42 protein-coding genes, 1 tRNA gene and 2 pseudogenes are annotated in these 57,359 nt (G+C 68.2%); 16 read left to right on the top strand and 29 right to left on the bottom strand.

Annotation, left to right across the window (positions count from 1 at the left end; genetic code table 11):
* Positions 1-507 (bottom strand): annotated as a pseudogene (locus ACQY7V_RS06850) (aminopeptidase N); the annotation flags it as partial.
* Between the two features lie 81 nt (positions 508-588).
* Between ACQY7V_RS06850 and ACQY7V_RS06845 the strand changes: the two are divergent.
* Both ACQY7V_RS06845 and der read left to right on the top strand, forming a co-directional pair.
* A complete protein-coding gene (locus ACQY7V_RS06845) occupies positions 589-2,172 on the top strand; it encodes a UDP-N-acetylmuramoyl-L-alanyl-D-glutamate--2,6-diaminopimelate ligase (protein ID WP_428639487.1) in 1,584 nt (527 codons plus the stop codon).
* A gap of 63 nt (positions 2,173-2,235) precedes the next feature.
* Positions 2,236-3,708, top strand: a complete 1,473-nt coding sequence (gene der, locus ACQY7V_RS06840) for a ribosome biogenesis GTPase Der (RefSeq protein ID WP_154477611.1) — start codon at positions 2,236-2,238, stop codon at positions 3,706-3,708.
* 50 nt (positions 3,709-3,758) lie between these two features.
* Here the strand turns inward: der and ACQY7V_RS06835 are convergent, their stop codons facing one another.
* From ACQY7V_RS06835 to ACQY7V_RS06825, 3 genes are read right to left on the bottom strand one after another with little or no spacing between them, the layout of a single operon-like run.
* Positions 3,759-4,613 carry an FAD:protein FMN transferase gene (locus tag ACQY7V_RS06835; RefSeq protein WP_303775513.1) on the bottom strand — a complete coding sequence of 285 codons (855 nt, stop codon included), beginning with the start codon at positions 4,611-4,613 and terminating at the stop codon, positions 3,759-3,761.
* Positions 4,606-5,163, bottom strand: a complete 558-nt coding sequence (locus ACQY7V_RS06830; RefSeq protein ID WP_303843130.1) for an FMN-binding protein — start codon at positions 5,161-5,163, stop codon at positions 4,606-4,608. Before ACQY7V_RS06830 ends, ACQY7V_RS06835 begins: the two co-directional genes overlap by 8 nt.
* A 7-nt stretch (positions 5,164-5,170) precedes the next feature.
* Positions 5,171-6,556 carry a ferredoxin reductase family protein gene (locus tag ACQY7V_RS06825; protein ID WP_428639485.1) on the bottom strand — a complete coding sequence of 462 codons (1,386 nt, stop codon included), beginning with the start codon at positions 6,554-6,556 and terminating at the stop codon, positions 5,171-5,173.
* 153 nt (positions 6,557-6,709) lie between these two features.
* Here ACQY7V_RS06825 and ACQY7V_RS06820 point away from each other — a divergent pair, with 153 nt between their 5' ends.
* The 3 genes from ACQY7V_RS06820 (at position 6,710) to ACQY7V_RS06810 (ending at position 9,904) form a co-directional block, all read left to right on the top strand.
* Positions 6,710-7,213, top strand: coding sequence for a methylated-DNA--[protein]-cysteine S-methyltransferase (locus ACQY7V_RS06820; protein WP_428639483.1), 504 nt, complete (start codon positions 6,710-6,712; stop codon positions 7,211-7,213).
* A 121-nt stretch (positions 7,214-7,334) separates the two neighbouring features.
* Entirely contained in the window at positions 7,335-8,261 is a 927-nt protein-coding gene (locus ACQY7V_RS06815) for an ABC transporter ATP-binding protein (RefSeq protein ID WP_235360918.1), read from the top strand.
* Positions 8,258-9,904, top strand: coding sequence for an ABC transporter permease (locus ACQY7V_RS06810; protein ID WP_277299156.1), 1,647 nt, complete (start codon positions 8,258-8,260; stop codon positions 9,902-9,904). Before ACQY7V_RS06815 ends, ACQY7V_RS06810 begins: the two co-directional genes overlap by 4 nt.
* Before the next feature lie 286 nt (positions 9,905-10,190).
* Here ACQY7V_RS06810 and ACQY7V_RS06805 read toward each other — a convergent pair.
* Positions 10,191-10,264: transfer RNA gene (locus tag ACQY7V_RS06805), tRNA-Pro, on the bottom strand.
* Positions 10,265-10,386: 122 nt separating this feature from the next.
* Between ACQY7V_RS06805 and ACQY7V_RS06800 the strand changes: the two genes are divergently transcribed.
* Both ACQY7V_RS06800 and ACQY7V_RS06795 read left to right on the top strand, forming a co-directional pair.
* Complete coding sequence (locus ACQY7V_RS06800; RefSeq protein WP_320836397.1) at positions 10,387-12,234, top strand: glycoside hydrolase family 2 protein; 1,848 nt, start codon at positions 10,387-10,389, stop codon at positions 12,232-12,234.
* Positions 12,235-12,290: 56 nt separating this feature from the next.
* The gene (locus ACQY7V_RS06795; RefSeq protein ID WP_154477595.1) at positions 12,291-13,466 is read left to right on the top strand and encodes an aminotransferase class I/II-fold pyridoxal phosphate-dependent enzyme; all 1,176 of its coding nucleotides are present in this window, start codon (positions 12,291-12,293) and stop codon (positions 13,464-13,466) included.
* A 122-nt stretch (positions 13,467-13,588) separates the two neighbouring features.
* Here the strand turns inward: ACQY7V_RS06795 and cmk are convergent, their stop codons facing one another.
* The 7 genes from cmk to ACQY7V_RS06760 are packed head-to-tail and all read right to left on the bottom strand — an operon-like array spanning position 13,589 to position 19,448.
* A complete protein-coding gene (cmk, locus tag ACQY7V_RS06790; RefSeq protein WP_235360922.1) occupies positions 13,589-14,320 on the bottom strand; it encodes a (d)CMP kinase in 732 nt (243 codons plus the stop codon).
* Between the two features lie 35 nt (positions 14,321-14,355).
* Positions 14,356-15,495, bottom strand: a complete 1,140-nt coding sequence (locus ACQY7V_RS06785; RefSeq protein WP_320836396.1) for a prephenate dehydrogenase — start codon at positions 15,493-15,495, stop codon at positions 14,356-14,358.
* The gene (locus ACQY7V_RS06780; protein WP_235360924.1) at positions 15,492-16,241 is read right to left on the bottom strand and encodes a pseudouridine synthase; all 750 of its coding nucleotides are present in this window, start codon (positions 16,239-16,241) and stop codon (positions 15,492-15,494) included. Before ACQY7V_RS06780 ends, ACQY7V_RS06785 begins: the two co-directional genes overlap by 4 nt.
* Positions 16,238-16,810, bottom strand: a complete 573-nt coding sequence (gene scpB, locus ACQY7V_RS06775) for an SMC-Scp complex subunit ScpB (protein WP_154477591.1) — start codon at positions 16,808-16,810, stop codon at positions 16,238-16,240. The genes ACQY7V_RS06780 and scpB overlap by 4 nt, the downstream gene beginning before the upstream one ends.
* On the bottom strand, positions 16,803-17,636 hold the full coding sequence (locus ACQY7V_RS06770) for a segregation and condensation protein A (RefSeq protein ID WP_277299160.1): 834 nt from the start codon (positions 17,634-17,636) through the stop codon (positions 16,803-16,805). The genes scpB and ACQY7V_RS06770 overlap by 8 nt, the downstream gene beginning before the upstream one ends.
* On the bottom strand, positions 17,620-18,483 hold the full coding sequence (locus ACQY7V_RS06765; RefSeq protein ID WP_235360926.1) for a ParA family protein: 864 nt from the start codon (positions 18,481-18,483) through the stop codon (positions 17,620-17,622). The genes ACQY7V_RS06770 and ACQY7V_RS06765 overlap by 17 nt, the downstream gene beginning before the upstream one ends.
* Positions 18,484-18,497: 14 nt before the next feature.
* Positions 18,498-19,448 (bottom strand): site-specific tyrosine recombinase XerD, encoded by a 951-nt coding sequence (locus tag ACQY7V_RS06760; protein WP_277299161.1) that lies wholly within the window; start codon positions 19,446-19,448, stop codon positions 18,498-18,500.
* A 173-nt stretch (positions 19,449-19,621) separates the two neighbouring features.
* Between ACQY7V_RS06760 and tkt the strand changes: the two genes are divergently transcribed.
* The 3 genes from tkt to ACQY7V_RS06745 all read left to right on the top strand — a co-directional run bounded on the left by tkt (position 19,622) and on the right by ACQY7V_RS06745 (position 23,345).
* The gene (gene tkt / locus ACQY7V_RS06755) at positions 19,622-21,700 is read left to right on the top strand and encodes a transketolase (RefSeq protein ID WP_428639478.1); all 2,079 of its coding nucleotides are present in this window, start codon (positions 19,622-19,624) and stop codon (positions 21,698-21,700) included.
* A gap of 204 nt (positions 21,701-21,904) precedes the next feature.
* Positions 21,905-22,537 (top strand): DUF6318 family protein, encoded by a 633-nt coding sequence (locus ACQY7V_RS06750; RefSeq protein WP_428639476.1) that lies wholly within the window; start codon positions 21,905-21,907, stop codon positions 22,535-22,537.
* Between the two features lie 85 nt (positions 22,538-22,622).
* Positions 22,623-23,345 (top strand): hypothetical protein, encoded by a 723-nt coding sequence (locus tag ACQY7V_RS06745; protein WP_428639474.1) that lies wholly within the window; start codon positions 22,623-22,625, stop codon positions 23,343-23,345.
* 496 nt (positions 23,346-23,841) lie between these two features.
* Here the strand turns inward: ACQY7V_RS06745 and secG are convergent, their stop codons facing one another.
* The 11 genes from secG to gltB all read right to left on the bottom strand — a co-directional run bounded on the left by secG (position 23,842) and on the right by gltB (position 39,825).
* A complete protein-coding gene (secG, locus tag ACQY7V_RS06740; protein WP_184452605.1) occupies positions 23,842-24,087 on the bottom strand; it encodes a preprotein translocase subunit SecG in 246 nt (81 codons plus the stop codon).
* Positions 24,088-24,227: 140 nt separating this feature from the next.
* Positions 24,228-25,004 carry a triose-phosphate isomerase gene (tpiA, locus tag ACQY7V_RS06735; protein ID WP_184452607.1) on the bottom strand — a complete coding sequence of 259 codons (777 nt, stop codon included), beginning with the start codon at positions 25,002-25,004 and terminating at the stop codon, positions 24,228-24,230.
* Positions 25,005-25,007: 3 nt separating this feature from the next.
* Positions 25,008-26,198, bottom strand: coding sequence for a phosphoglycerate kinase (locus tag ACQY7V_RS06730; RefSeq protein WP_277299166.1), 1,191 nt, complete (start codon positions 26,196-26,198; stop codon positions 25,008-25,010).
* 118 nt (positions 26,199-26,316) lie between these two features.
* Positions 26,317-27,324 (bottom strand): type I glyceraldehyde-3-phosphate dehydrogenase, encoded by a 1,008-nt coding sequence (gap, locus tag ACQY7V_RS06725; RefSeq protein WP_184452612.1) that lies wholly within the window; start codon positions 27,322-27,324, stop codon positions 26,317-26,319.
* A 197-nt stretch (positions 27,325-27,521) separates the two neighbouring features.
* Positions 27,522-28,505, bottom strand: a complete 984-nt coding sequence (gene whiA / locus ACQY7V_RS06720; protein WP_303774869.1) for a DNA-binding protein WhiA — start codon at positions 28,503-28,505, stop codon at positions 27,522-27,524.
* Positions 28,506-28,519: 14 nt separating this feature from the next.
* On the bottom strand, positions 28,520-29,524 hold the full coding sequence (locus ACQY7V_RS06715) for a gluconeogenesis factor YvcK family protein (protein WP_428639489.1): 1,005 nt from the start codon (positions 29,522-29,524) through the stop codon (positions 28,520-28,522).
* Positions 29,524-30,477: an RNase adapter RapZ gene (gene rapZ / locus ACQY7V_RS06710; RefSeq protein ID WP_154477573.1), complete on the bottom strand. Its 954-nt coding sequence runs from the start codon at positions 30,475-30,477 to the stop codon at positions 29,524-29,526. Before rapZ ends, ACQY7V_RS06715 begins: the two co-directional genes overlap by 1 nt.
* Positions 30,474-31,712: a formate-dependent phosphoribosylglycinamide formyltransferase gene (purT, locus tag ACQY7V_RS06705; protein WP_277299167.1), complete on the bottom strand. Its 1,239-nt coding sequence runs from the start codon at positions 31,710-31,712 to the stop codon at positions 30,474-30,476. Before purT ends, rapZ begins: the two co-directional genes overlap by 4 nt.
* An 18-nt stretch (positions 31,713-31,730) precedes the next feature.
* On the bottom strand, positions 31,731-33,764 hold the full coding sequence (gene uvrC, locus ACQY7V_RS06700) for an excinuclease ABC subunit UvrC (protein ID WP_277299168.1): 2,034 nt from the start codon (positions 33,762-33,764) through the stop codon (positions 31,731-31,733).
* Between the two features lie 57 nt (positions 33,765-33,821).
* Positions 33,822-35,279, bottom strand: coding sequence for a glutamate synthase subunit beta (locus ACQY7V_RS06695; RefSeq protein WP_154477569.1), 1,458 nt, complete (start codon positions 35,277-35,279; stop codon positions 33,822-33,824).
* On the bottom strand, positions 35,272-39,825 hold the full coding sequence (gene gltB, locus ACQY7V_RS06690) for a glutamate synthase large subunit (protein ID WP_277299169.1): 4,554 nt from the start codon (positions 39,823-39,825) through the stop codon (positions 35,272-35,274). Before gltB ends, ACQY7V_RS06695 begins: the two co-directional genes overlap by 8 nt.
* A 245-nt stretch (positions 39,826-40,070) precedes the next feature.
* On the opposite strand from gltB, the gene glnA reads away from it, so the two are divergent.
* The 4 genes from glnA (at position 40,071) to ACQY7V_RS06670 (ending at position 46,142) form a co-directional block, all read left to right on the top strand.
* Complete coding sequence (gene glnA / locus ACQY7V_RS06685) at positions 40,071-41,495, top strand: type I glutamate--ammonia ligase (RefSeq protein ID WP_277299170.1); 1,425 nt, start codon at positions 40,071-40,073, stop codon at positions 41,493-41,495.
* Between the two features lie 197 nt (positions 41,496-41,692).
* A complete protein-coding gene (locus ACQY7V_RS06680) occupies positions 41,693-43,531 on the top strand; it encodes an AMP-dependent synthetase/ligase (protein ID WP_320836394.1) in 1,839 nt (612 codons plus the stop codon).
* The gene (locus tag ACQY7V_RS06675) at positions 43,528-45,438 is read left to right on the top strand and encodes an AMP-dependent synthetase/ligase (RefSeq protein WP_320836393.1); all 1,911 of its coding nucleotides are present in this window, start codon (positions 43,528-43,530) and stop codon (positions 45,436-45,438) included. Before ACQY7V_RS06680 ends, ACQY7V_RS06675 begins: the two co-directional genes overlap by 4 nt.
* Entirely contained in the window at positions 45,438-46,142 is a 705-nt protein-coding gene (locus ACQY7V_RS06670; protein WP_320836392.1) for an SDR family oxidoreductase, read from the top strand. Before ACQY7V_RS06675 ends, ACQY7V_RS06670 begins: the two co-directional genes overlap by 1 nt.
* Positions 46,143-46,173: 31 nt before the next feature.
* Here ACQY7V_RS06670 and uvrA read toward each other — a convergent pair whose 3' ends face one another.
* Positions 46,174-49,032 carry an excinuclease ABC subunit UvrA gene (gene uvrA / locus ACQY7V_RS06665; protein ID WP_320836391.1) on the bottom strand — a complete coding sequence of 953 codons (2,859 nt, stop codon included), beginning with the start codon at positions 49,030-49,032 and terminating at the stop codon, positions 46,174-46,176.
* Positions 49,033-49,116: 84 nt separating this feature from the next.
* Here uvrA and ACQY7V_RS06660 point away from each other — a divergent pair, with 84 nt between their 5' ends.
* Both ACQY7V_RS06660 and ACQY7V_RS06655 read left to right on the top strand, forming a co-directional pair.
* Positions 49,117-49,434: a YciI family protein gene (locus ACQY7V_RS06660; protein ID WP_195838708.1), complete on the top strand. Its 318-nt coding sequence runs from the start codon at positions 49,117-49,119 to the stop codon at positions 49,432-49,434.
* A gap of 66 nt (positions 49,435-49,500) precedes the next feature.
* Positions 49,501-49,782, top strand: coding sequence for a YciI family protein (locus ACQY7V_RS06655; protein WP_154477555.1), 282 nt, complete (start codon positions 49,501-49,503; stop codon positions 49,780-49,782).
* Positions 49,783-49,803: 21 nt separating this feature from the next.
* Here the strand turns inward: ACQY7V_RS06655 and ACQY7V_RS06650 are convergent, their stop codons facing one another.
* The 5 genes and pseudogenes from ACQY7V_RS06650 to ACQY7V_RS06630 all read right to left on the bottom strand — a co-directional run.
* On the bottom strand, positions 49,804-52,173 hold the full coding sequence (locus ACQY7V_RS06650) for an HAD-IC family P-type ATPase (RefSeq protein ID WP_320836390.1): 2,370 nt from the start codon (positions 52,171-52,173) through the stop codon (positions 49,804-49,806).
* Between the two features lie 28 nt (positions 52,174-52,201).
* Positions 52,202-53,215 (bottom strand): TerC/Alx family metal homeostasis membrane protein, encoded by a 1,014-nt coding sequence (locus ACQY7V_RS06645; protein ID WP_235360941.1) that lies wholly within the window; start codon positions 53,213-53,215, stop codon positions 52,202-52,204.
* Between the two features lie 215 nt (positions 53,216-53,430).
* Positions 53,431-55,485, bottom strand: coding sequence for an excinuclease ABC subunit UvrB (gene uvrB, locus ACQY7V_RS06640; RefSeq protein WP_407822789.1), 2,055 nt, complete (start codon positions 55,483-55,485; stop codon positions 53,431-53,433).
* Between the two features lie 19 nt (positions 55,486-55,504).
* On the bottom strand, positions 55,505-56,230 hold the full coding sequence (gene coaE, locus ACQY7V_RS06635) for a dephospho-CoA kinase (protein WP_303778161.1): 726 nt from the start codon (positions 56,228-56,230) through the stop codon (positions 55,505-55,507).
* A 91-nt stretch (positions 56,231-56,321) separates the two neighbouring features.
* A pseudogene (locus ACQY7V_RS06630) lies at positions 56,322-57,359 on the bottom strand (S1 RNA-binding domain-containing protein); the annotation flags it as partial.

The raw sequence follows: 57,359 nt of genomic DNA, 5'->3' as shown, positions 1-57,359 counted from the left end.
CGGGCGGGCCGACAGCTCCTGACCGTTCGAGGAGACGACCCATCCTTCGGGGGCGTCGACGGTGAAGCTCCACCGGGCCTTCATGTCCGGCTGGTCGAAGCAGGGCCAGGCGCGATGCGCATCATTCGGCTCGAACTGCGTGTAGAGGTAGACGCGCGCGTCCTCCGGATCGACATAGCGGTGCAGGCCCTCCCCCGAACGGGAGTAGGCGCATCGGGCCACGACCTCGACGACCGCGTCGCGTCCGAGGGGCAGGCCGCTCACATGGAGGCGTTCGTCTTCGAAGACGATGGGACGGGCCTCGCCGTCGACGCTCAGTCCGAGCGCTTCGCCCGCGAGATCGATGAAGGTCTGCGGGGCCCGGGCCCTCAGCACGAAGGTCGAGCGGACCGTGTAGGCGTCGGCCCTCGAGTCCGCTGCTGAACGCAGGTCGATCTGGACGCGCACGGAATCCAGGACGATCGCTTCGGAACGTTCACGCGCTTCGGTCATCGTGAGAACTCGCATGTCTGAGAGTCTACGGAAGAACCCTTCGCGCCCGCGGTACGAAGCGGGCGGGTCCGGTCACGGCGAAGGTAGAGTACGGGCATGACTTCAGTGGTAGACATCCGACCCGCCGTCGCTCCCCTCCCCCTCCCCCGGGCCCTGGAAGGCGTTTCGGTCGAGGCCCTGTTCGGCCCTTCGGGCGAGCCCATCGCACTCGAGGACGCGGGCGCCGTCGAGGTGCGCGGCGTCACCGTCTCCTCGAACGACTGCGACCGGGACTGGATCTTCGTGGCGATTCCCGGCCTCACCCAGCACGGGGTCCGCTTCGCGCACGCGGCGAAGACGGCGGGAGCCGCGGTGCTCGTCACGGATGCCGAAGGCGCGGACATCGCTCGGGGAATGAGCCTCGGACTGCCGATCGTCGTGTGCTCCGACCCGCGCTCGGCGACCGCTGCGATCGCGAGGACCGTCTACGGCTCGCCCGCCTCGCGCCTGACCACGATGGCGGTGACGGGGACGAACGGCAAGACGACGACCTCCTTCCTCATGCGGGCCGCCCTCGGCGTCCACCACCCCGACGCGAGTCTGTGCGGAACGGTCGAGACCCGGATCGGGGACCTCAGGTTCCGCTCCGATCAGACGACGGCGGAGTCGCCCGTCGTCGAGAGGTTCCTCGCATCGACCCTCGAGAAGGGGCTCGGCGCGGCCGTCGTGGAGACGAGCTCCCACGCCTTGAGCTTCGGCCGTGTCGACGGGATCGTCTTCGACGTCGTCGGATTCACGAATCTGCAGCACGATCACCTGGACTACTACGGCGATATGGAGTCCTACTTCGCGGCGAAGAAGAGCCTCTTCACCCCCGAGCACTCGGCTCGGGGCGTCGTCTGCGTCGACGACGAGTGGGGCCGCCGCCTCGCTTCGGAGGCGGGCGTCCCCGTGACCACCGTCGCCGCCCTGTCGACCGGGGACGCCGATTGGCGCGTCGAGGACATCCACCCCGAGCGTTCGATCGGGAGGACCGTGTTCACCCTCGTCGATCCCGACGGGGACGGGCACCGGGTGGCGATGCCGATTCTCGGCGAGGTCAACGTCCAGAACACCGCGGTCGCGATCGTTGCGGCGGTCCAGCTCGGATACCCGGTCGATGACGTGATCCGCGCCGTCGAGGGGGCCGAGCAGATTCCGGGGCGCATGGAGAAGGTCAATCCCGAGCCGGGCGCTCAGCCGCTCGTCATCGTCGACTACGCCCACACTCCCGAGGCCCTCGAATGGACTTTGCGTTCGACGCGCGAGCTCACGGCCGGGCGCCTTCACATCGTCTTCGGCACGGACGGGGACCGGGACGCCTCGAAGAGGGAGATTCTCGCAGCCATCGCCGCCCGTGAGGCGGACGTCCTGTGGGTGACCGATGAGAACCCCCGAACCGAGGACCCCCAGGGGATCCGCGATTACCTCCTTCGGGGCATCGCCGCCGTCCGTCCGGCGCTCGAGGACGTCACCGAGATCCGGACGTGCCGCCGCGATGCGGTGCGGCGAGCGATTCTCGCGGCGGATGCCGGGGACACCGTGATCATCACGGGCAAGGGAGCCGAGTGGTATCAGGACATCGAGGGCATCAAGCACGAGTACAACGACGTGCCGGTGGCCCGTGAAGTCCTCGCCTACGACGTGCGCGCGCATCTGTGAGATCCGCCGGGACCCCGCCTTCACGCCGAGCCGGAGGCGCGCTCCCGGTAGGATGAACGGGTGATGGATAACGATTCCCCCCAGGTCCCCATGTCCGAGGACGATGAGCTTCGCGCATCCGCGATGCTCCGCGGACTCGAGCAGTTCGACCTCGACGAGGAGGATCTCGCGATCCTCTCGGGCGACGCCGATGACGCGGGGGGCGCCGATGACTCCTTCGGCCTGCCGGTCCTCGCGATCGTGGGACGACCGAACGTCGGCAAATCGACCCTCGTCAACAGGATCATCGGCCGGCGCGAAGCCGTCGTTCAGGACACCCCCGGCGTGACGCGCGATCGCGTCTCCTACCCCGCCGAATGGGTCGGCCGGGATTTCACCGTGGTCGATACGGGCGGCTGGGAGATCGACGTCAAGGGCCTCGACAAGTCTGTGGCCGACCAGGCGGAGATCGCCGTCGATCTCGCCGACGCCGTCCTCCTCGTCCTCGATGCGACGGTCGGCGTCACCGCCTCGGACGAGCGGATCGTCTCGATGCTGCGCGCGAAGGGCAAGCCCGTGGTCCTCGCGGCGAACAAGGTCGACTCCCCCATGCAGGAGGCCGATGCGGCGAGCCTGTGGAGCCTGGGCATGGGAGAGCCCTTCGCCGTCTCGGCCCTTCACGGACGCGGTACCGGCGACCTCCTCGATGCCGTGATGGAGGTTCTGCCCGAGGAATCGGCCGTCGCCACAGCGCTGCCCGAGGGCGGCCCCCGCCGCGTCGCGCTCCTGGGACGCCCGAACGTCGGGAAGTCCTCTCTGCTCAACGCCCTGGCCGGCTCCGAAAGGGTCGTGGTCAACGAGCTCGCGGGCACGACCCGTGATCCCGTCGATGAACTGGTCGAACTCGACGGCAGGCTCTGGTGGTTCGTGGACACGGCGGGAATCCGCCGGAAGATGCACAAGACGACGGGCGCCGACTACTACGCGTCCATCCGGACTCAAGCGGCCCTCGAGAAGGCCGAAGTCGCCCTCGTCCTCTTCGACGGCTCCGCGCCCCTGACCGAGCAGGACGTGCGCGTCGTGCAGCAGGTGGTGGACGCCGGTCGCGCCCTCGTCATCGTCACGAACAAATGGGATCTCGTCGACGAAGAGCGCCAGTCCGCTCTCAAGGCGGAGATCGAGCGGGAGCTCGTCCAGATCTCATGGGCGCCGCGCATCAATCTGTCGGCGAAGACCTCGTGGCACACGAACCGGATCACCAGGGCCCTCGACACGGCCCTGAACGGATGGGACACGCGGATCCCGACGGGCCGCTTGAACGCCTTCCTCGGCCAGCTCGTCGCAGCGCACCCCCACCCCCTGCGCGGGGGCAAGCAGCCCCGCATCCTCTTCGCCACGCAGGTCTCATCGAGACCGCCCCGTTTCGTCCTCTTCACGACGGGCTTCCTCGATCCCGCGTACCGCCGATTCATCGAGCGGCGCCTGCGCGAGGAGTTCGGCTTCGAGGGCACGCCGATCCAGCTGTCCATGCGCGTGCGCGAGCGCAAGCGCAAGTAGCCGCCCGAACGGCCCCGGCCCTCCCCCGCTTTCGCCGGGGAGGGCTCGTGTCATCCGCCCGCTGCGATCCCCTCGGCGCATGAACCGAGTCGGATGAGGGAATCGCCCTCGACGAGGATGGCTCCCCATCGCGTGACGGGCCGGTATCCGCGGATGTCCGTCCGGGCGAAGGCTGCGAACCACTGCGCGCCCTCACGGCCGTCGATGAGGAGAGCGGTTGCGATCGCGTCCGCAAGTCCCGCGTCCGGTCCGACGACCGTCGCTTGGCGCGCCTTCGCCGGGGCAGGGCCGCGGGCGGTGACGTGCCCGTCCTGGCGGGAGAATCCCGAGGTCGCGACGCCACCGCGAGCCCCGTCGAGGTCGTTCGGGTCGCCCGAGTCGAGGATCGCGCAGAGCGAAGCCGGAGCATCGGGGTTCTCGATGCCGATCCGCCACGGGCCGGCGGGCCCTCGGCCGCGGGTCGCGATGTCGCCCGCGGCGTTCACGCAGATGTCGCCAAGGCCGTACTCGACTGCGGTATCGGCGATCCTTCCCGCTCCCCATCCCTTGACGTAACCGGAGGGATCGAAGCCGCCGGGGGCCTTCCCCGCGTCGAATGCGCCGCAAGTGATCTGCCGCGCGCGCTCGAGGGCGTCGAGGACGCCGAGCATCTCGGCTTCATCGGGGTCCGCGGGATCGAGGCTCGCCGGGATCCGGGCTCCTGATCGCAGCGCGCTCGCGATCGAGTCCGGCCGCCATGTCGAGAAGATCCGGTCGATCCGCTCCGCTTCGGCGCGCATGCCGGGCAGGGCCGCATCGAGGAGCTGGCCGATCCGCTCGGCGCTATCGGCGTCGCAGGGGGCGTCGATCGTGATGATGGTCCCCCAGCATTCGATGAATCGGCGTGCGAGGCGCGTCTCAAGCATGGAAGCCCGCCTGGTCGAGCGCGGACTGGAGGGATTCCTTGAAGCCCTCGGAGGTGAAGGAGGCGCCGCTGATGGAGTCGACCTGAGCCGACTGGGCGGCGAGCGCTTCGGAGACGAGGGTCGGCGCGGCCTGCTGATTGATCCTTTGCGAGTGGTGGTCCGTCGGGAGTTGCACCCACGCGATGTCGCTGATCGCGCCGCCTAAGATCGTCACCTCGACCTGCATGGCGCCGTAGGGGCTCTGGTAGGCGCTTCCCGTGTAGGTGCCGTCGCTCGCCTCCGAGGAGGCGGTCGATCCGGCCGAGGGGGAGCCCGTCGAGGACGAGTCGGCGCTCGACGAATCGCTCGCGCCCTCGCCGGGGCTCGCCGGGCCCTGATCGCTCAGCGGGGTCGTGGCCGACTCGGCGCTCGTCTCCTCGACGGCCTCGACGCCCTCGGCGGACGAGGCGAGTTGCCGTCCGGCGGGGCTGAAGCCGAGGACAGCGACGAGTCCGGCGATGGTCGCGCCGGTCGCGAGGATCGCGCGGAAGGTGGGGGTGGGTGCGGTCATGATGTCCTCACATGTCGAAGGATTCGATGTGGATGCGATCGGCGGGTACGCCGAGGGCGCGGGCGGCGGCGCGGACGGAGTCGAGAAGGGCCTCGGGTCCGCATGCGTAGACGTCGATGGAGCGGGGGTCCCGAATCGAAGGGGCCAGGGAGGCAGCGTCGATCGGGTGCTGCGCCCTCGGGCCGATGAGGGTGCGGACGCGGAGGTTCGGGAGGGCATCGAGTGCGTCGAGCTCGGCACTGAGGGCGAGGTCTGCGATGTCGCGGCTGCGCACGAGGAGCTCGACCTGGTGGGTCGGGGCGAGGGATTCGGCGAGGGCGCGCATCGGCGCGATGCCGATGCCTCCTGCGATGAGGAGCGCGCGCGGGGAGCGCGCCTGCGAAGAGGTCATGACGCCGTACGGGCCTTCGATGAAGACGCGGGTGCCGACGGGCACCCCGGCCGTGAGGCTGGAGGCGTCTCCGAGCGCCTTGACGGTGATGCGGAGCATCGAGCCCGTCGGGGGTGCGGAGAGGGAGTAGGGGTGGCCTTCGAAGAAGAGCCCCCTGTGCCAGAAGCGGACGGTGAGGAACTGCCCGGCCCGGGCGCCGAGCGAATCGAGGCCGCGTCCCGAGATCCACACGGAACAGGCATCACGGGACTCGGCGACGACGGCCGCGACGCGGAAGTCATGAACGATCGAGGAACGGATCGGGACGATGACGCGCCAGATGAGGACTGCGACTCCGACTGCGGTGTAGAGCCCGACCCACCAGATCCGTCCGAAGCCGGAGAGGAAGGGGCCGCCTGAGAAGATCTGGTGGCCGAAGGCAAGCGCGATGCCGAGGTAGGCGTAGAGGTGGATCGTCCACCACGTCTGGCGCGCGAGGCGGCCTCGGATCCTCTTCCACGATGTGAGGCCGAGGGCGAGGAAGCATCCCGTGCCGGCGAGTGCGAGGAGGAGCCACTGGTCGCCCAGGATGAGCGCCCAGCCGTCGCGGATCCAGTCGCCGCCCCACACCGAGGCGGGGATGACGAGGACGACATGGACCACGACGAGCCAGAGGGCCCAGGGGCCGATGAGCTTGTGGGCGGCGACGAGGCGGTCCTGGCCGATCGCGCGCTCGATGAAGGGAGCTCTCGAGATGAGGAGGAATTCGACGAGGACGAGGTAGGTGCCGGCGCTGGCTGCGAGGCTCGAAACGGCGCTGAGGACGCCGGCGACGGTCAAGGTCAAGGGGCTCAGGGCCATGAGAGTCAGGCCGAGCGTGATTCCGAGGCCCGCGCCGCACAGTGCGACGAGCAGCGGATCGACGAAGCGCTTCGGCGGGGCGCCCGCGCTCCTTCTCGCTGCGCGCCCGGCCGTGCGCGCGAGATCGGGCAGCGCGGGCGAATACGGGAGGGGTGCTGTCATGAGAGCGAAGGTACGGGCGTCTCCTGTGCGCCCCGGGGTCGTGGACTGTGACTGGGCTATGAGACGGGCCGGGGATGAGCGGCAGCGTGGCGTCCCATGGCGTAGCTTCGGCTCTGTACCGCGAAGCCCTCGAACGCCTTGAGGAGTGCTGCCATGCTCACCTGGACGACGATTTCTTCTCCCCTCGGCGAACTCATGCTCATGGCGACTGAGAGTGGCATCGTCCGGGTCGCCTTCGAACGAGAAGGCTTCGACGCGGTGCGCGAAAGGGTCGCGGGGAATCTCGGAGTCGGGCTCGTCGAGGACTCCGCCCCATTCGCGAAGGCGCAGTCTCAGCTCGACGCCTACCTCTCAGCGGCCCGAAGGGGCTTCGATCTCCCCCTCGATTGGTCGTTGACAAGCGGATTCCACGGCGAGGTCGAACGCCTTCTCCCCTCGATCCCCTATGGTGAAACGCTCACCTACTCCCGGCTCGCCGCACTCGCCGGGCGCCCGAAGGCGCATCGGGCGGCGGCGAGCGCCTGCGCGCGCAATCCCCTCCCGATCCTCGTCCCCTGCCACCGGGTCACGCGTAGCGATGGAGGCCTCGGCGGCTACCTCGGGGGGATCGACGCGAAGCGCTTCCTGCTCGATCTCGAGAAGGGGAAGAGCCGCTGATGCCGAGCCCCTGAGGGGGAAGACGAGCTGCGCATGGGATTGAACGTCCGCCGCCAGGGCTGAGGCGATCCTAGGATTGGCCGCAGGCCGAACCCGTGCGGCCCGAAGCGGAGGAGTCGCGATGCCGAGCTCTGAGTCAGCGATCGTCGTGCGCAAGCTCGTGAAGAGTTTCGGGAGGGTCCGCGCCCTGCGCGGCCTCGACCTCGAGGTGCCGAGGGGGACGGTCACCGGCTTCCTCGGGCCGAACGGCTCGGGCAAGACGACGACGATCCGCATCCTCCTCGGACTCCTCAAGGCCGACGGCGGCGAGGCGCGACTGCTCGGGGGCGATCCGTGGAAAGACGCGGTGCGTCTGCATCGTTCCCTCGCCTATGTGCCAGGAGACGTCACCCTGTGGCCGAACCTCACCGGCGGCGAGGCGATCGACATCCTCATGCGCTTGGCTGGTCCCTTCGAGGAGGGGCGCAAACAGGCGATGCTCGAACGCTTCGACCTCGACCCGACGAAGAAGGCCCGCGCCTACTCGAAGGGCAATCGGCAGAAGGTCGCCCTGGTCGCCGCTCTGGCGTCCAGAGCCGAGCTCCTCATCCTCGATGAGCCGACGAGCGGACTCGACCCCCTCATGGAGGCGGCGTTCCAGGAGTCGATCCGCGAGCTGACCGCCGAGGGGCGCTCAGTCCTGCTCTCGAGTCACATCTTCTCCGAGGTCGAGTCTCTCGCCGATACGGTGACGATCATCCGCGAGGGCCGCACCGTCGAATCCGGGTCGATCACCGAACTCCGCCACCTCACCCGCACCCGGATGAGCGTCGGGCTCGACTCGGGCGTCGACGTCCTCGCCTCGATGCCCGAGGTCCACGACCTCATCGCCGAGGGCGCGCGCGTCTCCTTCTCGGTCGATGACGCCGACATCCCGCGGGTCCTCGCGGCCCTGGCGCCGCTCGGCCCCGCTTCGATCGTGGCGAACCCGCCCTCGCTCGAGGAGCTCTTCCTGCGCCACTACGGCGACGAGCTCACGGCGCGCGCGAACGCGGCGGGATCCCGATGAGCGCCCCGGCCCACGCCCTCGTGAGGACGACGGGCATCGGCGTCCCCGATCGGGCGATGGCGGGCTTCGGGACGGCCCTCGCTCTCGCGTGGCGGCGCAACCGCCTCCGGCTCGGCGCGTGGCTCCTCTCCCTCGTCGGGATGTACGCCTACATCGCCGCCTACTACGCCGACACCTTCACGACCGCGCGCGCCCTCGAGGACTATGCGGCGCTCTCGGCGACTCCCGGCATGAAGGCGATCACGGGCCTGTCGAAAGCGGCCGATACCCTCGGCGGGGCGGTGTGGACGAAGGGATGGATGACGATCGCCCTTTCACTCGCGATCGGATCGGTCTTCCTCATCACGAGGTCGGGGCGCGCCGATGAGGAGTCCGGCCGGAGCGAACTGCTGCGCGCGGGAGCCCTGGGCATCCGGGCCTGCTCCCATGCGAACGCGCTCCTCGTCGCGCTCCTCGCGGGGGCCGTCGGCATCGGATTGAGCGCCGTGTCGCTCCTGCAGGACCTCGATCCGGCGGGGACGGGGATCTCAGGCTCGCTCGTCCTCGGAGCCTCGACGAGCGGCATCGGCCTCATCGGACTCGGCGTCGGCGCCCTCGCCGGGCAGCTCGCGAGGACCTCCCGGGGAGCGAACGCGCTCGGCTCCGCGACGATCATCGCCTTCTACGTCCTCCGGATGATCGGCGATCTCGGGCCCGAGTGGCTGACGTGGCTCTCCCCGATCGGGTGGGGCGTGAGGATGCAGCCCTACGCGGACAACGATTGGGCCCCTTTCGCCCTCATGCTCGCCCTGGCCGCAGTCCTGCTCCTCCTCGCGCGGAGGATCGAATCGAGGCGCGACCTCGGCACCGGCCTCCTCCCCGAAAGACTCGGACGCGCCGGAGCGCCCGCTTTCCTCGCCTCGCCCCTCGGCCTCGGACTGCGCCTCCAAGGCAATGCGATCCTCGGCTGGACGCTCGCGATCGGCCTCTCAGGGCTGCTCTTCGGCTCGGTCGTCGAATCGATGACCTCTCTTCTCGACAATGCGGGCGGGAACGTCGACGCTCTCCTTCGCGGGAGCGGGGTGACGGCCCTCGTCAGCCTCCTCGTCTTGATGATGGGGCTCCTCACGATGATCTTCGCCCTTCAATCGGCCCTCACTCTGCGGGGCGATGAGGCGGGCGGGATCCTCGAAGCGCAGTTCGCGGGGGCGCTGTCACGGCGCCGATGGGCGCTCGAGCGCCTCCTCATCCCCGCGTGCGGTTCCGCACTGCTCCTCCTTCTCGGGGGCGGTCTTCTCGGCGCGGTGTACGGCGCGTCGATCTCGGACGCCTCTCAGGCGGGGGCGCTCGCGCTCGCCGCACTCGCCTACTGGCCGGCCGTGATGGTCTACGTCGGGATCGTCCTCGTCCTTTGGGCGTTCCTCCCCCGTCTCGCCGTCCCGATCTCCTGGTCGGTGGTCGCGGCGACATGCTTCCTCACGGTGTTCGGCGAGGTCTTCTCCCTCCCCCGGGGACTCCTCGACGCGCTCCCTCTCGCGGCGACGCCGTACATGCCGATGGAGTCCTTCGCTCCCCTTCCGCTGCTCGGGCTCGCGGCCGCGGCGCTGCTCCTCCTCATCATCGGCGTCGAGGGCTTCGCCCGCCGCGATCTCACGGGCGCTTGATCGGATCCGGCGGGATGTCCCCGCCGGGGGCACCCGACCCCGGGCAAGGTGCGCTGGGTCATGAGCTGTTCACGTCATTGAGCGATTATCAGCGCGCTCCTTCCCCTCGTGAGCGCCCGCGCTGAAAGGGGCAGCCGCGCGTTGACGGGTCCGGGCCCGAGTCCGTGCAGTGAGCGGAACGATCACGTGGGACATCACCGGAACGATCACCCGGGACACCAAACATCCCGAACATGAAAGAAGTCCCAGGACATTGCCGGAACAATGCCCTGGGACACCACACGAGTCGGGCTGGCGGGATTTGAACCCACGACCCCTTGACCCCCAGTCAAGTGCGCTACCAAACTGCGCCACAGCCCGTATTCAGTTCGTCGCTCACCGCGACCAGATGATGATAGCCCAGGCAGGGCGTGCAACGCCAATCGGCCGCACCGCGCCGTTTCGCTGATTCGCCGCAGTTCGGAGGCAATATGATCGAAGTCATGTCGACGACCTCGCGCCTCGTGACCCCGTGGGGCGAGGACCTGCCGGAAATCCCCCTTCCCGAATACCCCAGGCCGATGCTCCGCCGCGCTCAGTGGCGCTGTCTCAACGGGCCGTGGCGCTACGCCGTCACGCCCATGACCGACCTCGGATCATCGGGAACGGCCGAACCGCACGTCGAGGCGTGGGATGGCGACATCCTCGTCCCCTTCGCGATCGAGACCCCGGCCTCGGGGGTCGAGCGCGCACTGAACCCGGACGAGTTCCTCCACTACGAGCGCGAAGTCGAGATTCCCCGGGCGTGGCGGGGACGGAGGATCGCGATCAACTTCGAGGCAGTCGACTATCGCTGCGCGGTGTGGATCGACGGCGCGCTCGTCGGAACGCACCGAGGCGGATACCTGCCCTTTTCAGTGGAAGTGCCGGACTCCGGGCGTGAAACGATCCGCCTCCGAGTCGGAGTCGCGGACCCGAGCGATTCGGGACGCCAACAGCGCGGGAAGCAGGCGCTCGCACCTACGACGATCTGGTACCGGGCGACCTCGGGAATATGGCAGACCGTGTGGATGGAGCCCCTGCCCGACAACCCCCTCACAGGCGTGAGGGTCCGGACCCACGACGATCTCGAAACCGTCGAGCTCTTGGTGACGACACGATCCGAAGGGGTTCCCGTCAGGGGCGTCATCGAGGTCCCGGGAGGAGACGACCTCGCCTTCGAGTGCACCTCCGGCGCTCCTCGCACGATCCGCATCCCCGATGCGCATCCGTGGACCCCCGACGATCCCCACCTCTACCGCCTGCGCCTCGAAACCGAAGACGACGAGGCCGAATCCTGGTTCGGAATCCGCACCGTCAAGATCTCAGATCCCGCCCCGAAGGGCGCCCTCCCCAAGAAGAAGCGCAGGTCCGGGCAAGGGCGGTGCATCCTCCTCAACGGGAGGCCCTTCCTCCTCAACGCGCCCCTCGACCAGGGGTATTGGCCCGAATCCGGAATGACGGCGCCCTCCGAGGACGCGCTCGCCTTCGACCTGCGAACGATGAAGGAGATGGGGTTCAACGGCGTTCGCGTCCACATCAAGGTCGAGTCCCGCCGTTTCTACCACCTCGCCGACCGGCTCGGCCTCGTCCTCGTGCAGGACGCAGTCTCCGGGGGCAAAGCGCCGCTCAACATCAAGATGTCCGGAGTCATCCAGGCCCTCGACGTCTCGAGCCCGGATCGCTCGCGCCTCTTCGCCTGGCGCACGGGGCGCAACCGGATCGAGGACCGGCGCGAATTCCTCTCCGAGTGGGTGGCGACGATCCGTCATCTCGAAGCCCACCCGTCGATCCTCGTGTGGGTGCCTTTCAACGAAGGATGGGGGCAGTTCGATGCGCGCGCGGTCGATGCGCTCACCCGCGAGAGCGATCCGACCAGGCTCGTCGACGCGGCTTCCGGCTGGTTCGACCAGGGCGGCTCCTGCGGCGACTTCCGATCCCGTCACCGTTACGTCCTCAAACTCGTAGCGCCGACGCGCCGCGATCCCAGGCCCTACTACCTCTCCGAGTTCGGCGGGCTCAACCTCGCCGTCGAAGGCCATACCCGCGAGGGCCTTCTCCCCTTCGGCTACGGCTTCCACGACGACGCCGAATCCCTCGCACGGGCTCTGACGTCCCTCTATCGCGAGCAGCTCATCCCGCTGGTGCGCAAGGGGCTCACTGCGGCGACCTACACGCAGCTGTCCGACGTCGAGCAGGAGACGAACGGACTCATCACCTACGACCGCCGGATCGTGAAGATCGATTCCGCGCTCGTCGCGCGGCTCAATTCCGAACTCCGCACGGCGTTCGCGGACGCGAATCCGGCGTGAGCGGCCGTCGGCGAAGGGCCCAGGTCCCCGCCCGCGGGAGATGGGAGAATTCCCCCATGACGAATCTGTCCCAGCGGGCCCTCAACTTCCAGCCCTTCTACGCCATGGCCGTGGCCGCGCGGGCCGGCCGACTCGCCGAAGAAGGCGCCGATGTCATCCGCCTCTCCCTCGGCGAGCCCGACTCCGGGGCTCCGCCGAAGGTCCTCGAGGCGCTCGAGAGGATCGGCGCGGAACAACGGCCCCTCCCCTACACGGACGCCCTCGGCCTGCCCGCCCTCCGCGAGGCGATCGCGAAGCGGTACCGGGAGCTCCACGGTCTTGAGATCGCCCCCGAACGCGTGTGCGTGACCGCGGGCGCTTCCGCCGCCCTTCTCCTCATCTCGGCCGCCCTCGTCGATCCGGGAGACGAGGTCCTCCTCGGCGATCCCTCCTATCCGTGCAATCGTCAGTTCCTCGCGGCCTTCGGCGCCGATGTCCGTCTCATCCCCACGAGCCCCGCGAGCCGTTTCCAGCTCGATGCGGATCTCGTCGAGAGCAATTGGAGCGAGAAGACGCGCGGCGTCCTCCTCGCCTCGCCCTCGAACCCGACGGGCACCTCCGTTCCGCCTCAGGAACTCGGGAGGATCTGCGATTTCGCAGCGCGTCATGGCGGATGGCGCGTCATCGATGAGATCTACCTCGAGCTCGCCGACGACCTTCCGGGAGGGGGCCGCCCGGCGACGGCGCTCACCATCGATCCGGGAGCCGTCATCATCTCGAGCTTCTCGAAGTACTTCGGCATGACGGGGTGGCGCCTCGGTTGGACGATCGTCCCCGAGGACATGATCGAAGCCGTCGATCGTCTCTCGCAGAACCTCCTCATCTGCGCTCCGACGCCCGCCCAGATCGCCGCGCTCGAATGCTTCACGCCGGAGTCGCTCGCGTGGTGCGAGGAGCGCCGGGAGCTGTTCTCGCAGCGCCGACGCGCTGCGACATCGGCGCTTTCCGAGCTCGGCCTGACGGTGCCCGTCGCTCCGGACGGGGCCTTCTACGTGTACTTCGACGTTACGAGAACCGGCATGAGCGCCGACGAGTTCTGCACGCGGGCCCTCGAAGAATGCCACGTCGCCCTCACCCCGGGCCGTGACTTCGGGCCGCTCACGGCGGATACGCACGTGCGGCTGTCATGCTCGGCCTCGATCGAGGACATCGAGGAGGGCATCGCCCGCCTCGCCCCGCTCGTCGCGGGCTGAAGGGGCCGGCAGCGCCGCTCCGGCGGCACCGGTGAACGGAACGCGCGACGGCCCCGGAGCGCTCGGCAGTGCCCGCTCGGGAGTGCTCAGCACGCGGGGCCGTCGGCCTGCGAAGCGGGGCGTCAGCGCCCTGCGCGCGCCTCGAGGTCCTGATCGACGAGGGCGAGGACCGCCTGCGTCACCCCGTCGATCCCCAGGCCCGTCGAGTCGACGACGACGACCCCTTCGGCGGGCGTGAGGAATTGGGAGACGGTGGAGTCCGCTTCATCGCGCTTCGTGATCTGCTCGCGCACCGCTTCCATGAGCTCCGGCGTCGCCCGCCCGTGCAGCTCGATCGTGCGGCGGCGCAGGCGCTCCTCCTCGTCGGCGAGGAGCAGGACGCGGACATCGGCATCGGGGCACACGACCGTCGTGATGTCGCGCCCCTCGGCGATCATCCCCGAGCCGCGTTCGCGCGCCTCCATCATGCGGCGCCGCTGCTCGACGGCCATCCAGCGGCGAACGCTGAGATTCGTGGACACCTTCGGGATGGCCAGGGCGATGCGCGGTTCGCGGATCGCCCGCGTCACGTCGATCCCGTCCACGCGGTAAACAGGGGCGTCGGGGTCCGCGTGCATCTCAAGGGGCATCGCATCGGCGGCGGCGCGCACGGCCGCCTCATCGTCGAGGTCGATGCCCCTGTCCAGCGCGAACCACGTGAGGGCCCGGTACATCGCACCGGTGTCGAGGTAGCCGATCCCGAGCCTGCGGGCAAGCGCCTTGGAGATCGTCGACTTGCCCGAGCCCGCCGGCCCGTCGATCGCGATCGTCATGCCCGAACGGGCGATCCTGAGCCGTCTGAGTGCATCGTCCATGAGCTGAGCCTTCCTGGGAGTTCCTGCCCGGCGCTTCAGAGCGCGTGCGTGATGAGGCGCCATCCGCGCCTTTCGAGTTCGGTCTCGGCGGCCGCGATCCTCGACGGGTCGACGCAGAGCCTCGCCAGGCCGACGGCCTGGCCCGCCGAGTGCTCCAGCACCAGGTCTTCGATATTGACGTCGATCTCGCCCAATTCGGTGAACAGTCGCCCGAGCTCGCCCGGCTCGTCGGGAATGAGGACTTCGAGCTCCGCATAGCGCCTCGGCGCGCCTCCGTGCTTGCCCGGGATCCGAGCGACGCCGGCGTTGCCCGCCTGCATGACGCGATTGACGGCTCCCACGCTTCCGCCGCGCAGGGGGCCGCGTTCGGCCGCCGCGTGAAGGTGGACGAGAAGATCATCGAGGTCGTCCCGGACGTGCTCGAGCACCTCGACGACCGGACCGGCGTTGCCCGCGAGGATCGCCGTCCACAGACGGGGGTCGGAGGCGGCGATCCTGGTCGTGTCCCTCAGGCCCTGACCCGCGAGGCCGAGGCTTTCGCCGCGCGCCTCGACGAGGCGGGCCGCCAGCAGCGAGGAGAGCAGCTGCGGCACGTGGGAGACGAGGGCGACCGACTCGTCATGGGTCGCGGCATCCATCTCGATCGGCACCGAACCCACGTCCGTTGCGAGGGTGCGCGCGACGAGGACGGCTGCGGCATCGGTGTCCGGGTGGGCGACGACGACCCAGGGCCGTCCGTAGAAGAGATCGGCGTCGGCGCCGCCCGCACCGGACCTTTCACGACCCGCCATCGGATGGCTGCCGACGTAACGGCGCGCGAGGGCGGGGTCGTCCGCGGCGGCTGCGAGGACGCCCTCGACGACGGCCGACTTCACCGAGGCGACGTCTGTGACGACCGCGCCGGGGAATTCCTTCAGCGCCTCCACGACGCACAGGTCGGCGACGTCGGGCGGCGCCGCAACGACGACGAGACGGGGATCGGCGTTTACGGCCTCGGCGAAGGGCGTGCCCGCGCCGATGTCCTGGGCGAGCCGCAGCGCCGTCGGCGAGGTGTCCCGGAGCATGACCTCGACGCCCCCGGCCCGCAGTGCGAGGCCGAGGGATGCTCCGAGAAGGCCCGAGCCGATGATGAGCACGGGCCCCCGCGTGGCGAAGGGGCGTGAGGGGGCGCTCACAGGCCGACGGTCGAGTAGAGGGCCTTGAGGGCGTTCCCCTTGACGCGGCGGGAGGTGCCCTGCTGGAGGTTGCCGAGGCGGATCGGGCCGAAGGCCGTGCGGACGAGTTCGCGGACCGGGTAGCCGACCTCGGCCATCATGCGTCGGACCAGGCGATTACGGCCTTCGTGGACGACGATCTCGACCGTCGTGATCTCGCCGTAGGTGTCGACGACGCGGAAGGAGTCGACTTTGATCGGGCCGTCCTCCAGCTCGATGCCGTCCATCAGGCGCCGCTTCACATAGGGCTTGACTTCGCCGTGGAGTCGCGCGACGTAGGTCTTGGGCACTTCGTAGCTCGGGTGCGTGAGGCGGTTCGCCAGCTCTCCGTCATTGGTCAGCAGCAGCAGGCCGGAGGTGTCGATATCGAGTCGGCCCACGTGGTACAGCCGCTCCGGGTAGTCCACGATGAGGTCGGACAGGGTGGGCCGTCCCTCCGGGTCGCTCATCGTCGACACCGTGCCGACCGGCTTGTTCACGGCAAGGACGACGTGGCGCGTCTCATCGAAGAAGACGCGCTCGCCGTCGACGTGAACCGCCTGGGTCGTCGGGTCGATGCGAATGCCCTGCGAGCGCACCACCTGACCGTCGACTTGCACCCGGCCGTCCTCGATGAGCTGCTCGGCGGCGCGGCGCGACGCGACGCCGGCCTGCGACAGGGCCTTCTGCAGACGGATTCCGCCCTCGACGTAGGGATCGTTCCTCACAGCTGTTCCTCCAGTTCGTCCAGCTCCTCGCCGGTCGGTAAGTACGGCGCCAAGGGCGCCAGGTCGTCGAGGGACGCGAATCCCATCTTCTCGAGGAACTCGCGCGTGGTGCCGTACAGCCTGGCGCCCGAGTCGGATTCCCCGACCTCTTCGACAAGTCCCCTTGTCACTAGGGTACGCACCACGGCGTCCACGTTCACGCCTCGAATATGCGAGATGCGCGACCTTGAGATCGGTTGCCGGTAGGCGATGACGGCCAGGGTCTCGAGGGCGGCCTGCGACAGACGCGATTGAGCGGTGCCGACGATGAAGCGTCCGACGAGGCCTGCCCATTCTCGGGCGGAGTAGATCCGCCAACCGCCGGCGTTCTCGCGGAGTTCGAATCCGGCCCGGCGCCCTCCGCCCTCGCCCCGGTACAGGGCGGCGAGGGCGCGCAGCGCCGACTCGGCCTCCTCGACATCGATGCCGAGGGCGTCGGCGAGGTCGAAGGCCGCGACGGGCTCGCTCACGACCATGAGAATCGCCTCCAAGGGGGCGAAGAGTTCTGCGGATTCGTGCGGTTCAGCCATCAGCGCTCCCCTGTTGTCCCGGCTCTTCAGTGGCATCGATGTCGGAGAAGTCGACGTCTTGCGCGTTCCCGCCCGTCCATACGAGGACGAGCTCGCCCAGGGGCTCGTCCTGGGCGACGTCGAGGGCGCGCCTTCGATAGAGCTCGAGGACGGCGAGGAAGCGGGAGACGACGACGGGAGTGGTGGCGGCGTCCTCGATGAGCCCGCGGAAGGTCATCTTGCCGAGCCGGGCGAGTCTTTCGACGACGATTCTGGCCTGCTCGCGCACGGGCACGACGGGATCGTGGAGGTGGGCGGTGACCACGTGCGGCTCGGTCGAGCTGAAAGCCGCGGCGGCGGCCCGGACGAGGTCCAGCGGGCTCGCCGTCCATACGAGTTCGGGCAGCAGGGCGGCGAACTGCGGTTCCAGGGGCACGGCCCGTGGGATGAATCCCGCGTTCTCCTCGAGGGAGGCCGCGATCTGCGCCGATGCGCCCTTGAAGGCCCGGTATTGCAGGAGCCGGGTGAAGAGCAGATCGCGCGCCTCCAGGTCCTCGACCGCGAGTTCGCGATCGATCTGGGTACTGGGGAGCAGGCTCTGCGCCTTGAGGTCGAGCAGGGTCGCGGCGACGACGAGGAACTCCGTGGTCTTGGACAGATCCGGGAACATCCGCATATGCGCGATGAACTCATCGGTGACCTCAGCCAGGGCCACTTCGGTGATGTCGAGCCGCTTGCGCGTGATGAGCTGGAGGAGCAGATCGAAAGGGCCCTCGAAGACGTCGAGGGCGACGTGGAAGTCGTCGATCGCCCCTTGACGGGCCTCGGCCTCAGGCGGCGTCACCACGGGCGATGAGTTCCCTGGCGAGCCGGCGGTAGGCGCGGGCCCCGGCGTGGTTGGGCGCATAGGTCGTGATGGGCTCGCTCGCGACGCTCGCATCCGGGAATTTCACGGTCCGACCGATCCTCGTGGTGAAGACGAGATCCCCGAAGGCCTCATCCAGGCGGTCGAGCACCTCGCGGGAGTGCAGGGTGCGCGAATCGACCATGGTCGCGACGATGCCGTCGATCTTCAGGCGGGGGTTGATGCGATCGCGGACGGTCTCGATCGTCTCGACGAGCAGCGCCACGCCGCGCAGGGCGAAGAACTCCGCTTCAACGGGCACGATCACGCCGTGGGCGGCCGTGAGGGCGTTGACCGCGAGGAGGCCGAGGGAGGGCTGGCAGTCGATGAGGATCACGTCGTACTGGTCCTCGAGATGGCGGAGCACCCTGGCGAGCGCGGACTCTCGTGCGACTTCGTTCACCAGTTGCACTTCCGCGGCGGACAGATCGATGTTCGCCGGGATGATGTCGAGCCCCTCGACGCTCGTGCGGCACACCGTCGCTTGGACATCGGCCTTCGAGTTCATGAGGAGGGTGTAGATCGTGTCCTCCATCTCCAGGGTGTTGATCCCCAGACCGACCGAGGCCGCGCCCTGCGGATCGAAGTCGACGATGAGGACGCGTCTGCCGTACTCGGCGAGGGCCGAACCCAGATTGATGGTGGTGGTCGTCTTCCCGACGCCGCCCTTCTGGTTGCACATCGCGATGATCCGAGCCGGCCCGTGCCCGGCGAGGGGCGCTGGGATCGGGAAGTCATCGGGGTTCTGACCGATCTCACCGGGCAATGCGAGCTGCACGTCGTTCGTCACATTGCGATTCTAGGTCATTGAGGATGCGTTTCACCCGTCGCGAGCGCTCTGGGATGGCTCGAGCGGTAGACCTCGAGGAGCATCGTCGGAGTCACCTTCGTGTAGATCTGGGTGGTTTGGACCGAAGCGTGGCCCAGGAGCTCTTGGACATCGCGGATCGAGGCGCCGCCTTCGAGGAGATGCGTTGCGAAGGAATGACGGAGCGTATGGGGCGACACGCGCCCGTGGAGGCCGGCGGCGTCGGCCGCCTTCTGAATGATCTCCCATGCGCTTTGGCGCGAGAGGGGGGCGCCGCGGGAATTGAGGAAGACGCTGGGCGTGCCCCGTCCCTTGCTCGCCAGGGAGGGCCGGGCCCGGACGAGGTAGGCGGCGAGGGCGTCCTGGGCCATCGATCCCAGCGGGACGAAGCGCTCCTTGCGTCCCTTCCCGTAGAGGCGCACGACGGGGGTTTCGTCATCGAGGTCGAGGTCGTCGATCGTGAGCCCGAGGGCCTCGGATACCCGGGCGCCCGTCGCGTAGAGCACTTCGAGCAGGGCCGCGTCCCTGAGGGCGCACGCGTCGTCGCCGAGTCGGGCGGCCTTGAGGAGGGCGTCTACCTGATCGATGGAGAGCGCCTTGGGCAGTCTCATCCCCTGCTTGGGAACGTGAAGGCCCGCCGCCGGATCGTGCGCAGCGACGCCCTCGGTGATGAGGAACTTGTGGAATCCGCGGATCGCGGCCGATGCCCTGGCGACGGTGGAGGGGGCTGCGGGCCTGCCGGTGAGGACTCCGGAGGCGAAGTCGGCGAGGTGGCGTTCGACGTCCTGGGGGCCGACTGCGGCGGGCGTCCTGATTCCGCGTTTCTCGAGGTCGGCGCGATAGCGGTCGAGGTCGCGGCGGTAGTTCGAGAGGGTGTGGGGCGAAGCGCCCTTCTCGATCCGCAAGTGGCTGAGCCACTCGCGTTGCAGCTCCTCGAACTCGTTCACACGACGACGATACCGCGGAGGCCGAAGGGCACGGGTGCGCGGCGGTGCGTGGGCGTACGATCACACTGAGGTAGCGCTGGATCTGCCCGCTCCATTTTCGCTTTTCTTTCGCTACACTTTCATAAGAAAACACCCTGCTCCGAAGAAGGGGCCCGATCCGGCTGGAGGCCGATGTGACACTCAAGTGGGACGAACTCGACGACCGCGCGGTGAAGACCGCGAAGATCCTCGCGGCGGACGCCGTCGAGAAGGTCGGCTCCGGACACCCCGGCACCGCGATCTCCATCGCGCCCGCCGCCTACCTCCTCTTCCAGAAGCACCTGCGCATCGATCCGAAGGATCCGAAGTGGCTGGGCCGTGACCGCTTCATCATGTCGGCGGGGCACTCCTCCCTCACCCAGTACTGCCAGATGTACCTCGCGGGCCAGACCCTCGAGCTCGACGACCTCAAGGCCCTGCGCACGCGCGGCTCCCTCACCCCGGCCCACCCCGAGTACGGGCACACCGCGGGCGTCGAGATCACCACCGGTCCGCTCGGCACGGGCATCGCCTCCGCCGTCGGCTTCGCCATGTCGGCGCGCCGCTCCCACGGCCTCTTCGATCCCGAGACCCCGATGGGCCAGTCCCCCTTCGACCACTACGTCTACGTCATCGCCGGTGACGGCTGCCTCCAGGAGGGCGTGGCCTCGGAAGCCTCGTCCCTGGCGGGGACCCAGAAGCTCGGCAACCTCATCCTCCTGTGGGACGACAACCACATCTCTATCGAGGACGACACGAACATCGCCTTCACCGAGGACGTCCTCAAGCGCTACGAGGCCTACGGGTGGCACACCCAGCGGGTCGACTGGCTCTCCGAGGACGGCTCCTACTGCGAGGACGTCACCGCCCTCGACGCCGCCATCGAAGCCGCGAAGGCCGAGACCGACAAGCCCTCGATCATCGCCCTGCGCACGATCATCGGCTGGCCCACCCCCGGCAAGCAGAACACCGGCGGCATCCACGGATCCAAGCTCGGTGACGAGGCCCTGCGCGGACTCAAGGAGGCCCTGGGCGCCGATCCCGATGCGATGTTCGGCGTCGACGAGGAAGCGGTCGCGCACGCCCGCGCGAACGTCGCCGCGCGCACCGAACAGGCCCGCACCGAATGGGACGCCCGTTTCGCCCAGTGGAAGGCCGCCAACCCCGAGCGGGCCGAACTCCTCGACCGCGTCCTCGACAAGAAGCTCCCCGAGGGCTGGGAGACCGCGCTCCCCAGCTTCGAGGCGGGCAAGGCCGTCGCCACGCGCTCGGCATCGGGCAAGGTCATCGCCTCCCTCGCCGATGCGCTCCCGGAGGTCTGGGGCGGTTCCGCCGACCTGGCCGGATCGAACAACACGATCATGCCCGGACAGCCCTCCTTCATCCCCGCCGAGTACTCGACCGGTGCCTTCCAGGGCGACGCCTTCGGCCGCAACCTCCACTTCGGCATCCGCGAGTTCGCGATGGGCGCCATCATGAACGGCATGGCGGCCGACGGCCTCACCCGCCCCTACGGCGGCACCTTCTTCGTGTTCTCCGACTTCATGCGCGGAGCGGTCCGCCTGGCCGCGCTCATGGATCTTCCCGTCACCTACGTGTGGACCCACGACTCGATCGGCGTGGGCGAGGACGGTCCGACGCACCAGCCGGTCGAGCACCTCGCCGCCTACCGCGCCATCCCGAACCTCGCGATCGTGCGACCGGCCGATGCCAATGAGACCGTCGTCGCCTGGAAGACGGTCCTCGAGAAGGCCCACCCGGCCGCGCTCATCCTCTCGCGCCAGAACCTGCCGGTTCCCGAGCGCGGCGAAGGCGCCCTCGCCTCCGCCGAGGGACTCGCGAAGGGCGCCTACGTCCTCGCCGATGCCGAGGGCGAGCCGGACGTCATCCTCATGGGATCCGGCTCCGAGGTCCAGTACGCGCTCGAGGCCAAGGACCTCCTCGCGGCCGAGGGCGTGAAGGCCCGGGTCGTCTCCGTGCCCTGCATGGAGTGGTTCGACGAGCAGTCCGCGGAGTACAAGGAGTCCGTCCTGCCCGCGGCCGTCAAGGCCCGCGTCTCGGTCGAGGCCGGTATCGCGATGCCGTGGCGTGCCCTCGTCGGCGATGCCGGCCGTTCGGTGTCCCTCGAGCACTTCGGCGAGTCCGCATCCGGCGATCTCCTCTTCGCCGACTACGGCTTCACCGCCGAGAACGTCGTCGCAGCGGCCAAGGAGTCCCTCGCCGCGGCGAAGTGAGGTCCGGCTGCTCGAGCCGTCTTTGCGGCCCCGTCCTCGATTCACGAGGGCGGGGCCGACCCCCATCCCCGCCGGGCGCGCGCCTCCTCCCCCCGCTGATCCCCCGGCCTCGTCTGTCCTCATCCGGCCTCGAGTGCCGCCCGTTCTTTCCACAGGCGCGTCGATCCCTCCCCTCGGGGCGGCGGAGTCGATTACCTTGTGTGCATGACGCTCAATGCCGCGCGCCGTTTCGCGATCATCGTTTCTGCATGCATGCTCACCCTTGGCGCTTCAGCGTGTTCGACGGGATCGGGTGATTCCGAGCAGTCGCGATCATCCGCTCCCCCGAGCACCGAGGTGCGCATGTCCGGCGGGTACGTCATGAACGAGGACGGGACCCTGCAAAAGCCCGAGGTCGACGTGCCCGCGCCCGTGCTCGATCCGGCGGCCCTGGAGTACTCCCCCGAGGGGGCCGAACTCGCGGCCCGTCACTTCCTTGCCCTCACCGAATACGCCTGGGCGACGGGGGACACAAACACGCTCAAAAAAATGAGCGACGAGTCTTGCGGATACTGCACTTCAACCCTTGGACGAGTCATCTCAACCTACAACTCTGGTGGGTGGGTCAGTGGGCTTCACTACACAGTCTTGGAAACGTTACGTGCCGAAGAAGTCGGCGCATCGCATCCGAGCACTTTCGGGGTGCAATTGCTTGTTGATACGAGCTCATCAATCGGTTACGAGCCGCCACAAATTGTTGAATATGAGAATTCAACCAGCAATCTCAGTTTATTTTTACGGTGGTCAGAAAACGAGTGGCATGTGTCTGGAGGATCGGTAAGTGATGAAATCTCTTAGACTTTTCACTAAATACACAATCGGTCTATCGCTTACGCTTGCCTTAGTGAGCATAAATAGTCCATGTCTCGCAACCGATCCCAAATTGGATTCATCCACCAATGACGACAGTGTTTTCATCTGGTCGAGTCAAAAAGGAAAGATCGGCTCTAACTCCGTCTCCTGGATCATTGGCGATACGACTCCCCCGCCACCCAAGACCGGCCTCGCGCGCTGCTGGGAGGTGGCCAATGCCCTGGGCGATCCCATGGTCGCCGAATGCGAGTCCTATTTCTGGATCGAGGGCCCGGATGGACCGCAGCCGCTCGAGCACGGTTCCCCCGGTAGGCCCGAGCCCGGTGTCAACATCCCCGTGCCGAGCCCGCGCGAACTCATCGAATACGCGACGGCGGCGGTACGCGCACAGGGCTCGGGATTGACCGTTCAGCCCAAGAGCGACGTCCTCGCCGCCATTCCCACGATCGTCTACGCGCAGGCCGCATCCCAGGTCCTCGAAACGCAGATCTTCGGAAGGCCCATCTCAGTGAGCCTGCGGGCGACGAGCTTCAGATACGACTTCGGAGACGGGAGCGCTCCCCTCATCACGAGCGATCCAGGACGGCCCTTCCCCGACCATCGCCTGAGCCACACCTATGAGAGGCCGCAGGATCAGGTCGTCATCACCTTGACGACCACGTGGAGCGGAACGATCACAAGCCCCTTCACGGGTGAGACGGCGACGATCAGTGGAGTGGTCACCACCGTGGAGTCCAGCGACCCCTTCAATGTGAGGGAAGCGAGCATCGCCCTCGTCGATGAGGACTACTGATCCGCTTCCCGACGACGCGCGAAGATCAACATGAGGGCGTAAGGCGTGCGGTGCACACGCGATCGAGGCAGGCCTCAACGGATTGAGCAAGCCCGCACACAAGACGGAAGCTGCGGGGTTGAGCTCTTAAATGCGGGGCTGGACCCTTGAATGCGGGCTTGGCGGACCATTTTGAAGGGCTAACCCCGCACGCAAGATCAGGACTGCGGGGCTGGACCCTTGAATGCGGGGTTGGCGGCTGGTTTTGAAGGGCTAACCCCGCATCCAAGATCAAGACTGCGGGATTGGTCCTTTAGATGCGGCCTCGGTGACCGTGTCTTCAGAACGGACCCCGGGGGCAAGCGCTGAGCAGCCGCCCGGACCCTGCGCGAGGCGAAGCATCCCCGTCAGCATGCAGATCTCGCGGACGACCCCGGAAAACGGCGAGCCCGGCCGGAGCGCTTGTCCGAACGGGCTCACAGGGCTGCCAAACACCCTGTTCAGGGATGGCGAGTCTTCAGAAGACCCACTTCTGCATGAGGCCGAAGCCGATGATCGACACGACCCACACGATGAGGATCCCGAGGGTGATGCGGTTGAGATTGCGCTCGGCGACACCGGAGGAACCCGCAGTCGACGAAAGGCCGCCGCCGAACATGTCGGAAACGCCGCCGCCCTTGCCCTTGTGCATGAGCACAGTGAGGGTCAGGAGGATGCTCGTGAGAACGATGAGGACGAGCAGGGCGATCTTGAGTGCGGTCACTTGGCTTCCGATTCTTCTGTGTCGGCGTCGGCTCGGGGCCGTTGCCACGACGGGCTGACGGGTGAAAGTCTACTTCCCGAAAGGGCGTTGGGGCCAACCGGCGCACCGGCTGGCCCCAACGATGTGAAAGATCCCGAGGATCAGGCGTAGAAGCGCGCCATCTCGGCGAAGGAGTCGGCCTTCAGCGAAGCGCCGCCGATGAGGGCGCCGTCGATGTCGGGCTGGGCCATGAGCTCCTTGATGTTGCCGGGCTTGGCGGAGCCGCCGTAGAGGACGCGGGTGGCCTCAGCGGTCTCGGCCCCGAAGTCCTCGGCGAGAGCGGCGCGGATCGCACCGCACACTTCCTGCGCGTCGTCGGCGGTCGCGGTCTCACCGGTGCCGATGGCCCAGATGGGCTCGTAGGCGATGACGATCTTCGCGACGTCCTCGGCCGACCAGCCGGCGAGGGCGGCGCGGATCTGACCGAGCACGAACTCGACGTGCGTGCCGGCCTTGCGAACCTCGAGGGCCTCGCCGCAGCACAGGATCGGCGTCATACCGGCGTCGAGGACCTTGCGGGCCTTGGCGCCGACGAGTTCATCGGACTCGTTGTGGTACTCGCGGCGCTCCGAGTGGCCCATGACCACGTAGGTGCAGCCGAGCTTGTCGAGCATCGAGGTCGAGATCTCGCCCGTGTAGGCGCCGTTGTCGTGGATCGACACGTCCTGGGCGCCGTACTTGATGCCAAGCTCATCGGCGTCGACGATCGTCTGCACGGTGCGGATGTCGGTGAAGGGCGGGATCACGAGAACCTCGCAGCGCGAGTAGTCGTGGTTGTGATCCTTGAGCTCCATCGCGAGGCCCTGAACGAGGTGATTCGCCTCGAGATGATCGAGGTTCATCTTCCAGTTGCCGGCCATGAGGGGGGTGCGTGCCATGGTTCAGTCCTCCAGAACTGCGATACCGGGAAGCGTCTTGCCCTCGAGGAGTTCGAGGGAGGCGCCGCCGCCGGTGGAGATGTGGGAGAAGGTCTCTTCGTCGAAGCCGAGGAGACGGACGGCAGCGGCTGAATCGCCGCCGCCGATGACGGAGAACATGTCTCCTTCGGAAAGAGCGCGGGCGACGGCCTTCGTGCCCTCGGCGAAGGCCGGGAACTCGAAGACGCCCATCGGGCCGTTCCAGGCGACCGTCTTCGCCGAGGTGATCTTCTCGGCGAAGAGCGCGCGCGACTCGGGGCCGATGTCGAGGCCCATCTGGTCGGCGGGGATCGCATCGGCGGCGACCACCGTCGCCGGGGCGTCGGCCGCGAATTCGGGGGCGACGACGACGTCAACAGGAAGGACGAGGTCGACACCGTGTTCGGCGGCCTCGGCGATGTAGCCCTTGACCGTCTCAATCTGATCCTCTTCGAGGAGGGACTTGCCGACCGAGTAGCCCTTGGCCGCGAGGAAGGTGAAGGCCATACCGCCGCCGATGAAGAGGCGGTCGGCCTTCTTCAGGAGGTTGGCGATGACGCCGAGCTTGTCGGAGACCTTCGAGCCGCCGAGGACGACGCCGTAGGGGCGCTCGGGGTTGTCGGTCGCCTTGCGCAGGGACTCGATCTCCTTGAAGACGAGGAGGCCCGCGGCCGAAGGGACGAGCTTGGCGATGTCGTAGACGGACGCCTGCTTGCGGTGGACGACGCCGAAGCCGTCGGAGACGAAGGCGTCGCCGAGCTCGGCGTACGCCGCCGCGAGTTCGGCGCGCTCCTCGTCGACCTTGGAGGTCTCGCGGGCGTCGTAGCGCACGTTCTCGAGAAGGGCGATCTCCCCATCGCCGAGTCCGGCGACGACGGCCTTGGCGGATTCGCCGACGACATCGCCGGCGAGGGTCACGGGGGCGTCGATGAGCTCGCCGAGGCGGGCCGCGACGGGGGCCAGGGAGAACGCCGGATCGACCTGGCCCTTGGGGCGGCCGAGGTGGGCCATGATGACGACCTTCGCACCGGCCTCGACGAGGCGCGTGAGGGTCGGAAGGGCGGCGCGGATACGGCCGTCGTCGGTGATCGCACCGTCCTTGAGCGGAACGTTGAAGTCCGAACGGACGAGGACGCGCTTGCCGCGCAGGTCCCCGAGGGATTCGATGGTCCTCATAGAACCAGCCTTTCGTCAGGGGCGGATGATCCACCCGTATGTCTGGAGAACACGGGCGCCTGCCCGCCCAAGGGGCGGACGGGCGCCGGTGTCAGCCGATCACAGCGTCGGTTTCAGCTCAGGCGAGCTTCGAGCCGACGAGAGCGGTGAGCTGGACGAGACGGTTGGAGTAGCCCCACTCGTTGTCGTACCAGGACAGGACCTTGACGAGATCGCCGATGACCTTGGTCTCGGAGGCGTCGAAGATCGAGGAGTGCGGATCGCCGACGATGTCGGTGGAGACGATCGGATCCTCGGTGTAGGCCAGGATGCCCTTGAGCTCGCCCTCGGCGGCGGCCTTCACGGCAGCGTTGATGGCCTCGACCGAGACCTCCTTCTCAGCCTGGAAGGTGAGGTCGGTAAGGGAGCCGGTCGGGGTGGGGACGCGGACGGCGAGTCCGTCGAACTTGCCCTTGAGCTCGGGGAGGACGAGGGCGACGGCCTGAGCGGCGCCGGTCTTCGTCGGGATCATGTTGAGGGCGGCGGCGCGGGCGCGGCGGAGGTCGCCGTGCGGGGCGTCGAGGACGCGCTGGTCGCCGGTGTAGGAGTGGATCGTCGTCATGATGCCGCGGACGATGCCGAAGTTCTCGTGGAGGACCTTGGCGAGCGGGGCGAGGCAGTTGGTCGTGCAGGACGCGTTCGAGACGATGTTCATCGAAGCGCCGTCGTAGTCGGCCTCGTTCACGCCCATGACGAAGGTGCCGTCGACGTTCTTCGCCGGGGCGGAGATGACGACCTTCTTGGCGCCGGCCTCGATGTGGGCCTTGGCCTTCTCACCGTCGGTGAAGAAGCCGGTGGACTCGACGACGACCTCGACGCCGAGCTCGCCCCAGGGGAGGTCGGCGGGGTTGCGCTGGGCGAGGACCTTGATGGCCTTGCCGTTGACGATGATCGAGGATTCGTCGTAGGAGACCTCGCCGGAGAAACGACCGAGGATCGAGTCGTACTTGAGGAGGTGAGCGAGGGTCTTGGTGTCGGTGAGGTCGTTGACGGCGACGATCTCGATATCCGCGCCCTGCTCGAGGGCGGCGCGGAAGAAGTTGCGGCCGATGCGGCCGAAGCCGTTGATGCCAACGCGGGTGGTCACTATTGTCCTCCTGCTCGTGCCCTGCGCGGGCACGTTCTTTCGATGCAACCGGCTTCGCGGGATGCGAAGGCGGCCCGCAGATCTCTGCGGTTCCAGCACCCCTTAATCTACACCCGGCACCATCTGCGGGCATCATGGCGCTCCACCTTCGGCAGTGGCGCCCGTTACTTCCGGGAGGTCGCCCTGGACTTTGGTCCTCAGTCGTCCTCGAGCATCTCGAGAGTGAGGGCGGCTTCGGTATCGGGGATGCCCCGCTCCCTCGCGGCCTTGTCCGCCATGGCCAGGAGCCTGCGGATCCGTCCGGCGACGGCGTCCTTCGTCAGCGGCGGGTCCGTGTGCCTGCCGAGCTCCTCGAGCGAGGCCTGCTTGAACTGCAGGCGCAGGCGCCCCGCCTCCTCCAGGTGCGCCGGCACCTCGTCGCCGAGGATCTCGAAGGCCCGCGCGACTCGTGCTCCGGCGGCCACTGCGGCGCGGGCGGAACGGCGCAGATTCGCGTCGTCGAAGTTCGCGAGGCGGTTCGCGCTCCCCCGGGCTTCGCGCCGCTCGCGACGGTCCTGCCACACCTTGTGGGTCTCCTCGGCGCCCATCGCGCGGATGAGGGCGCCGATCGCCTCGGAATCCCTCACGGAAACGCGGTCGGCGCCGCGCACCTCCTTCGAACGTGCAGCGGCTCCGAGCTTGCGCGCACATCCGACCATCGCGAGGGCGACTTCCGGGCCGGGGCAGGTGACCTCGAGGGAGCTCGAACGCCCCGGCTCCATGAGCGATCCCCGAGCGAGGAACGCCCCCCGCCAGATCGCCGCCGCCTCCTCCGGACCCGATGCGACGAGAACCGCCGGCAGGCCGCGCACGGGCCTGCGCAGCGCATCGACGAGGCCCGTCAGCCTGGCCAGGTCATCGGCCTTGCGCACCACCCGCACGACGTAGCGCTTGCCCCTGCGCAGGGTGCCCCCCGAGACGACGACGACCGAGGACTCCGCGTTGTACAAGGCGTGGAGGAAGCCCCTCAGGCGCCGCGCAGCAGCCGGCGAATCGAGTTCGGCCTCGATGAGGATCCTGCCGGAGACGAGGTGCAGGCCGCCCGCGAACCTGAGCGTGGCGGCGACCTCCGCGGCCATCGCCTGGACGCTCGCCGGCGTGATGCGCGCGAGCTCTTCTTTCAAGTCGGTGGTGAGTGACACGGTTCTCCTCGGATTCAGGGCAGCCAGGTCTCGGTGCGGCCGACTTCGCCGAGGAAGCCGTCGAAGGCGTCGCGCAGGGCGGCGGCGAGTCTCAGGGGATCGTGATGGGGCTGGCCGTCGCCCGTCCGGACTTGCCGGAGAAGGACTCGGGCGCCGAGCTCCTCGCTCGCGACGATGAGGTCGTCGATGTCGTCGGTCGCGGTCGGATCGGCGATCACCACGTCCAGCTTGAAGTCGGGCGCGTAGCGGGAGATCGCGCGAACGTGGTCGGCGGTGGAGAGCCGATCGGTCTCGCCCCGCTGACGCGAGAGATTGAGGATGAGCGCCCGGTGCGCATCGGTGGTGACGAGGGCGCGATGGATCGAGGGGACGAGGAGGTGGGGAATCACCGAGGTGTACCAGGAGCCGGGGCCGAGGACGACCCACGAGGCCTCGGAGATCGCCTCGACCACCTGCTCGGGGACTTCGGGATCCTCCGGTGTGATCCGGACGCCTTCGACCGTTCCCGGGGCGATCGCCACCTTCGATTGGCCCGAGACCGTGTAGCGCCGACCGTCGTCGTCCATGTCCGCCTCGATGTCGAGGGGCCGGGTCGACATGGGGAGCACGCGGCCGCTCGCCCCGAGCAGGCGGGCGACCCACTGGAGGCCCTCGACGGGATCGTCCAGGAGCTGCCAGAGTCCGGAGATCAGCAGGTTGCCGAGGGCGTGACCGTCGAGCGGACCCGAGGTGCGCAGCCGGGTCTGAAGAACATCGCGCCAGGTCAAACCCCACTCGGACTCTTCGCAGAGGCTCGCCAGCGCCATCCGGAGGTCGCCCGGGGGCAGGATCGGCATCTCCTTGCGCAGACGGCCCGAGGATCCGCCGTCATCGGCGACCGTGACCACGGCCGTGAGGGAGCGAGTGATGTGCCGGAGCGCGCGCAGTGTCGCCGAAAGGCCGTGCCCCCCGCCGAGCGCCACGACCGGATCGCCGGCCTCGCCCCTGAGGGCCCAGCCTGCGGCATCGAGGTAGGTCATCATTCTCTCCCGAGATCGCGATGGTGAACCCGGACAGAATAGCCGTTCGCCTTGAGTGCGTCCGCGATGAGTTCGGCGCAGGCGACGCTCCGGTGCTGGCCGCCCGTGCATCCCACGGCGATCGTCGCGAAGGGCTTGAGCTCGACGAGATAGCCCTTGAGCATCGGCGAGAGGAGGTCCGCGTAGCCGACGACGAAGTCCCTGGCCCCGGGCTGATCGAGGACGTAGTCGGCCACCGCCCGATCGCGTCCGGTGAGATGCCGGAGCTCATCGACCCAATACGGGTTCTTGAGGAAACGGACGTCGAGCACGTGGTCGGCGTCGATCGGAATGCCCCGTTTGAAGCCGAAGGATTCGACGGTGATCTGCAGGGGCCGCGCCGCTTCGTTCGCGACCACGTCGCGGACGTGACGCGCGAGGTCGTGGACGTTCATCGAGGTGGTGTCGATGATCTCATCGGAGATCCTCCTCACCGGCGCGAGCAGGCGCTCCTCGGCGCCGATCCCGTCGAGGAGCGTCCCGCCCCCTTGGAGCGGGTGTGGGCGCCTGTTCGCCTCATAGCGTTTGACGAGGGCCTCGACGCTCGCCTCGAGGAAGACGATGCGATAGCTCGTCCCCGTGGACTTCAACTGCTCGAGGGCCTTGACGAAGTCGGGGAAGAAGGTGCGAGAACGCACGTCGACGACGACGGCGAGACGGTGCACGCCTCCCCCGTCCGGCGACATCATGCCGACGAGGGCGGGGATCATCATCGGCGGGAGGTTGTCGACGACGTACCAGTCGAGGTCCTCGAGAGCGCGGGCCGCCCCGGTGCGACCGGCGCCGGAGTAGCCGGTGATGATGAAGACCTCGTTGGACATGGGCGCCGAGGGCGGGGCGATTCCGTCGAGAAGGGGGATCCCCGCCGGAACCGTGGGCGGGTTCTCGTCCTCGAAGGGCTGACTGGTCCTCATCGCGATCCTCCTTCGGTCATTGCGCCCGCTTCGACGACCTCGACGGCCTCCGCCCCGGCCCGGGCGCGCTCCCTGGCGTGAGCGGCGGTGCCCGCCTTCGCGAGGGCGACCCCGAGCCTGCGCCCCGCCCGGGAGACGGGCTTGCCGAAGATCCGCAGCTCATCCGCGTAGGAGAGCGCCCGGTCGATCCCCCGGTACACGGGATCCGCCACCGCCCTCGTCGATGTGATGACGGCGGAGGCGCCCGGAGTCGTCGCGGCCGGATCCACTGGAAGGCCGAGGATCGCCCGGGCGTGCAGGTCGAACTCGGATTGGCCCTGGGTGATCATCGTCGTCATGCCCGTGTCGTGCGGGCGCGGGGACAGCTCCGAGAACCATGCCTGATCGCCGGTGATGAAGAACTCCACGCCGAAGAGCCCGAGTCCGGGGCCGGGCCCCGATGCCGTGAGCGCCGTGGTGACCGTGCGGGCCATCTCCTGGCACTGGGCGAGGGCGGCGGGCGAGATCTCGGCCGGCTGCCAGGACTCCACGTAGTCGCCGTCGACCTGACGGTGCCCGATGGGCGCGGCGAAGGAGGTGACGACCTCACCGCTCGCCGGATCGAGGGAGCGCACCGTGAGCAGCGTGATCTCGGAGTCGAAACGGACTTCCTCCTCGACGATGACCCGGCCGGTGGTCGAGCGAGCGCCCTCGAGGGCCGCCCTCCAGGCCGCGTCCGCCTCCTCGATCGAGGTGATGCGGGACTGGCCGTGGCCGGAGGAGGACATCGTCGGCTTGACGAAAGCGGGCAGCCCCGTGATCTCGAGGGCTTCGCGGATCTCCTGCGCGCTGGAGGCGAAGGCGAACGCCGAGGTCCGCACGCCTTCGAGCCCGGCGGCGAGTGCGCGGATCCTCTGACGGTCCATGGTCGCGAGCACGGCATTGGCGGTCGGCACGACCCGCAGACCGGTGCGAGCCTCCATCTCGACGAGCACCCGGGTGGCGATCGCCTCGACCTCGGGCACGACGAGATCAGGGGCGACCCGCTCTACGAGGGCGCGCAGGGCGTCGGGATCGGTCATATCGATGACCGCACGCGAATCGGCGACCTGCATCGCGGGGGCGTCCGGGTAGGAGTCGACGGCGATCACTTCGCGTCCGAGCCTCTTGAGGCTGATCGTCACCTCCTTGCCGAGCTCGCCCGAGCCGAGGAGCAGGATTCGGCGAGGGGTGGATGCGGGTCTCGATGTTGTCATCGTCGGCTCCTTCACTGGCTACTGGCCCAGGTTAGTCGAGGAGGACTCGGCGGGTGCGGGCACGAGCGCGGCCGAGACGGCCGCGGCGAGCGCCGGCCCGATGCCCTTCACGGATGCGATCTCCTCGACGGAGGCGCTCCTCAGGCGCTTCACGGAGCCGAAGGCGGCGAGCAGGGCGCTTTGACGCGAGGGGCCCAGGCCAGGGATCTCATCGAGTACGGAGCGCGTCTGCGCCTTCGTCCGCTTCGAACGGTGCTTCGTGATCGCGAAGCGGTGAGATTCATCGCGGAGGTACTGGAGGAGATGGAGGCCCGCGGACGCCCTGGGCATGATGACCGGGAACTCCTCGCCGGGGATCCACACCTCTTCGAGCCGCTTGGCCAGACCGATGAGCGCGACGTCCGCGCCGATGGCGTCCAGCGCGCGTCTGGCGGCGTTCACCTGGGGAAGGCCGCCGTCGACGACGACGAGGTCGGGACGGTAGGAGAAGCGCCTGGGCCGGCCCGAGTGCGCCTCGATCGGTCCGGATGCGAAGGCTACCCCGTCCTCATCCTCGCCCTGGAGGCCCGATTCCTCGGCGAGCAGGCGCGTGAAGCGCCGTGTGAGGACCTCGATCATCGCGCTCGTGTCATCCGCGGCACCCGTGCCGTCGGCGCCCCGGATGTTGAACGCGCGGTAAGCGTCCTTGCGGGGGGCCCCGTCCTCGAAGACGACCATCGAGGCCACCTGGTGGGTCCCCATCGTATGGGACACGTCGTAGCACTCGATCCGAAGCGGAGCGGCCTCAAGGCCGAGGTTCTCCGCGAGTTCTTCGAGGGCCTTCGAGCGCTCCGTGAGATCGGAGGCCCTGCGGGTACGGTGAAGCACGAGGGATTGACGGGCGTTCTCGGCGACGGTCCCCATGAGCGCCGCCTTCGCCCCGCGCTGCGGGACGCGGAGGCCCACCCGCGCTCCTCTCAGCCCCGAGAGCCATCGGGTGAGCGTCTCGGATTCCTCCGGCATGACCGAGACGAGGATCTCCCGTGGGACGGCGGTCGTCGGCGTGTGCGCGATGTCGTCGACCGACGAGGGCGCGGCGGATCTCCTCGGGCCGCTCCGCTCGGACTGGGAGGGCGGGAGCTGCGAGTAGACCTGTTCGAGCAGGCGCGCCATGAGCACCGGTTCGCCGACCTCGTCGAGGCGGTCGATCACCCATCCCCGGGTGCCGCGGATCCTGCCGCCGCGCACGTGGAACACGTGGACGGCGGCGTCGAGCTCGTCGGCCTCGAGGGCGAACACGTCGGCATCGGTGCCCTCGTCGAGGACGACGGCGCTCTTGGCCAGGACCGTTTCGATCGCCTTGAGGTCATCGCGGAGCCGGGCGGCCTCTTCGAAGTCGAGTTCGGCCGCGGCCTCGCTCATCCGCCGCCTCAACTCCAAGACCACGGGATCGGAGCGCCCCTCCATGAAGTCGCAGAGGGACTCGGCGAGGAGGCGGTGGTCCTCGATCGTGATCCTGCCCGCGCACGGAGCGGCGCATTTGCCGATGTCGGCGAGCAGGCAGGGACGGCCCTGGGCCTTCGCCCGCGCGAGCACTCCCGGGGAGCACGTGCGCACCGGGTAGACGCGGGAGAGGAGGTCGATGGTCTCCCTGATCGCCCACACCTGCGTGTAGGGGCCGAAGTAGCGCGCGCCGGGCCTCTTCGCCTGGCGGGTCACGTGGACCCTCGGGATCTCCTCCCCCATCGTGACCGCGAGGTAGGGGTAGGTCTTGTCGTCCTTGAACATCACGTTGAATCTCGGATCGAACTCCTTGATCCACGTGAATTCCAAGGCGAGCGCCTCGACCTCGGTGCGCACGACCGTCCATTGCACGCGAGCCGCGGTGAAGACCATCTGCCGCGTCCGGGGGTGCAGATTCACCGGGTCCTGGAAGTAGTTGACCAGCCGGTTGCGAAGATTCTTCGCCTTTCCGACGTAGATCACCCGTCCCTGCTCATCGCTGAATCGGTAGACGCCCGGCGAGGTCGGGATCTCGCCCGTCTTGGGTCGATAGCTTGCCGGATCTGCCACGGCGACAGAATACGGGAGGGGGCGCCCGGAGCGCCTTCCCTCCCGTATCCGACCGTCTCAGGGGCGGTATTGCATCGTCGTCGGCGCGATCGGACTGGGCAGTTCGGTGCGGCCGCGCAGGTAGGCGTCGACGGAGGCGGCCGCCGAGCGCCCTTCGGCGATCGCCCAGACGATGAGGGACTGGCCGCGGCCGGCGTCCCCGGCGACGAAGACTCCGGGTACCGAGGTCTTCCAGTCGCCGTCCCTCTCGATCCGGCCGCGCTCATCGACGGCGAGCCCGAGCTGGGCGACGAGGCCCTCCTTCTCGACCCCGGTGAAGCCCATCGCCAGGAGGACGAGATCGGCGTCGATCCGGCGCTCAGTACCCTCGACGGGAGTCGGCCGCCCGGACTCCATCGACACATCGGCGAGCCTGAGGGCGACGACCTTCCCGGATTCGTCGCCGATGAGCTCCACGGTGGAGACCGAGTAGAGGCGCTCCCCGCCCTCCTCGTGAGAGGAGGAGACCTTGAAGAGCCTCGGGAAGGCGGGCCAGGGTTCGGAATCCGGCCTCTTCCTGGGCAGTTCGGGCATGATCTCCAGGCTCGTCACGGAGGCCGCGCCCTGCCGGATCGCCGTGCCCACGCAGTCCGAACCGGTGTCGCCGCCGCCGATGACGACGACGTGGCGGTCCTTGGCATTGATGAAGCCGTCTTCGACCCCGTCGAGCACGTGCTTCGTCGACGCCGTGAGGTAGTCGACGGCCTGGTGGATCCCCTTGAGGTGGCGGCCCGCCACCGGCAGGTCGCGGCCGCGCCTGGAGCCGAGGGCGAGGACGAGCGCGTCGAAGCGCTCGAGGAGGTCTGCGCCCGTGAGGTCCTCACCGATGTTCACCGAGCAGTGGAAACGCGTGCCTTCGGCGCGCATCTGGTCGAGGCGCCGATCGAGCACGGCCTTCTCGAGCTTGAACTCCGGGATTCCGTAGCGCAGGAGCCCGCCGGGGGCGTCATCGCGTTCGAAGACGGCGACCGTGTGACCGGCCCGTGTGAGCTGCTGGGCGGCGGCGAGCCCGGCGGGTCCCGAACCGACGACCGCGACGGTCCTGCCGGTGAGGCGCTGGGGGACTTGCGGAGTGACCCGGCCCTCCTCCCAGCCGGTGTCCGCGGTGGTCTGCTCGATGTTGCGGATCGTCACCGGTTCCTGATTGATCCCGAGGACGCACGCGGACTCGCACGGCGCCGGGCACAGCCGCCCGGTGAACTCGGGGAAGTTGTTCGTCGCGTGGAGGCGCTCGATGCCCGAATGCCAGTCCCCCCGCCAGGAGTGCGTGTTCCAGTCGGGGATCACGTTGCCCAGGGGGCAGCCCATGTGGCAGAAGGGCGTTCCGCAGTCCATGCAGCGCGATGCCTGATCCGACACGACGCTCAGGGGCAGGAGGCCGTGCACCTCCCGGTAGTCGCGGATGCGTTCGGCCACCGGGCGCTCCCCGGGCAGTTCGCGCTCGCGGATCGTGAGGAAGCCTTTCGGGTCAGCCATTGGACACCTCCAGAATCGTGCGCCAGAGCTCCGCGTCCTCACGCGGGGTGCCGGCGGCGTCGGCCTCGGCCAGGAGCTCAGTGACCCTGGCGTAGTGTGCGGGTTCGATGCGGGTGAAACGATCGAGGCCGCGACCGCCCGCATCGAGGAGGTCGGAGGCGGTGCGAGAACCGGTGAGGGCGAGGTGGCGTTCGAGGAGCGATTGCACCCGTTCGCGATCCTCGTCCCCGAGTGCGCTGAAGGTGAGCGCGGGAACGACGGCGGCGTTCATCGCCATCGGGTCGAGGTCGAGGATGTAGGCCGTGCCTCCCGACATTCCGGCTCCGATGTTGCGGCCGGTCGGTCCGAGGATGAGGGCCTCGCCTCCGGTCATGTATTCGAGGGCGTGATCGCCCACGCCTTCGACCACGAGCGTCGCGCCCGAGTTGCGCACGCCGAAGCGTTCGCCGACCCGGCCGGAGATGAAGAGCTCGCCCGAGGTCGCGCCGTATCCGATGACGTTGCCGGCGATGGTGTTCTCCGCGGCTTCGAAGCGGGCGCGCCGTGCGGGGGCGAGGGCGATCGTGCCGCCGCACAGGGACTTGCCCACGTAGTCGTTGGCATCGCCGAAGACGCGGATCGAAACGCCCTGGGGCAGGAAGGCGCCGAGCGATTGGCCCGCCGAGCCCGTGAGTTCGATGTCGATCGTGCCCGCCGCGAGTCCGTGGTCCCCGTAGCGCAGGGCGACTTCGTGCCCGAGCATGGTTCCGGTCGTGCGGTCGGTATTGCTGATCTGAGAGGAGATCGACACCGCCTGTCCGCTTTCGAGGGCGGGGCTCGCGAGTTTGATGAAGCGCTGGTCGAGGACCGAGTCGAGCCCGTGCTCCTGGGGTCTGACGCAGTGGAGCGAGGAACCGGGGCGCGGTTCGATCCTCTGGAAGATCGGCGTCAGGTCGAGGCCGGAGGCCTTCCAGTGGTCGATCGCCTGCCCGGCGTCGAGCAGGTCGACGCGTCCGACGGCTTCATCGATGGAGCGCAGGCCGAGCGAGGCGAGGATCTCGCGGACCTGCTCGGCGATGAAGGTGAAGAAGGTGATGATGTATTCGGGCTTGCCGGTGAAGCGCTCGCGCAGCTCGGGGTTCTGCGTGGCGACGCCCACGGGGCAGGTGTCCTTCTGGCAGACGCGCATCATGACGCAGCCGGAGACGACGAGCGGGGCGGTCGCGAAACCGAACTCCTCGGCGCCGAGCAGGGCGGCGATGACGACATCGCGCCCGGTCTTGAGCTGCCCGTCGGCCTGAACGACGATCCGGTCGCGCAGATCGCCCAGGACGAGGGTCTGCTGCGCTTCGGCGATGCCGAGCTCCCAGGGCGCGCCCGCGTGCTTGAGGGAGGTGAGAGGGGCGGCGCCGGTTCCGCCATCGGCTCCCGAGATGAGGACGACGTCTGCCCTGGCTTTCGATACGCCCGCAGCGATCGTTCCGACCCCGACTTCGGAGACGAGCTTGACGTGCACGCGGGCCTCGGGGTTGGAGTTCTTGAGGTCGGAGATGAGCTGTTTGAGGTCTTCGATCGAGTAGATGTCATGGTGCGGCGGCGGTGAGATGAGTCCGATGCCGGGGGTCGAGTGGCGCTCCTGGGCGACCCATGGATAGACCTTGGCGGCGGGCAGCTGCCCGCCCTCACCGGGCTTTGCGCCTTGGGCCATCTTGATCTGGATGTCGCGGGCGTGCGAGAGGTAGTCCGCGGTGACTCCGAAGCGGCCCGAGGCGACCTGCTTGATCGCGGAGTTGCGGAGGGGATCGCGGAGGCGCTCCGGGGCCTCGCCGCCCTCGCCGGAGTTGGAGCGCGCGCCGAGGGTGTTCATCGCGATCGCCATCGTCTCGTGCGCTTCGCGGGAGATGGAGCCGAAGGACATCGCGCCGGTCGCGAAGCGCTTGACGATCTCGGATACCGGTTCGACCTCTTCGAGGGGCACCGGTTCGACCTCGTCGGTCCGCAGGCGCATGAGGCCGCGCAGGGTCATGAGGCGTTCGGACTGATCGTCCACTCCTCGGGTGTATTCGCGGAAGATCTCGCGCGAAGCCGTCCTCGTGGCTGTCTGGAGCCGGGCGATGTTCTCGGGCGTGAAGAGGTGCTCCTCGCCCTCCCGGCGCCACCGGTATTCCCCGCCGACGTCGAGCGCCCGATGGGCGGGTGAGATCCCCGAGGGCGGGTAGGCGATCGCGTGGCGTTCGGCGACCTCCCGGGCGATGACGTCGATGCCGATTCCGCCCAGCGGCGAGGGCGTGCCCGTGAAGTAGCGGGCGACGAAGTCCTCGTCGAGGCCGATGGCCTGGAAGACCTGGGCGCCGCAGTAGGAGGAGACGGTCGAGATGCCCATCTTCGACATGACTTTGAGGACCCCTTTGCCGAGGGCCTTGATGAGGTGGGCGACCGCCTCGTCGGCGCTCGTCGATCCGAGGCGCCCCGTGCGCGCGAGCTCCTCCGCGGCCTCCATGGCGAGGTAGGGGGTGACCGCCGATGCGCCGTAGCCGATGAGGGTCGCCACGTGGTGCACCTCGCGGACGTCGCCGGCTTCGACGATGAGGCCGACGAGGGTGCGGGTATGGCGGCGCAGGAGGTGATGGTGGACCGCCGAGGTGGCGAGCAGCGACGGGATCGGGGCCATCTCCGCGTTCGTCTCGCGGTCGGACAGGACGAGGAAGGACACGCCCTCGTCGATCGCGGCATCGGCTTGAGCGCAGATGTCCTCGAGGGCCGCTTCGAGGGCCTCTCCCCCGCCCGAGCAGCGGTAGAGGCACGAGATCGTCCGGGATGAGAATCCCTTTCCGGCCTTGGCCGAACCGATGTGCGTGAGCTTGGCGAGGTCGTCGGAGCCGAGCACGGGGAAGTCGAGTGCGAGCTTGCGGGCGTGCTCGGGGCCGTCGCTCAGGAGGTTCGGCTGGGGGCCGACGAGCTGGCTGAGCGAGGTGACGATCTCCTCCCTGATCGCGTCGAGCGGCGGGTTCGTGACCTGGGCGAAGAGCTCTTTGAAGTAGTCGAAGAGCAGACGCGAGCGCTTCGAGAGGACCGCCAGCGGCGTGTCCTGCCCCATCGAGCCGATGGCTTCGGCGCCCGAGGCGGCCATCGGGGCGAGGACGACGTCGAGGTCCTCCTGGGTGTAGCCGAATTCCTGGAGCCTGCGCAGGACGGAGGAGTGGGAGTGGTCGATGTGCTCGCGCGGCGGCAGGTCGTTCAGGGAGACGATGCCCTCTTCGAGCCATTCCCGCCACGGCGCCGCTGATGCGAGTCCGGCTTTGATCTCGGAGTCGGGGATGATCCGTCCCCCGTCGAGGTCGACGAAGAACATCTGCCCGGGTTCGAGGCGGCCCTTGGATCGGATCCGGTCCTCGGGGACGTCGAAGACGCCGGTCTCGGAGGCGAGGACGACGAGGTCGTCCTCGGTGACGAGCCAGCGTCCGGGGCGCAGGCCGTTGCGGTCGATCAGGGCGCCGATCTGGCGGCCGTCGGTGAAGGTCACGGCCGCGGGCCCGTCCCAGGGCTCCATGAGCGCCTGGTGGTAGCGGTAGAAGGCGCGGAGGTCCTCGCCGATCCGCGGGTCGTTCTCCCAGGCCTGCGGGATCATCATCGCCATGGCGAGGGGAAGGGGGCGGCCGGCGAGGACGAGGAGTTCGAGCACCTCGTCGAGGGAGGCTGAATCCGAGGCGCCGTCGGTGGTCACGGGCATGAGGGGCGACAGGTCGCCGAGGGTTTGGGATGCGAGTCGTCCTTGGCGCGCGGCCATCCAGTTCCGGTTGCCGCGAACGGTGTTGATCTCGCCGTTGTGGGCGATCATGCGGAAGGGCTGGGCGAGGTCCCAGGAGGGGAAGGTGTTCGTCGAGAAGCGCGAGTGGACGAGGGCGAGGCGGGAGGTCATGGCCTCATCGCGCAGATCGGGGAAGAAGTCGGGGAGCTGGTGCGGCGTGAGCATCCCCTTGTAGACCATGGTCGTGGTCGACAGGCCCGACATGTAGACCCCGTGCTCGCGCTCGGCGCGGCGCCGGAGGCGGAAGGCCGCGATGTCGAGCGCGCGTCCGTGCCGTTGGGAGTTCGCGTCGGCGACGACGAGTTGACGGAAGGTCGGCAGCGATCCTCGGGCGGTCGGGCCGATGGGGCCGTCCTCGACGGGCACGTCGCGCCATGCGAGCACTCTGAGGCCCTCCTCCCTCGCGATGCGTTCGACGGCGGCGACCGCCTTGGAGAGTTCGACGCGCCGGTGGGCCGCTCCGGGGAGGAAGACGAGGCCGGCGGCGTAGGAGCCGGGTGCGGGCAGGTCGGGTCGGATCGCCTCTCTGAGGAAGGCGTCGGGCATCTGGATGAGGATGCCCGCCCCGTCGCCGGTGTTCTCCTCGGCGCCGACGGCTCCGCGGTGGTCGAGGCGCTCGAGGGCGGTGAGGCCGGCCTGGATGATCGCGTGCGTGGGGGGTCCGCTCAGTGCGGCGACGAAGGCCAGGCCGCAGGCGTCGTGTTCATTCGCCGGATCGTAGAGTCCGGTTCTCGTGACGGTCGGAGCGAGGACGCTCATATTCCCTCCCTGGTGCGAGCCGCGAATCACGGAGCGACGGTAAAGGCTCTGCAAAGTATCGAAAAAGCTTCGCCAATGATCACACTTCCCCACCCCAAGGCCTACTCTGGTGATCGACATGCGGACGCGGAGGCGCATGAGCACGCGAGAGTGCACTACCATTTCCTTGGTAGTTGATTGACCGATCCTTTACCATTTCCGCGAAGCCGCTTCTCACATCGCTCATCGTGAGGGAAGGACGAAATATGTTCACGAGTTCGACCGAGGTCGCGAGGTTCATCGAAGAGGAATCCGTCGAGTACATCGACGTGCGCTTCTGCGACGTCCCCGGCGTCCAGCAGCACTTCACGATCCCCGCGAAGCAATTCATCGAGGACGCCCTCGAGAACGGCCTCATGTTCGACGGCTCATCCGTTCGCGGGTTCACCGCGATCCACGAGTCGGACATGAAGCTCATCCCCGACATCACCTCGGCCTTCGTCGACCCCTTCCGCGTCGCCAAGACGCTCATCGTGAACTTCTCGATCGTCGACCCCTTCACCGACGAGCCCTTCTCCCGCGATCCTCGCCAGGTGGCCGCGAAGGCCGAAGCCTATCTCCGCTCGACCGGCATCGCCGACGAGTGCTTCATCGGCGCCGAGGCCGAGTTCTACCTCTTCTCGGACGTGCGCTATCAGGTGAGCCCGAACAACACCTTCTTCTCGGTCGACTCGCCCGAAGCCTGGTGGAACACCGGAAGCGAGGAGGAGGGCGGCAACCGCGGCTACAAGGTCCGCGTCAAGGGCGGCTACTTCCCCGTCTCCCCCCAGGATCAGTACGCCGACGTGCGCGACGAGATGGTCCGCAACCTCCAGGCGGTGGGCCTCGACATCGAGCGCGCCCACCACGAGGTCGGCTCCGGCGGGCAGCAGGAGATCAACTACCGCTTCGCGACCCTGCAGAAGGCAGCGGACGACATGATGAAGTTCAAGTACGTCATCAAGAACACCGCCCTCGAATTCGACCATTCGGCGACCTTCATGCCCAAGCCACTCTTCGGCGACAACGGCTCGGGCATGCACACGCACCTGTCCCTGTGGAAGAACGGCGAGCCCCTCTTCTACGACGAGCGCGGATACGGTTCGCTGTCGGACACCGCGCGCTGGTTCATCGGCGGTCTCCTCGAGCACGCGCCCGCCCTGCTCGCCTTCACGAACCCCTCGGTCAACTCCTTCCGCCGCCTCGTCCCCGGCTTCGAAGCGCCGATCAACCTCGTGTACTCGGCGCGCAACCGCTCCGCGTGCATCCGCATCCCCGTCACGGGCACCTCTCCGAAGGCCAAGCGCGTCGAGTACCGGGTCCCCGACCCCTCGGCGAACCCCTACCTCTCCTTCGCCGCCTGCCTCATGGCCGGCATCGACGGCATCAAGCGCCGCATCGAACCGGCCGCTCCGATCGACAAGGATCTTTACGAGCTGCCGCCGACCGAGTACCAGGACATCGCGAAGCTCCCCTCCTCCCTCGAAGCGGCGCTCGAGGCGCTGAGGCAGGACCACGAATTCCTCACCGAGGGCGATGTCTTCACCCAGGACCTCATCGACACCTGGCTCGACTACAAGGAGACGAACGAAGTCGCGCCGATGCGGGTCTACCCGCACCCCTACGAGTATCAGATGTACTACGATCTCTGAGCCGACCCGAGCTGCGGGCCCCAGTTCTCGTCTGGGGCCCGCAGCCGCGCGCGGGCGGGACCTAAGCGCAGCCCCGCCCTCGCCCCCGCCCGTCTCGCGCTCGACGGGCGAGCCTTCGCGGTGCGGAGCAGCAGAAGGCGCTACGCTCAGCACAGGTAGTCCAAATCTTGAACTAATGAATCCGGAGAAGAGGGCACATGAAGAAGCACCGCGACGGCTCCTATTCCACCGAGCCCAGGTTCCGCGTCGATCCCGGCGACACCATCGCCTCCTTCCTCCTCGAGCGCGCCCGCAAGCATCCCCACCACGTCGTCGTCGAACAGCGCACACCGGTCGGATCGACGCGGCCGATCACCGCCGAAGCGCTCCAGGCCTCGGTCGACGAGACGGCGCGCGGCCTGATCGCAATGGGGATCGCCCACGGCGACCCGGTCGCCATCCTCTCGGCGACCTCCTACGAATGGATGCTCCTCGACCTCGCCCTGCTCTCCATCGGCGCGATCTCGGTCCCCGTCTACGAATCCGATTCGGCGGCGCAGATCGCCCACATCCTGTCCGACGCCTCCATCACCCGCGTCTTCACCCAGAACTCCCAGCAGGCGGCACTCGTCGAATCCGTGTCGAACGACTCCGTCCTCAGCATCCACTCCTTCGAGTCCGGCGCGCTCCTCGACGTCGCAGCCGCGGGGAAGGGCGTGAGCGCCCGCGAACTCGACATCCGTCGGCGCGGAGTGCGCGCCGAGGACATCGCGACGATCATCTACACCTCGGGCACCACCGGCCTACCCAAGGGAGTCGTCCTCACCCATCAGAACTTCGTCGGAACCGCCTACGCCACGAGGCAAGTCCTCGGAGACATCATCGACTCGCCCTCGACCCGGCTCCTCCTCTTCCTCCCCGTCGCCCACGTCCTCGCGCGATTCGTCATGCACCTGGTCATCTCCGGCCGGGGAGTGATCGGATTCTCACCCGACATCAAGAACCTGCTGCCCGACATCGCGGCATTCAAGCCGAGCGTCCTCCTCGTCGTCCCGCGTGTCCTCGAGAAGGTCTACAACGCCGCGCTCGCCAAAGCGGGCGGCGGCATCAAGGGCAGGATCTTCGCATGGTCGGCCAAGCGTTCGAGGGCCTACGCCGTCGCGCAGGAATCACTGCTCGGCCCCTCCCCCGCCAAGAAGATCGGCCGCAGCGTCGCCGACGCGCTCGTCCTCAAGAAGATCCGCGCCCTCCTCGGCCCCGAGCTCCGCTACATCGTCTCGGGAGGCGCCCCCCTGTCCCCCGATCTCGCCCAGTTCTTCTCGGGCATGGGCCTCACCCTGCTCCAGGGCTACGGCCTGTCCGAATCCACCGGGCCCATCACGGTCCAGCTCCCGAACGACCGCGCCTCGGGGTACGTCGGGCCGGTCCTGCCGGGCAACGCGATCAAGATCGCGAAGGACGGTGAGATCCTCGTCAAGGGCGTCTCCGTGATGCGCGGCTATCACGGCCTGCCCGAAGAGACCGCCCGCGTCCTCGACCGCGGATGGTTCAGGACCGGTGACCTCGGGACGATCGACCGCAAGCACGGACTGCGCATCACCGGCCGCAAGAAGGAGCTCATCGTCACCGCCGGCGGGAAGAACGTGTCTCCCGAGGTCCTCGAGGAATCGCTCGCAACCCACCCCCTCATCGCATCCGTCATCGTCGTCGGCGAAGCCCGCCCCTACATCGGAGCGCTCATCGCCCTCGACCACGACATGGCGCCCTCGTGGTTCGCCACGCACGGGATCAACCCCGCCGAGGCCGGAAACGCAGCCGAGCACCCCAGAGTCCTCGAATCCCTCGAACGCGCGATCGCCCGCGCCAACAAGAAGGTGTCCCGAGCCGAGTCCATTCGGCGCTTCAGGATCATCGATGCGACCTTCACGGTGGAGAATGGATACATGACCCCCTCGATGAAGCTCAAGAGGTCGCGCGTGCTCGCCGACTGGGCCCACGAAGTGGACGCCCTGTACTCCGAAGGGGACAAGCAGAAGAGGAGCCTGAAGAAGCGATGACACTCCGTCGAATCGATGCCAACACCTGGGAGAACCCCGCGACCCGCGAGGCCGATCCCGGCTGGACCCTGCCGGGCATGCTCCGCAAGCGCCTCGAGGAGCACCCCGGCGAGATCGCCATCGAGATCCGCGGAGCGGTCGGCCAATGGCTGCCCATGAGCATCGATGAATTCGTCCGGCGCATCGACGACACCGCGCGCGGGCTCATCGGCATGGGCATCGGCCCCGGCGACCGCGTGGCGATCCTCGCACCGACCTCCTTCCACTGGGCGCTGCTCGACTACGCGGCGCTGAGCTGCGGGGCGATCACGGTCCCCATCTACGAGACCGACTCCGCCCAGCAGATCGATCACATCCTCAAGGACGCGCGGGTCTGCCTCGTCCTGACGGCCACGAGCCAGCAGGCCGATCTCGTCCGCACCGTCGCAGCGGATTCGATCCGCATCCTCTCCCTCGACCGGGGAGCGGAGAGGGAGATCGCAGCGGCCGCGCGCACCATCCCGGTCGAGGAGGTCCGCGCGCGCGGCGCGAAGGTCCGCATCGACGACGTCGCGACGATCATCTACACCTCCGGCACGACGGGCCTGCCCAAGGGCATCGAGCTCAGGCACGCCAATTTCATCGAGTCCTTCATCCAGGCCTACGACTTCCTCCCCGACCTCATCGCCTCCCCGAAGAGCCGGACCCTCCTCTTCCTCCCCCTCGCCCACTCCCTCGCGCGCTTCGTGATGTACGCCCTCATGTCCGGACGGGGCCGAGTGGCCTTCGCCCCGAACACGCACAACCTCGTCTCCGATATCCGCAGCTTCAAGCCGACGCTCCTCCTCGTCGTCCCCAGGGTGCTCGAGAAGGTCTACAACTCGGCGACCGCGAAGGCAGGCAAGGGCGTCAAGGCCTCGCTCTTCTCCTGGGCCGCGGCGCAGGCGAAGGCCGCATCGAAGGCCTCCGCCTACGCAGCTCCGCCCGAAATCGAAAAGGCGCCCGGCGTCGACGCGCCCATCACCGACACCTCCGCCGTTCACGATCCCTCGCTGCACCCCTCGCCCGGGCCGAGCCTCGCCCTGAAGACGAAGCTGAAGCTCGCCGACGCCCTCGTCCTCCGCCAGGTGAAATCCGTCCTCGGCCCGAACCTCAAGACCATCATCTGCGGAGGCGCGCCCCTCGCCGCGGACCTCGCGCACTTCTACCGCGGCCTGGGAATCACCCTCCTCCAGGGATACGGCCTCTCGGAGACGACGGGCCCCATCGCGGTCGAGTGGCCCTCCGACTTCCCGCCGGACTCCGTCGGCTTCCCCTGGCCCGGCAACACGATCCGCATCGCCGAGGACGGGGAGATCCTCCTCAAGGGCGTCTGCGTCACCCGCGGCTATCACAACCTCCCCGAGGAGACCGCGTCCGCCTTCAACGACGGATGGTTCCATTCCGGTGATCTGGGCTCCATCGACGAGTCGGGGCACCTGCGCATCACCGGGCGCAAGAAGGAGCTCATCATCACCGCCGGGGGCAAGAACGTCTCGCCCGAAGTGCTCGAGGACTCCCTCCAGACGCATCCGCTCATCTCCACCGTCGTCGTCGTCGGCGACGGTAGGCCCTACATCGGCGCCCTCATCACCCTCGATCCCGAGATGCTCCCCCTGTGGCTCGCCTCCAAGGGCCTCGAGGCCACCGATCCGGCCAGCGCCGCGGAGCTGCCGATCGTCCGCCAGTCCCTCGATCGGGCGATCGCCCGCGCGAACGAGAAGGTCTCACGGGCGGAGTCGATCCGCCGCTACAGGATCGTCAACGCCGCCTTCACCGTGGAGAACGGATACCTCACCCCGTCGCTCAAACTGAAGCGCCGCGCGGTCCTGCGCGACTTCAGCTACGAAGTGGACGCCCTCTACGCGGACGGCACGAAGGAGCACTGATGCCCGATCGCCCCGTCGCCCTCGTCACGGGAGCCACGCGCGGCCTCGGAAGCGCCATCGCACGCGCATTGGCGCCCACGCACCGCCTCATCATCGGGGGAAGGTCCGAAGAGGCCGTCACGAAGGCCTGCGCCGAATACGACGACGCGCTCGGCCTCATCGCCGATCTCACCGATGAGGACGCGACCGCACGGGCGCTCTGCGGCGCCCTGGCCCGAAGCGGAGGCCTCGACGTCCTCGTCAACAACGCGGGCATCGGCTGGAAGGCCCGCATCGAGGACACCGACCGAGTCCAGTGGCGCGAGATCCTCGAGACGAACCTCATCGCCGTCGCCGATCTCACGCGCCTGTGCCTCCCCGCGCTCAGGGAGTCCAGGGGCACCGCCGTCATGGTGAATTCGGGGGCGGGCGTGCGCATCTACCCCGAGGACGCCGCCTACACGGTCTCCAAATGGGCGCTGCGCTCCTTCACCGAGTGCCTGCGCGAGTCCGAACGCGGACGCATACGGGTCGTCTCCGTCCACCCCGGTCGGATCGACACCGAGATGCAGGTCCGCATGCAGATGCAGGCCGGGCGGCCCTACCGCGCAGAAGAGCACATGCGGGCCGAGGACGTCGCAGCCGCGATCCGCATGGCCGTCGATCTGCCCCTCTCGACGAACCTCGACGAGATCCACATGCGGACCACGGAAGTGAAGCTCTAAAGCCCCGCCCCCTCGTTCCTCGTTCCCTCGGTCAGGCGCCCGTCTCGACCGGGTCCTTCTTCAGGATCTCGGCGAGGAAGCGCCCGGTGTACGAACCCGGGACGGCCGCGACCGACTCCGGAGCGCCCTCGGCGACGACGAGTCCGCCGCCCGCCCCGCCCTCGGGGCCCATGTCGATGATCCAGTCCGCGGACTTGACGACATCCAGGTTGTGCTCGATGACGATCACCGTGTTCCCCTTGTCGACCAGCGACTGGAGGACCAGCAGGAGCTTGCGGATGTCCTCGGAGTGCAGGCCGGTCGTCGGCTCGTCGAGCACGTACACGGTCCGTCCCGTGGAGCGGCGCTGAAGCTCGGAGGCGAGTTTCACGCGCTGCGCCTCGCCGCCCGACAGGGTCGTCGCCGACTGGCCGAGACGCACGTAACCCAGGCCGACCTCGACGAGCGTATTGAGGTGGCGGGCGATCCGGCTGATCGGCGCGAAGAACTCGGCCGCCTCGGCGACCGGCATATCGAGGACGTCGGCGACCGACTTGCCCTTGTACAGGATCTCCAGGGTCTCCCGGTTGTAGCGGGCCCCGTGGCAGACCTCGCAGGGGACGTAGACGTCCGGCAGGAAGTTCATCTCGATGCGCAAGGTGCCGTCGCCCTTGCAGGCCTCGCAACGACCGCCCTTCACATTGAAGGAGAAGCGCCCCGGACCGTATCCGCGCACCTTCGCCTCGGGGGTCTCGGCGAAGAGCTTGCGGATCGCGTCCCACACGCCCGTATAGGTCGCCGGATTAGACCGCGGGGTCCGCCCGATCGGCGACTGGTCGACATGGACGACCTTGTCGAGGTGCTCGACGCCCGCGATCGAACGGTGACGGCCGGGGACGAGCCGGGCCCCGTTGAGCCTCGAGGCCAACGAGCGGTAGAGGATCGAATTGACGAGGGTCGACTTGCCCGAACCCGATACGCCGGTCACCGCGACGAAGCACCCGAGGGGGAAATCCACCGTCACATCGTGGAGATTGTGCTCCTTGGCGCCCTTGACGGTGAGGATCCGCTCGGGATCGACGGGACGGCGCTCCTTCGGCGTGCGGATGGCCCTGCGCCCGGAGAGGTAATCGCCCGTGATCGAGCGCGTGTTCTCCTTGAGCTCGGCGAGAGTGCCCGAATGGACCACCCAGCCGCCGGCCTCCCCCGCTCCCGGCCCGATGTCGACGATCCAATCCGCCGCCTCCATCGTCTCCTCGTCGTGCTCGACGACGATGAGGGTGTTGCCGAGGTCGCGCAGGCGCTTGAGCGTATCGATGAGGCGCCGGTTGTCCCGCTGGTGCAGGCCGATCGAGGGCTCGTCGAGGACGTAGAGCACGCCGACGAGCCCCGAACCGATCTGCGTCGCCAGGCGGATGCGCTGAGCCTCCCCGCCCGAGAGCGTGCCCGCGGCCCGGGAGAGCGTCAGGTAGGTCAGGCCGACGTCGATGAGGAAGTCGAGGCGGGCCTTGATCTCCTGGAGGATCGGGGCGGCGATCGCCGCGGCGCGGGCCTCGAGATCGAGATCCTCGATGTGGGCCCTGGCCTCGGTGATCGACAGATCGGACAGTTCGGCGATCGACAGTCCCCCCACCGTCACCGCCAGGACCTCGGGGCGCAGGCGCGCTCCCTTGCACACCGGGCAGGGGATCTCCCGCATGAAGGCGTCGAGCTTCTCAGTCACCCATTCCGATTCGGTCTCCTGGCGCTTGCGCTCGATGTAGGACACCGCGCCCTCGAAGCCCGTCGTGTAGGAGCGCTCGCGCCCCCAGCGGTTGCGGAACTTCACCTTCACCTCGTAATCGCGGCCGAAGAGGATCGCCTCCCTCGCCTCGGGCGCGAGATCCTTCCACGGCGTCGACATCGAGAACCCCAGTTCACCCGCCAAGGAGGTGAGAAGGCGCTTGTGGTAGGTGAAATTCGAGTTCCAGGGGATCACCGCGCCCTCGGCCAGGCTGAGCTCCTCATCGGGAACCACGAGATCCGGATCCACTTCCAGACGGGTTCCCAGGCCGGTGCAGTCCGGGCACGCCCCGTAGGGCGCGTTGAAGGAGAAGGTCCTCGGCTCGATCTCCTCGAGGGCGAGGGGGTGATCATTCGGGCAGGCGCGCTTCTCCGAATAGCGCCTGCGCCGTTCCGGATCGTCCTCGGCGAGATCCACCGCGTCGATCACGACCAGCCCGTCGGATAGGCGCAGCGCCGTCTCGATCGAATCGGTCAGGCGCTGACGCATCCCCGAGCGCACCACCAGGCGGTCGACGACGACCTCGATCGTGTGCTTGAGCTTCTTCTCCAGGACCGGCGCGTTCTCGAGCCGGACGGCCTCGCCGTCGATGATCGCCCGGGTGAAGCCCGAAGAGCGCAGCTCATCGATGAGGTCCTGGTACTCGCCCTTGCGACCGCGCACGACGGGCGAGAGCACCTGGAAGCGCGTGCCCTCCTCCATCGCGCGCACCCGGTCCACGATCTGCTGGGGCGTCTGGGCCTGGATGCGCGCACCGCAGACCGGGCAGTGCGCCGTGCCCGCGCGCGCGTAGAGGAGGCGGAGGTAATCGTGGATCTCCGTGATCGTGCCGACGGTCGAGCGCGGATTGCGCGAGGTCGACTTCTGATCGATCGAGACGGCCGGCGAGAGCCCCTCGATGAAGTCGACATCGGGCTTGTCCATCTGCCCGAGGAACTGACGCGCATAGGACGACAGGGACTCGACGTAGCGCCGCTGGCCCTCGGCGAAGATCGTGTCGAAGGCCAAGGAGGACTTGCCGGACCCCGATAGGCCCGTGAAGACGATCATCGCATCGCGGGGGAGTTCGAGCTTCACGTCCTTGAGGTTGTGCTCGCGGGCGCCGGAGATGATGAGTGAGTCATGCACACCGCGATTCTACCCGGGCGAGCGCCCGCCCGTCGTACATGTGTTCCATCGCGGACGGCGTGCGATCACTGGCATGATGGGCGAATGAGCCTTTACGTGATCGAATACACCTACGACCACACGCTGGATTCCCTCATCCAGACCTTCCGCCCGGCGCATCGCGAGTTCCTGCGCCGCCTGCATGGAAGCGGTCGGCTCGTCGCCTCCGGATTCCTCCGCGACGGCCGCTCCAACGATGCGCTCATCATCCTCTCGGCCTCCTCCGCCCAGCGGGTCGAGGAGATCCTGGCGGAGGATCCTTTCGAGACGAACGGATTCATCCTCTCCAAGCGGATCCGCGAATGGGTCCCCACCATCGGCATGGCGGCAGACGGTTTCGACACGGAGTTCCCGATCTCCTGAGCCGTCCGGCGCCTTGATCCGGCGATTCGGGCGCCTCGGGCGCGCCTTGCGTCCTATCGTTGGGCCATGGCCCATTTCGCTGTGTTCTACGAGTACGATCCTTCGAAGTCCGAGCTCGCCGATGAGGTCCGCCCGCGCCACCGCGCCTTCTTGGCCGATCTCAAGGAGCGGGGCGCGAATGTCGCTTCGGGCCCGCTGAGCGGCGATGGCCCGAACGCCCTCCTCATCTTCGAGGCGGATTCCGCTCAGGCCGTCGCGGAGCTGCTCGACGCGGATCCCTTCAAGGTCTGCGGAGTCATCATCAGCCGTTCCATCCATCCGTGGAATCCGGTGATCTCGCGGTTCTGACGCCGCTCCTCGAACCGTCCTTCAGGCCCTTCCGGCCTCCTCCGCCCGTTTCACGAGACGACGGTTGAGCATCCGGTAGGCGGCCTCGATCGCCGCACCCGCGAGGACACCGGCGACGAGGATCACCGCCCACTGCCCGGGCGTCGGCACGGCGAGGGCGAAGAACTCCCGCGTCACCGGCACGAGGACGCCGAGCGCGGCCATCGCCCCCATCGCCGCGAGGAGGAGGATCCTCCAGCCCACCAGGGGCCGGGCCGTGATGGAGAGCAGCCACAGCGCACCGATCATGAGCGCGAGGGTCGCAGCGGTGCGGCCCTCGACCGTGCCGACCCCCACGAGGTGATAGGCGCTCAGCGAGGCCACGGCCAGGCCGACGCCCGCGGGCACCGCCAGCGAGAGGATGCGGGGGAGGAATCCCGGAACGTACCGCCTCGCATTGGGCGCCAGGGCGAGGGCGAAGGCGGGGATCCCGATCGTGAAGGCCCCGATGTAGGTGAAGTGCCTGGGCAGGAAGGGATAGGGAGCCGCGGCGATCGCGATCGCGATGACCGTGATCGCGGCGTAGACCGTCTTGGAGAGGAACAGGGCGGCCACGCGCTCCATGTTCGCGATGATCCGGCGCCCCTCGGCCAGCACTCCGGGGAGGACGGAGAAGCGCGAATCGACGAGGACGATCTGAGCGACGGCCTTCGTCGCCCGTGCGCCCTCCCCCATCGCGATGCCGAGATCGGCGTCCTTGAGCGCCAGGGCGTCGTTGACGCCGTCGCCGGTCATCGCGACGCAGCGGCCCCGCGCCTGAAGCGCCTGGACCATCGCCCGTTTCTGCTCGGGCGTGACGCGGCCGAAGACATCGGCCCCCTCGACGGCATCCGCGAACTCGTCCGAGAGGTGATCGTCGGGGAGCTCGCGCGCATCGACGACGCGCAGTTCCCCGCCGTCGGGACGGTGGAGGCCGGCCCTTCGCGCCAGAGCGCCCACCGTCAGGGCGTTGTCGCCCGAGATGACCCTCAGGCGGATCCCCTGCTCCTCGAAGTAGGCCATCGTCTCGGCGGCATCCGAGCGGAGCTCCTCCTCGAGGATCACCAGGCCGAGGGGGCGCCGCTGCGGGGGAAGATCCTGCGCAGGGGCCGAGGGCGCGGCCGCCACGAGCACGACCACGCGTCGGCCCGAAGAGGCTTCGGAGTCGATCCTCCTGCACAGCTCAGCGGACGCGCCGTCGGGCAGCAGGATCTCGGGGGCGCCCAGGTACCAGCTCGCCGACTCGGTCCCGATCGCGGCCCACTTGCGGGCCGAGGAGAAGGGGACGCTCCACTCGGCCTCGAGGGCGGGGAGATCCTGTTCGAGGGCGCGCGCGATCGCTCGCGAGGTCTCATTCGACGAGAGCGCGGCGAGCGCGGCCAGAGCCGCTCCGGCCTCTTCGGGGGCCTCGTCGAAGAGGCCGAGCTCGCGCACCGCGATCCGCCCGGTCGTGAGGGTCCCCGTCTTGTCCGTGCACAGGGCGTCGACGCGTGCGAGCACCTCGACCGCGGGCAGCTCCTGGACCAGCACCCCGCGCCTCGCCAGAGTCGCCGATCCGATGGCGAAGTTCATCGAGGTGAGCAGGACGAGTCCCTGCGGGATCATGCCCACGACGCTCGCCACCGCCAGGACGATCGCGCCCGACCAGTCCGCGCCCTCGGCGATTCGCGTCTGCGACCAGATGGTGAGGGCGATCATCGGCAGCAGGAGCGCCGAGATCACCTTGAGCACGCGGTCGATGCTCGTCTGGATCTGTGAAACGGTCGGTGAATAGACCCGCGCCCTGCGGGCGAGGTCCTGGGCGTAGACGCGATCGCCGACGGTCGTCGCCCGCATGGTCGCCGATCCCGACACGACCGAGGTGCCGGCGAGGAGGGGGTCGCCCTCCTGCTTCTTGACGGGCTCGGATTCTCCGGTGAGGAGGGACTCGTCGACCTCCAGTCCCCCGGAGGCAGCGACGATCCCATCGGCGCAGATCTGGTCGCCGAGCTCGATGAGGATCACCTCGTCGAGGACGACCTGCGAAGCCGGGACCTCGACGACGCTCCCGTCGCGGCGGACCCGCGCGCGCGGCGCATCCACGATCGCGAGGGAGTCGAGGGTGCGTTTCGCCCTGATCTCGGACGTGATGCCGATGACCGCGTTGAAGATCATGACTCCGGCGAAGACGGCGTCCTGAACGTGGCCGAACACGAGGATGAGGACGGCCGCGGTCGCCAGGATCGCGTTGAACGCCGTGAAGACGTTCTCGCGGATGATCGATCCCAGGGAGCGGGAGGTCTTCGAGGTCGTCGTGTTCACCTCGCCCCGAGCAATGCGCTCGCGGACGTCGGCGGCCGTCAGCCCCTGCTGTATATCGATGAGTTTGTCCACGTGTTCGTCTCCATCGGCCCGCAGCGGATCAGTCGCGCGCAGGCTCCACCTGCTTCTTCTTCGCCTTCACCTTCGAGCCGATGAGGGAAGCCGCGACTGTCAGCGCGATCGTGACGAGGATGAAGACGAGCGAGGGGACGATTCCGATCTCGGGCGCCCAGTGCATCCCCTCGCCCCCGTTGAGGAAGGGCAGGGTGTTCTCGTGCATCGCGTGCAAAATGAGCTTCGTGCCGATGAATCCGAGGATCGCGGCCAGTCCGAAGTGGAGGTAGATGAGCCTCTCGAGCAGTCCGTCGATGAGGAAGTAGAGCTGACGCAGGCCGAGCAGGGCGAAGGCGTTGGCGGCGAACACGATGTACGGCTCGCGCGTCAGGCCGAAGATCGCGGGGATCGAGTCGAAGGCGAACATGAGGTCCGCGGTGCCGAGGGCGAAGACCACGAGCAGCATCGGGGTGAGGTAGGTCCGGCCGCCGTGCCGGTGGAGGAACTTCTGCCCCATGAAGCCGTCGGTGACGGGGAAGACGCGCCGCATCATCCTGACGAAGGAGTTCTCGCGGTACTCGTCCTCGGATTCCTCTTCGCCGCCGACGCCCTCGCGCGCCTGGGAGAGCGCGGTCCACAGCAGCCATGCGCCGAAGATGAAGAAGACCCAGGTGAAGCGCTCGATGAGCGCAGCACCGATGAGGATGAAGACCAGGCGCAGGACGAGGGCGATGATGATCCCCGAGAGGAGCGCCTTCTGCTGGAAGTTCCTCGGCACCCTGAACGAGGTCATGATGATGATGAACACGAAGAGGTTGTCGAGCGACAGGGCCTTCTCGGTGAGGAAGCCCGCGTAGTATTCGCCGGCGTACTGGGCGCCGTAGACGAGCCAGATGATGAGGCCGAATCCGAGGCCCAGGAGCACGTAGCCGAGCGACCACCAGGTAGCCTCTTTGAGCGTGGGGGCGTGCGGCTTCCGAACGTGACCGACGATATCGACGGTGATGAGCGCGAGAATAACGACGGCCAGACCGAACCAGCCGAGGGCGTGAACATGCACGGTGTGGGAACCCCTTAGAGGTACGAGCGATCGGATGAGGTCTCTTCCCACCCGAATGGGCGGCTGGTCCGAGCATTGCTCGTCTCCAACGCCGTGGTGACGAACCAGCACTTCTTGGGATTACTCCCCTCGGGGATCATTCTACCCCCGAGCAGGCCCGAAGCGCCTTTCGGACCCGCCTGTGCACGGCGGAATTCCTCACGTTCCCGCCTCCTTCAGTTGGCCGCCCGCATCTGGCGCAGCTCCTTCTTGAGGTCCTTGATCTCATCGCGCAGTCTGGCCGCGACCTCGAATTGGAGCTCGCCCGCCGCCGTCATCATCTGCTCCGAGAGGTCCTCGATGAGGGCGACGAGTTCGCCCTCGGCGCCCGCCGCGCCTCGCGCCGTCGCCGAAGCGCGGGCCGATGCGCTGCGCTCCTTGCGGTAGCCCCCTTCGAGGAGTTCTTCGGTGTCGATCTGCTCGCGGGCGAGCATGTCGGTGACATCCGCGATCTTCTTGCGCAGTGGCTTGGGGTCGATGCCGCGCTCCTCGTTGTAGGCGATCTGCTTGGCGCGGCGGCGCTCGGTCTCCGAGATCGCCGCCTCCATCGAGTCGGTGATCCGATCGGCGTACATGTGGACCTCGCCGGAGACGTTGCGGGCGGCGCGCCCGATCGTCTGGATGAGCGAACGGGTCGAACGGAGGAAGCCCTCCTTGTCGGCGTCGAGGATCGACACGAGCGAGACCTCGGGCAGGTCGAGGCCCTCGCGCAGGAGATTGATGCCGACGAGGACGTCGAACTTGCCCATGCGCAGCTCGCGCAGGAGCTCGACGCGCCGCAGCGTGTCGACGTCGGAGTGGAGGTATTCGACGCGGACGCCGCGCTGAGCGAGGTAGGTCGTGAGGTCCTCGGCCATCTTCTTCGTCAAGGTGGTGACGAGGACGCGCTCGTCCTTGTCGACGCGGACCCGCACCTCCTCGAGGAGGTCGTCGATCTGCCCCTTCGTCGGTTTGACCACGATCTTCGGATCGACCAGTCCGGTCGGGCGGATGATCTGCTCGACGACGCCGTCGGAGCGCTCGAGCTCGTAATCCCCCGGCGTCGCCGAGAGGTAGACGGTCTGGCCGATCCGCTCGACGAACTCGTCCCATTTCAGGGGCCGGTTGTCCATCGCGGAGGGCAGCCGGAATCCATGATCGACGAGAGTGCGCTTGCGCGACATGTCGCCCTCGAACATCGCGCCGATCTGCGGGACGGTGACATGGGACTCGTCGATGATGAGGACGAAGTCGTCGGCGAAGTAGTCGAGGAGCGTGTGCGGCGGCGTCCCCTGCTCGCGGCCGTCGATGTGGCGGGAGTAGTTCTCGACTCCCGCGCAGGAGCCGATCTCACGGAGCATTTCGAGGTCGTAGGTCGTGCGCATGCGCAGGCGCTGCGCTTCGAGGAGCTTGCCCTGGGACTCGAACCATGCGAGGCGCTCGGCGAGTTCGGCCTCGATCGAGGCGATCGCCCGTTTCATCCGCTCCTCGCCCGCGACGTAGTGGGACGCGGGGAAGAGGTAGACGTGATCGACCTCGGAGATGACATCGCCGGTGAGCGGGTGGAGGACGGCGAGGGCGTCGATCTCGTCGCCGAACATCTCGATGCGGATCGCGAGCTCCTCGTAGACGGGGATGATCTCGATCGTGTCCCCGCGGACCCGGAAGGTGCCGCGGGTGAAGGCGATGTCGTTGCGGACGTACTGCATGTTCACGAAGGCGCGGAGCATCTCATCCCGATCGATTCGCATGCCGCGCTCGAGCTCGACCATGCGGGCGACGTACTCCTCGGGCGTGCCCAGGCCGTAGATGCACGAGACGGAGGCGACGACGACGGTGTCCCGTCTCGTCAGTAGGTTGTTCGTCGCGCTGTGGCGCAAACGCTCGACCTCGTCGTTGATCGAGGAGTCCTTCTCGATGTAGGTGTCCGTCTGCGGGATGTAGGCCTCGGGCTGGTAGTAGTCGTAGTAGGAGACGAAGTACTCGACCGCGTTGTTCGGCAGGAGTTCGCGGAATTCAGCGGCGAGCTGGGCGGCGAGGGTCTTGTTCGGCTCGATGACGAGGGCGGGGCGCTGAACCCGTTCGATGAGCCATGCGGTGGTCGCCGACTTGCCCGTGCCCGTCGCGCCCATGAGGACGATGTCCTGCTCGCCGTCGTTGAGCCTGCGGGCGAGTTCGGCGATGGCCGCGGGTTGATCGCCCGAGGGCGTGTACTCGGAGATCACCTCGAAGGGGTGCTCCTGGCGCAGGATCGTCCGTTCGTTCACGGCTTCACCGTAGACGCTTCCGGGCCCGCTCGCCCGCCAGGGGCCTTGCGGGCCGCAGCCAGGAGCGATCGATCGCCTCGACGAGGCCGATCGCGTCCTCACGGGTTCCGGAATTCTCGACGAGGATATGGGCGAGGGCCCGTCGATCGTCATCGGAGGATTGGGCGGACATGCGGCTCAGGGCTTCGTCACGGGGGGTCCCGCGGACCTCGAGGCGTTCGAGCCTGAGCTCCACGGGGGCCTCGACGACGAGGATCGCGTCGAATCGCCCGGCGAGTCCGGCTTCCACGAGGAGGGGGACGTCGTAGACCGCGAGTCCGTCTTCGGGCGCCCGTGCGAGGATCGCGGCGGCGCGATCGGCGATGAGCGGATGCAAGATGGCCTCGACCTCCTCCCGGGCATCGCGATCGGCGAAGATGATCGCCGCGAGGGCGGCGCGATCGAGCCCTCCGGAAGCGAGGAGGATGTCCTCGCCGAAGCGGTCGATGAGCCGCTGAAGGCCCTCACTCCCCCGTTCGACGACCTCGCGCGCGATGCGGTCGGCGTCGGCCACCGTAGCGCCGATCCCCTCCAAGGCCGAGGAGACCGTGCTCTTCCCCGAGCCGATGCCCCCGGTCAGGCCGATCCTCAGCGCCCTTGCGCGCGGGCGATCGAAGGGGCGCAGCAGGCGGGCCCTCGCCCCGCCCTCCTCAAGGGAGCGCGGCGCGGAGTCGAGATCATGCGGGCTCATTCCCCCATCCTCCCGCAAAGGGGCGCGCCCCGCGAATCTCTTCGCGGGGCGCGCCCCTGAGTGAGCGAAGCGGGACGAACCCGGATCGGACTCAGTTGTTGTTCGTCAGCTTTTCACGGAGGGCCGCGAGGGCCTCATCCGAGGCGAGAGTGCCGGAGGAGTCCACGGGGGTGGAGTAGGAGGCCTGCTCTTCGACGGAGGGAACCGCCTCGACATCCTCCTCCTGAGCCTTGAGGACCTGGGCCTTGTGGGCCTCCCAACGGGCCTGGGCCTCGGCGTACTGGGCCTCCCAGGCTTCGCGCTGAGCCTCGTAGCCCTCCATCCACTCCTGGGTCTCCGGATCGAAGCCCTCGGGGTACTTGTAGTTGCCGTTCTCGTCGTACTCGGCGGCCATGCCGTAGAGCGAGGGATCGAACTCCTCGGAGCTCGGATCCACGCCCTCGTTCGCCTGCTTGAGCGACAGGGAGATGCGGCGGCGCTCGAGATCGATGTCGATGACCTTGACGAAGGCGTCATCGCCGACCTTGACGACCTGGTCGGGCAGGTCGACGTGGCGCTGGGCGAGCTCGGAGATGTGGACGAGGCCCTCGATGCCGTCCTCGACGCGCACGAAGGCGCCGAAGGGGACGAGCTTGGTGACCTTGCCCGGCACGACCTGGCCGATCGCATGGGTGCGCGCGAAGGCCTGCCACGGATCCTCCTGGGTCGCCTTGAGCGAGAGGGAGACGCGCTCGCGGTCCATGTCGACGTCGAGGACCTCGACGGTGACTTCCTGTCCGACCTCGACGACCTCGGAGGGGTGGTCGATGTGCTTCCAGGAGAGCTCGGAGACGTGCACGAGGCCGTCGACGCCGCCGAGATCGACGAAGGCGCCGAAGTTGACGATCGAGGAGACGTTGCCCGTGCGGACCTGGCCCTTGGCCAGGGTGTGGAGGAAGTTCGTGCGGACCGCGGACTGGGTCTGCTCGAGCCACGCGCGACGGGACAGGCCCACGGTGTTGCGGTTCTTGTCGAGCTCGATGAGCTGCGCCTCGATCTCGCGGCCGAGGTAGGGCTGGAGATCGCGGACGCGACGCATCTCGACGAGGGAGGCGGGCAGGAAGCCGCGCAGGCCGATGTCGAGGACTCA

Origin of the sequence: Schaalia sp., assembly GCF_050312375.1 — a bacterium.
Lineage (GTDB): Bacteria > Actinomycetota > Actinomycetes > Actinomycetales > Actinomycetaceae > Pauljensenia > Pauljensenia hyovaginalis.
Note: the sequence above shows the minus strand (reverse complement) of the source record. Positions and strands in the feature narration are given on the sequence as shown.

Excerpts from the sequence above, each read along its gene's own strand:
- ACQY7V_RS06845 (WP_428639487.1), top strand. The coding sequence starts at position 589 with ATGACTTCAGTGGTAGACATCCGACCCGCCGTCGCTCCCCTCCCCCTC.
- der (WP_154477611.1), top strand. The coding sequence starts at position 2,236 with ATGGATAACGATTCCCCCCAGGTCCCCATGTCCGAGGACGATGAGCTT.
- ACQY7V_RS06835 (WP_303775513.1), bottom strand. The coding sequence starts at position 4,613 with ATGCTTGAGACGCGCCTCGCACGCCGATTCATCGAATGCTGGGGGACC.
- ACQY7V_RS06830 (WP_303843130.1), bottom strand. The coding sequence starts at position 5,163 with ATGACCGCACCCACCCCCACCTTCCGCGCGATCCTCGCGACCGGCGCG.
- ACQY7V_RS06825 (WP_428639485.1), bottom strand. The coding sequence starts at position 6,556 with ATGACAGCACCCCTCCCGTATTCGCCCGCGCTGCCCGATCTCGCGCGC.
- ACQY7V_RS06820 (WP_428639483.1), top strand. The coding sequence starts at position 6,710 with ATGCTCACCTGGACGACGATTTCTTCTCCCCTCGGCGAACTCATGCTC.
- ACQY7V_RS06815 (WP_235360918.1), top strand. The coding sequence starts at position 7,335 with ATGCCGAGCTCTGAGTCAGCGATCGTCGTGCGCAAGCTCGTGAAGAGT.
- ACQY7V_RS06810 (WP_277299156.1), top strand. The coding sequence starts at position 8,258 with ATGAGCGCCCCGGCCCACGCCCTCGTGAGGACGACGGGCATCGGCGTC.
- ACQY7V_RS06800 (WP_320836397.1), top strand. The coding sequence starts at position 10,387 with ATGTCGACGACCTCGCGCCTCGTGACCCCGTGGGGCGAGGACCTGCCG.
- ACQY7V_RS06795 (WP_154477595.1), top strand. The coding sequence starts at position 12,291 with ATGACGAATCTGTCCCAGCGGGCCCTCAACTTCCAGCCCTTCTACGCC.
- cmk (WP_235360922.1), bottom strand. The coding sequence starts at position 14,320 with ATGGACGATGCACTCAGACGGCTCAGGATCGCCCGTTCGGGCATGACG.
- scpB (WP_154477591.1), bottom strand. The coding sequence starts at position 16,810 with ATGGCTGAACCGCACGAATCCGCAGAACTCTTCGCCCCCTTGGAGGCG.
- ACQY7V_RS06750 (WP_428639476.1), top strand. The coding sequence starts at position 21,905 with ATGACGCTCAATGCCGCGCGCCGTTTCGCGATCATCGTTTCTGCATGC.
- tpiA (WP_184452607.1), bottom strand. The coding sequence starts at position 25,004 with ATGGCACGCACCCCCCTCATGGCCGGCAACTGGAAGATGAACCTCGAT.
- ACQY7V_RS06730 (WP_277299166.1), bottom strand. The coding sequence starts at position 26,198 with ATGAGGACCATCGAATCCCTCGGGGACCTGCGCGGCAAGCGCGTCCTC.
- ACQY7V_RS06715 (WP_428639489.1), bottom strand. The coding sequence starts at position 29,524 with ATGACCTACCTCGATGCCGCAGGCTGGGCCCTCAGGGGCGAGGCCGGC.
- rapZ (WP_154477573.1), bottom strand. The coding sequence starts at position 30,477 with ATGAGGACCAGTCAGCCCTTCGAGGACGAGAACCCGCCCACGGTTCCG.
- purT (WP_277299167.1), bottom strand. The coding sequence starts at position 31,712 with ATGACAACATCGAGACCCGCATCCACCCCTCGCCGAATCCTGCTCCTC.
- ACQY7V_RS06695 (WP_154477569.1), bottom strand. The coding sequence starts at position 35,279 with ATGGCTGACCCGAAAGGCTTCCTCACGATCCGCGAGCGCGAACTGCCC.
- gltB (WP_277299169.1), bottom strand. The coding sequence starts at position 39,825 with ATGAGCGTCCTCGCTCCGACCGTCACGAGAACCGGACTCTACGATCCG.
- glnA (WP_277299170.1), top strand. The coding sequence starts at position 40,071 with ATGTTCACGAGTTCGACCGAGGTCGCGAGGTTCATCGAAGAGGAATCC.
- ACQY7V_RS06680 (WP_320836394.1), top strand. The coding sequence starts at position 41,693 with ATGAAGAAGCACCGCGACGGCTCCTATTCCACCGAGCCCAGGTTCCGC.
- ACQY7V_RS06675 (WP_320836393.1), top strand. The coding sequence starts at position 43,528 with ATGACACTCCGTCGAATCGATGCCAACACCTGGGAGAACCCCGCGACC.
- ACQY7V_RS06670 (WP_320836392.1), top strand. The coding sequence starts at position 45,438 with ATGCCCGATCGCCCCGTCGCCCTCGTCACGGGAGCCACGCGCGGCCTC.
- ACQY7V_RS06660 (WP_195838708.1), top strand. The coding sequence starts at position 49,117 with ATGAGCCTTTACGTGATCGAATACACCTACGACCACACGCTGGATTCC.
- ACQY7V_RS06655 (WP_154477555.1), top strand. The coding sequence starts at position 49,501 with ATGGCCCATTTCGCTGTGTTCTACGAGTACGATCCTTCGAAGTCCGAG.
- coaE (WP_303778161.1), bottom strand. The coding sequence starts at position 56,230 with ATGAGCCCGCATGATCTCGACTCCGCGCCGCGCTCCCTTGAGGAGGGC.